Origin of the sequence: Streptosporangium sp. OZ121, assembly GCF_051918885.1 — a bacterium.
Lineage (GTDB): Bacteria > Actinomycetota > Actinomycetes > Streptosporangiales > Streptosporangiaceae > Streptosporangium.
Genome location: NZ_JBPXMC010000013.1, coordinates 169897 through 216945, shown reverse-complemented (window position 1 = coordinate 216945; position 47049 = coordinate 169897). Strand labels below are relative to the sequence as shown.

Genomic DNA, 47049 nt, shown 5'->3' with positions numbered 1-47049 from the left:
GACGACGGCCTGCGCAACCCAAACAGGGTCGCGCAGGCCATCATCACGCAAGCCCGGGATTTACCAACAGCGTCCACGCTGTGGGGGCCCACGCCGTACCGGAGGGGGCGTCAGCCGACCGCTCCGGCCCGCTGCTGCTGCTCCGGGTCGGCGGACCCGGGTTCGGTGGACAGGGAGTCGACGAGCGCGTCGCGGTCCTCGCGGTTCTCCGGCCTCAGGAAGCCGATCGCCACGTACAGGACCAGCGAGGTCACCAGCGGCACGCCGACGACCATCGCCGTGTCCTTGGACTCGATGATCCACTTGACGTACGCCCAGACGCCCAGGCCGGCGGCCCAGGAGACGATGGCCGCGGTCGGGCCGCTCCGCTTGAACCACGGCAGCATGCCCAGCATCAGCGGGATCGAGATCGGTCCCATCGTCGCGGCGACCAGGTCGACGACGATCTTCAGGACCACGCCCTCGCCCTCGGTGAAGATCGCGATCGCCATGCTGATCAGGACGAAGGTGAACGTGGTCACCCGGGCGAAGGTCAGCTCGGCCCGCGCCGACAGCTCGCGCACCTTGCGGACGATCACCGGGGCGATGTCCCTGGTGATGACCGAGGAGATCACGTTGGCGTCGGAGGCGACCATGGCCATGGTGTGCGAGAAGAAGCCCGCGAGCACCAGCCCGATCACGCCCTGCGGCAGCAGGGTCTGCGCCAGCCGTACGTACGCCTCCTCGGCGTTGGCCAGGCCCGGCACGATGAGCGGCGCGGCGAACATCGGGATGAACAGGATCAGCGGCCAGACCAGCCACAGCGCGCTGGACAGCAGTGCCGAACGCTTCGCGGCCGAGCCCGAGGGTGAGGCCATGTAGCGCTGGGCCAGGTTCCACATGCCGCCGTTGTACTCGAAGGTCTTGATGAAGAGCAGGGCGAGGAAGAACGTCGTGGTGTACGGCCCGGCGAACGGGTCGCCGTGGCCCGGGGGCAGCTTGTCCCACATGGTCCACAGGGTGGCGACGCCGTCCAGCTGGACCATGATGGCGACGAACATGGCGATGCCCGCGACGCCCTGGATGACGAACTGGCCGAAGTCGGTGAGCACGTCCGCCCACAGTCCTCCGGCGGTGATGTAGACCAGCGTGACGGCTCCGGTGACCAGGATGCCCCACTGGATCGGGATGCCCGCGAAGCCCCTGAGCAGGATGGCGATCGCCACCCACTTGGCCGCGATGTCCACGACCTTCAGCAGCGCGCCGCTGTAGGCCAGCACCTGCTGGGTCGGCAGGTTGTAGCGCCGGGCGAGGTATTCCAGCGGGGAGACCACGCCGTGTTTTGAACGGAGCCGGTTCCATCGGGCCGCCCACACGAAGGCGCCGATCCCGACGCCGATGCCGATGGTCAGCGCCCACCAGACGTACATCGCGAGCCCGTAGTTGTAGGCCACGGCCGCGAACGCCACGAACATGATCGCGCTGTATCCCGACATGTGGTGCGAGATGCCGGACAGCCACCAGGGGATACGGCCCCCGGCGGTGAAGAAGTCGATCACGGTTTTGATGCGGCGCTTCGACCACACGCCGATACCGATCATGACAAGGAAGTACGCGCCCAGAACGGACCAGTCGAGTGCGGACATGTGTCTCCTCCCAACGCCCTGTTGGTGAGGAGGTTCTACTACATGAAACGCAATGTCAATACATGGAATGGAAGACGCTTTCCGGCAGACTAATGGGACCTTTAGCTCCTCCCATCACTGTTCACGAAGTATCGACCGATCTTGTGAAACGTCGGCGAGGGTCGGGCGGCTGCGGCGAGTCGGCGCGCAATCCACCACCCGTCTCGTTAACCTCCCTAACATGGCCACCCGTACGTCTAAAGGCTCCTCAGGAAAGCCCCCCGGCAAGGGGTCCTCCGGTCGTTCGGGCGCCTCCCAGGCCCGTACGGCCCCCGCGAGGCGGGCGCCCGCCGGCCGGGGGAGGAGCGCGAGTCAGGGCCGCAGGCCCTCGCCCCAGCACGACCCGATCAGCTGGGTGCTCATCATGATCGGCAAGTTGTTCATGGGCATCTGGATGCTCCTCGCCGGGGGCATCGGCAGCGCCGCGCGGGCCCTGGGGCAGAACGCGCGCGAGCTCGACCCCGTGCACCGCCGCGACGGGCTCGGCCTGGCGGTCTTCGCCGGGGCGGTCGTGCTGGCCGCGATGACCTGGCGGAAGAACACCGGCACGGTCTCCACCGTGGTCGACGGGGTGATGCGCGGCGTCTTCGGCTCGTTGACCTGGGTGATCCCGATCCTGCTCGTGCTGCTGGCCTGGCGGCTGCTGCGCCACCCCGACCAGAACGCCGACACCGGCCGGATGATCATCGGCTGGTCCGCCCTGACCATCGGCGTGCTCGGCGTCGTGCACGTCGTCCACGACACGCCGTACCCCTCGGGGGGCAGCTCCGACGGCATGGACAAGGTGGCGGCCGCCGGAGGCATGATCGGCTTCATCGTCTCGGCGCCCCCGGCGAGCATCCTGCCGTCCTTCATCACCATCCCGCTGCTGCTGATCCTGTCGGGCTTCGGCATCCTGGTGATCACCGCGACGCCGGTGCACCGGGTCCCCGAGCGGCTGGCCGAGATCCGGCACATGCTCTTCAACCGCGACCTGCCCCCCACGCCGCGCGTGTCCAGGAAGAAGCCCTCCACCCGCAAGAAGCCGGAGCCCGAGGGCGGCGAGCTGGGCGACCACGTCAAGCCCTACGACACGCCCCTGATCGCCGAGACACCCGGCGGCCCCTCCGGGCACTCCCCGGAGATCGTGCCCGGTCTGGTGGACGAGGAGGCGGCCGACGCGGTGGTCAGGGCCGAGTCGTCGGCGCCCCCCGAGCCGACCCCCGCCCCGCGCAAGGTCGAGCAGCTCGTCCTGTCGCCCCAGGCGGGCCCGTACACCCTGCCCGAGTCCCAGCTGCTGCGCCCGGGCACCGCGCCCAAGCCGCAGACGAAGGCCAACACCGTCGTCGTCAACGCGCTGACCAGCGTGATGGAGCAGTTCGCCATCGACGCCCAGGTGATCGGCTTCACCCGGGGGCCGACGGTGACGCGCTACGAGATCGAGCTCGGCCCGGCGGTCAAGGTCGAGAAGGTCACCGCGCTCACCAAGAACATCGCGTACGCGGTCAAGTCGGCCGATGTCCGGATCCTGTCCCCGATCCCCGGCAAGTCGGCGATCGGGGTCGAGATCCCCAACACCGACAAGGACCTCGTCTCGCTGGGCGACATCCTGCGCTCCCCGGTCGCCCAGGCCGACCACCACCCGATGATCGTCGGGCTCGGCAAGGACGTCGAGGGGCGCACGATAGTGGCCAACCTGGCCAAGATGCCGCACCTGCTCATCGCGGGCGCCACCGGCGCCGGAAAGTCGGTCTGCGTCAACGGGCTGATCACCTCGATCCTGATGCGGGCCACCCCCGACGAGGTCCGCATGGTCCTGGTCGACCCCAAGCGGGTCGAGCTCAGCGTCTACGAGGGCATCCCGCACCTGATCACGCCGATCATCACCAACCCCAAGAAGGCCGCCGAGGCCCTGGAGTGGGTCGTCGGGGAGATGGACCGCCGCTACGACGACCTGGCCGCCAGCGGCTTCCGGCACGTCGACGACTTCAACAAGGCGGTCCGCGCCGGCAAGCTGGTGCCGCCGCCGGGCAGCGAGCGGGTCTACCAGCCCTACCCGTACCTGCTGGTGATCGTCGACGAGCTCGCCGACCTGATGATGGTCGCCCCGCGCGACGTCGAGGACTCCATCGTCCGCATCACCCAGCTCGCCCGCGCCGCCGGGATCCACCTGGTCATCGCCACCCAGCGCCCCAGCGTGGACGTGGTCACCGGCCTGATCAAGGCCAACGTGCCCTCCCGGCTCGCCTTCGCCACCTCCTCGCTGGCCGACTCCCGGGTCATCCTGGACCAGCCGGGCGCCGAGAAGCTCGTCGGGCAGGGTGACTCGCTCTTCCTGCCGATGGGTGCCAGCAAGCCCATGCGGCTGCAGAACGCCTTCGTCTCAGAGAAGGAGATCGGCGAGATCGTCGGGCACTGCAAGGCCCAGATGGCGGTCGAGTACCGCGACGACGTGGCCGCCGTGGCGACCGCCAAGAAGGAGATCGACGAGGACATCGGCGACGACCTCGACCTGCTGGTCCAGGCGGCCGAGCTCATCGTGACCACCCAGTTCGGCTCGACCTCGATGCTCCAGCGCAAGCTGCGGGTCGGTTTCGCCAAGGCGGGCCGCCTGATGGACCTGCTGGAGAGCAGGAACGTCGTCGGGCCCAGCGAGGGGTCCAAGGCGCGAGAGGTCATGGTCAAGCCGGACGAGCTTCCCGGCCTGCTGGCCGACCTGCGCGGGGGCTGACGGCGCGATGCGGGGGCTCCGGCCGGCCCGCGCGGGATCCGACGGCGCCGTACGGGGGCTCCGGCCCTACCCGTGCGGGCGCGGTGCGGGAGGCTCCGCCCGGCCCGCGCGGGGGCCGGCGGCGCGGTGCGGGGGGCTCCGGCCGCCCGCACCGGGAAGTGCCGGTACATATCAGGGAATACCGCCCCCCAACCGGCTCGCCCGGGGATGACGGCGCCGTGCGGAAATGGGACCCCCGCCGCGCATCCTCCACGCGGTTACTGATTGAATAGGTATCGCTACGCAACGTCGGGGGCTGAGAGGCGTGCGCCATGGGCATTGGAAGCGATCTGGCGGATGCCCGGCGGTCAAAGGGGATGACCGTCGGGCAATTGAGCGCGCGGACACGCATTCGCGAGGTGCTCATCCAGGCAATCGAGAGGAATGATTTCTCCCAATGTGGGGGAGATTTCTACGCGCGGGGCCATATAAGAAACATCGCCAAGATCGTTGACCTCGATCCCGAGGCGCTGGTGCACCGCTACGACGAGCAGCACGGGGGCGTGCCGCTGCCGGTGCGGGCCTCCAGCGTCTTCCAGGCCGACATGCCGCTGAAGATCCGCGAGCGCCGTTCGCCCAACTGGACGACGGCCATGGCGGTCGCTCTGGGCATCGTGGTCATCTTCGGTGTGGTGCGGACCATGGGCGGGGGCGACACTCCCGTGGCGGACCCGCGCCCGATGCCGGTGCCCGCCGCGCCGCCGCTCTCGGCCGGTCCCGGCCCCGACTCGCCGCGCCGGGCCTCGTCGCTGGCCGAGGAGAGACGGCGCGACATCGTCGTCCTCCAGGTCAGGGCGAAGCGCACCTCCTGGCTCGACGTGCAGGACGCGGGCGGCCGGCGTCTCTTCTCGGGAACGCTCGCCGCGGGCAAGACCTCGACCTGGAAGGCGAAGACCGGGATGAGGGTCACCTTCGGCGACGGGGGAGCCGTCTCGCTGAAGGTGAACGGCAAGAACCTGGGCGCCCCCGGCCGCCGGGGGCAGGTCGTGAACCGCTCCTACGAGGCTCCCGCCACCAAGAAGCGCTAGGTCACGCCGTACGGAGCACTTCTCCGCGGCACTCTTCCGGCACCCCCGGGCGTCCGCGCCGCCGCGGTCCGGCCGAGCGTCCTGGCCGTCCCGGCGGCGGTACGTCCGGGGCGGGGCGGGGGGTGCGGCGGTGCCTGAATGGGGGGAGGTGCATCGGGTAGTGGCCAACTCCCGATACCGTAGTGTTCACCATGTCATCCCGCCGAACCGCATCGCTGATCACGCTTGGTTGCGCACGCAACGAGGTCGACTCCGAGGAACTCGCCGCCCGTCTCGAGGCTGCCGGTTGGCAGCTGGGCGACGACGACCCCGATGTCGTCGTCGTCAACACGTGTGGCTTCATCGACTCGGCGAAAAAGGACTCCATCGACACGCTGCTCGCCGCGGCCGACTCCGGTGCCAAAGTGGTCGCCGCGGGCTGCATGGCGGAGCGGTACGGTGACCAGCTCGCCGACGCGCTGCCCGAGGCCGCCGCCGTCATCTCCTTCGACGACTACACCGACATCGGCACGCGCCTCGACGACGTGCTGGCGGGCAAATCGCTCGTCCCGCACAGTCCCCGCGACCGCAGGACCCTGCTGCCCATCTCGCCGGTGGAACGCGCCGCCGCCCCCAAGACCGCCATTCCCGGCCACGGCGAGCTGCCCGAGGGTCTGGCCCCCGCCAGCGGCCCCCGGCCGCTCCGCAAGCGCCTGGGCGACGGCCCGGTGGCCTCGCTGAAGCTGGCCTCCGGCTGCGACCGGCGCTGCACGTTCTGCGCCATCCCCGCCTTCCGCGGGGCGTACGTCTCGCGCCGAGCCGAGGAGCTCCTCGGCGAGGCCGCCTGGCTGGCCGAGCAGGGCGTCAAGGAGCTGGTGCTGGTCAGCGAGAACTCCACCTCCTACGGCAAGGACCTGGGCGATCTGAGGGCGCTGGAGAAGCTGCTGCCCTCCCTCGCCGCGACCGAGGGCGTCGAGCGGGTGCGCGTCAGCTACCTGCAGCCCGCCGAGCTCCGCCCGGGGCTGCTGGAGATCATCGCCTCGACCGAGGGCGTGGCCCCCTACTTCGACCTGTCCTTCCAGCACGCCAGCGGGACGGTGCTGCGCCGGATGCGGCGCTTCGGCGACCCCCGGCGCTTCCTGGACCTCCTGGAGTCGATCCGCGCCCACGCCCCCGAGGCGGGGGTGCGCTCCAACTTCATCGTGGGCTTCCCCGGCGAGACCGAGGAGGAGTTCGGCGAGCTGGTGGGCTTCCTGGAGGAGGCCAGGCTCGACGTGATCGGCATCTTCGGGTACTCCGACGAGGACGGCACCGAGGCGGCCTCGCTGCCCGGCAAGCTGGACCAGGAGGTCGTCGACGCCCGCGTGTCCGCGCTCACCGAGCTGGCCGAGGAGCTCATGGCCCAGCGGGCCGAGGAGCGGATCGGCACCGAGGTCGACGTCCTGATCGAGGAGGACCTGGGCGACGGCGGCTACGAGGGCCGTGCCGCCCACCAGGGGCCCGAGGTCGACGGTTCTGTAACGGTCCAGGGCATCGGGCTGGTCCCCGGCCAGATCGTCCGGGCCGTCGTGGTCGACTCGGAGGGGGTCGACCTGATCGCCCGCATCAAGGCGGCCCCATGAGCGCGCCGCCGGGCCGGGAGAGCGTATGACCAACACGCCAGAGACCGGCACCGACTCGACCTCGGCATCCGGGCGCCCCAAGGTGAGCGCCTGGAACATCGCCAACGTCGTGACGGTGATACGGCTGGCGATGGTTCCGTTCTTCGTGGCCTGCCTCTTCCTGCCGGGATCCGGCTGGCGGGCCGCGGCGCTGGTGGTCTTCATGGTGGCCTCGCTCACCGACCTGCTCGACGGCGAACTGGCCCGCCGCTACGGCCTGATCACCGACTTCGGGAAGATCGCCGACCCGATCGCCGACAAGGCCCTCATCGGCGCCGCCCTGATCAGCCTCTCGGTGCTGGAGGAGCTGCCCTGGTGGGTCACCGTCGTGATCCTGGGCAGGGAACTGGGCGTCACCGCGCTGAGGTTCGCCGTCATCCGGCACGGCGTCATCCCGGCCAGCTACGGCGGCAAGGTGAAGACCGTCCTGCAGATCGCCGCGATCGTCTCCTACATCTGGCCGGGCGTGCCCGACCTGATCCGCTGGATCGTGATGGGCGCGGCGGCGCTGGTCACCGTCGCCACCGGTCTCGACTACGTGATCCGGGCGATCAAGCTGCGGCAGGTCGCGAAGCGGGCACGGGCCATATGAAGGCGGGCCGGGTGAAGGCTGACGGCATGAGCCGCGACACGGGGCGGGCCATATGAGCCGGCGCCTGCTCGCGGCCACCGAGGTCCTCGCCCTTCTCGTCCGCAGGGGCGAGACGGTGGCGGTGGCCGAGTCGCTGACCGCCGGGCTCATCTGCGCGTCCCTCACCGGCCCCCCGGGGGCCTCCGCGGCCTTCCTGGGCGGGATCGTCTCCTACGCCACCGAGCTCAAGCACCGGCTGCTGAACGTCCCGGCGGACCTGCTCGCCCGCGAGGGGGCGGTGCACCCGGAGGTCGCCGCCGCCATGGCCGACGGGGTGCGCCTTCTGGCCGGTGCCACGTACGGGCTGGCGGCCACCGGAGTGGCCGGCCCGGACCCCCAGGACGGTAAACCGGTGGGCACCGTGCATCTCGCCGTTAGCGGACCGGACGGGCGGGTATGGCACCGGGATCCGCGGCTCGCCGGGACGCGTGACCAGATCCGGGAGATGACCGTGAACGAGGCCGTGGACCTCCTGCGAGGTGTGCTGGAGACGAACGTGAGGGAACATTCAGGATGATTACCGCGTTACGTCCCCAGCGAACATGCTCCACATGGTCTGCCGCGTTGTCGGTCCATACAGGTACGGTGGAACGGTGAGTGAGGTAAAGGTCAAGCGATGATGACGGCGAGGAGTATGTACCAAGGGTCGCGTTCGAAGAACGGGCGGCACGAACCGATAGCGCGGAGTGTCGTGAAGACATCCGCGCCGGGGAGGGAGCGACAGATGGTCCTGCTGCGTCAGCTGCTCGGTGACGTGCTGCGGCGGCTGAGGGTGCGGCAGAGTCGCACCCTGCGTGAGGTGTCCACACTGGCTCGGGTTTCTCTTGGCTATTTGTCCGAGGTTGAGCGTGGTCAGAAGGAGGCCTCTTCAGAGCTGCTCGCGTCGATCTGCGGTGCCTTGGGCGTGCCGCTTTCACAGGTTCTCCGTGAGGTTTCCGATCAGTTCGCCCTGGCCGAGCTGCAGCATGCTCCGGTGATGGCGGGAGACGTCCCAGAACGGGAGCGTCTGCCGATTCCCGAAACCGTGCCTGATTCCGTGTTTCCCGAGGTCAACGACATGGTCGCCGCCTAGCCGGTCGGTTCTTCCGGCTGGCAGTGACGGCACCAGACGATCAGCCGTTCCTGCGGCTGTGCGCCCATCTCCCCACGACTGATCCGACGCCCGCAGCGCAGGCAAGGCCGCCCTGCCCTGCCGTAGACCCAGGTGCTCCGTCCCGGACGGAGGTCGCCTGTCGTCGTCCTGCTCGGGCGTTCCTTGTTGGCGTCCAGCAGCCGCCACGCGATCGACACGATCGTTCTCAGGTCCTCAACCGCCCCCACAGGTCGCCACGGCGACACTCCGGCGAGGAAAAGCGTCTCGGCGCGATAGATGGTGCCGATTCCCGCCAGGTTGCGCTGATCGAGCAGCGCGACCCCGATGCTCGTCTCAGGCCGTCCTGCCAGCCGTCGCACGGCCTCCGCCTCGTCCCAGTCCTCCCCGAGCAGATCGGGGCCGAGATGCCCGACGAGCCGCCCCTCCTCCTCGGTCGAGACCAGGTCGACCATGCCCAGCCGCACCCCCGCCGCCTGCCATCGCTCGTTGGCCAGCACCAGGCGGACGACGTCGCCCCCGGGCAGCCGCCGCCCCGCGGGTGAGATCTGCCAGCTGCCCTCCATCCGCAGGTGGGTGTGGACGGTCAGCCCGCCCTCGACCCTGGTGAGCAGGTGCTTGCCGCGCGAGACGGTCTCCAGCACCGCGCGCCCGGTCAGGTCGGCCGTGGAGTGACGCGGCACGCGGAAGTCCGAGCGGGTCAGCACCCGCCCGTCGAGCGCCCGGCCGAGCCGCAGGGCGGAGAGGTGGATGACGTCACCCTCGGGCACGGCGCCCCTCCCGGGACGCGGGCCGGTTCCGGGGCATGGGCCGGCCCTGCGCGACGAGCCGGTTCCCGGACATGAGCCGGTTCCGGGGCGCGGGCCGGTCCTGTACGGTCAGCCGGTTCCGGGATGCGGGCCGGGCCCGGGAGGTGAGCCGGTGCCGTGCGGGCCGGGCCGGCCGGACCTCCGTGGGCGGCCACGCCGGCATGGTCAGTCCCAGGCCGCGGGGTCGGCCGACAGACTGCGGACCCGGTCGGGGAGGGCTCCGGTGGCCACGTTCTCAAGGGTGACCTCCTCCAGGATCGCCCGCTCGCTGGCGCGCAGCGCGATCCAGACCTGCTGCAGCGACTCGGCGGGACCCCGGTAGCCGACATGCTCGGGCCGCTCCCCCCTGACGTTGGCGAGCGGGCCGTCAACGGCGCGGATCACGTCGGCGAGGCTGATCTCGGCGGGCGGGCGGGCCAGCACGTAGCCCCCCTCGGGGCCGCGCTGGCCGCGTACCAGCCCGGCGCGGCGCATCTGGAGCAGGATGTTCTCAAGGTACTTGGGAGGCATGTCCTGCTCCTTGGCCAGCTCACCCACCGTGGTAGGGCCGGCACCCGCGGCGGCGAGTTCGGCGGCGGCACGGAGGGCATAGTCGACACGAGCGGATAGGCGCATGTAACCGATTATCCCGCCTGCTATTGGTTACTTACGCGCGCGGGGCCGACGGAGACGGAGCGGCGCCCGTCGCCCTCGGTGACGACGGGCCCGTAGAGCGACGCGCCGGTGGGCTCCGGCGCGTGCACGACGTAGTGGTGAGGCGCCATCGCGGAGGTGCGGCCCGGCAGCAGGGCGAGGCAGGCGGCGCGGATCTCCTCGGGGTTTCCTGAGGTGACGTGGCAGGTCAGACGGCCTTCCGGGTCGTGCGTCACCAGGTGGGGACGTCCCTGCACCGCCTCGCCGACGAGCCGCTCCACCGCGCCGAGGTTCACCCAGCAGGAGTCGGTGTAGATCCACTCCGGGCCGCGCTCGATAGGCGAAATTCCCGATATATTCGAAATGTCGGAAACCTGGACGTCTCCGTCTCCGGCCGCGACCAGCAGCCGGATGATCCCGGTCCCGAAGCCCTCCGCCTCCGCCCGGCTCATCACCCGTGGATCGATCCAGAGTGTCAGGTCGACCACGTCCTCCAGCCGGTTGGCCCAGAGCGCGAGGTGCGCGGGGAGCGAGGCCGCCGGAAGCCAGTCGCACTCGACCTCGGCGGACGGCTCGGGTTCGGGCTCGGAGACGGTGACGCCGCTCATGTCGTTGAAGACGCAGTCGCGGGCGAAGTCCACCCCTCGTTCGGCGTTGACGGCCTCGATCACCTCCCACAGGGCGATGGAGTCGAAACGGCTGTGCTGGTACCCGGACAGGGACGCGGCGCGGAAGCGGCGGATCGCCTCGTCGAAGGTGGAGACGTCGAGATCCGCGGTCATCAGCGCGTCCTGGGCCAGTGGCCCGACGTAGTCGCGCAGTTCGGGTCGTACCCGGTTGCTCGCCAGCGACGCGATCACGCAGGACCGCTGGGTGGTGCGCAGGCCGATGAGGACCCCCAGGGCGGCGAGCGTGATCGCCGAGCGGCTGGCGCCCGTGCGGCTCGCGACGGCGTCCAGCGCCCTGGCGGCCACCGCCGAGCGGACCCGCAGCCGGGGCCGGATCGCGTCGGCGTCGGCCCTGGCGGCCTCGTCGATCGCGAACATCGACTGGGGTGCCCGCCTGAGCCCGTTCTCCCAGTGCCGCAGGGCGGCCTCGGTCCGGCGCAGGGCGGCCGGGGTGCCCTCCGCGGTCGCGAGGTCCAGCGGCTGCACCGGGCACGGTGACGGGACGGCGACCCCACGGATCAGTCGCTCCCACTCCCTCATGACGGTGGCCAGCCCGATGGCGTCGACAGAGGTGTGGGGCAGGACGAAGGTCACCAGACGGGGCGCCTTCCCATCGGTGATCACGGCGACCCTGATCGGGAGCTCGGTCCGCAGGTCGAACCGGGTGCCCTGCATGCGCAGGCCCACCTCCTCGGCGACCTCGTCGAGGAGCCCGGTCCCCGCGCCGTGCACCTCGACGGGCAGGAAGCCGGAACCGGCCACGACCTGGACGTCCGAGTGGATGGTGGCTCGCAGTCCCTCGTGCCTGGAGAGCAGGCGCCCGACCGCCTCGGTGACGGCGGACAGGGGCGTTCCCTCGGGGAGGCGCTTGGTGACGCGGAAGTTCATGTGGAGCGGCGGGTCGCGGAGCACGCAACGCGCCATGTTGGCCTGGCCCATGGTCATGGGCCCCTGCCGGGCCCGCAGACCCGTGTATTCGGCCGGGATCGTGATGACGGTGTCCATGTCGAAACCTGCCTCGCCACCCGACGGCAAGGGTCTTACTGAAAAGAACCTTTACCGTTTTCGGGAGTGTTCCACGCGCCGGGCAGACGTCGCAAGCCCTTGATTTCCGGGCATCGCGGTGATGGGCGGGAGAGCGGTGCCGGCGAAACGGCGATGAGCAGGGACGCGACGCGGCCGGGAGGCCTCCGGTAGCCCTCCGCGGCGTCCGGGCGGCGCTAAACTGTCAGGAAGCCTTATTAAGAATAGAACCGTTATTCTTGATTGAAAGTAATCGCGACGGGGAAGCGGCGAACAAGAGAGCATGCGTATGGAGCGACGTCCTGGCGTGCCCAGGCTATTGAGGGAGATCAACGACAGGGCCGCCCTGGAGCTGCTGCTCGCCTCCGGGCCGCTGACGCGGGGGCAGATCGGCGAGCTCACCGGCCTGTCCAAGGTGACGGCGTCGCAGACGCTCGCCCGCCTGGAGGGGCGCGGACTGGTCGAGGTGGCGGGGGAGCAGGCGGGGGGCCGCGGGCCCAATGCCGCGCTTTATGGGATTATTTCCTCCTCCGCTTATGTGGCGGGCCTGGACGTCGGCCCGGAATTCGTGACGACCGCCATCGCCGATATCCACGGGGAGATCGTGGCCGAGGTGCGGGTGGCGCCGAGCGGGCACGACGATCCGGTGGCCCTCGTGCACAACGCGGTGGTCAAGGCGTGCCGGTCGGCCAAGGTCGCGCTCTCCAAGCTGCGCTCGGTCGTCATCGGCACCCCGGGCGTGGTCGACCCCCGCACCGGCGACGTGCGGTTCTCCTTCGACCTGCCCGGCTGGCACGAGGGCATCCACGAGGCGCTCGCGCGTGACCTGCGCCGCGACGTCAGGATAGAGAACGACGTGAACCTCGTCGCCATCGCCGAGCGCACGCTGGGCGCCGCCCGCGAGGTCGACGACTTCGTGCTGCTGTGGGTGGGCCGCGGTATCGGACTCGGCGTCGTGCTCGGCGGGCGGCTGCACCGGGGCCGGTCCGGCAGCGCGGGCGAGATCGGCTACCTGCCGGTGCCGGGGGTGCCGCTGGCCGAGGACGTACGGGCCGTGCCCGGCAGGCTGCCGTCGCTCGCCGGGGGTCTGCAGTCCCTGGTCAGCGCCGAGGCGGTCGCCGAGCTCGCCGCGACGTACGGCTTCGAGGGGGAAAGCGCCGCCGAGTGCGTCGCGGCGGCGGTCGCGGCGGGCAAGCGGGGAGAGCCCCTGATCGACGACATCGCGGGGCGGCTGGCGCTGGGGGTGGCGTCGGTGTGCGTCGTGCTCGACCCGGGGCTCGTGGTGCTCGCGGGGGAGGTCAGCAGGGCCGGGGGCGACGAGCTCACCTCCAGGATCGAGGAGGCGGTGGCCAGGAGCTGCCCGGTCCGGCCGCAGGTGGTGGCGAGCGAGGTGGGCGGCAACCCGGTGCTGCGCGGGGCCGTCATCTCCGCCCTGGAACAGGCCAGGGAGGAGATCTTCACCTCCTGAGCCCTGGGGTCCTTGACCCTGAGTTCCGGATCCCGGATCCCGGATCCCGGATCCCGGATCCCGGATGTCCTGCGGGGCGGGGGACCCTTCTGGGCGAACGGCCGTCGCGCGGCGGGCAAGATCCTCTATGCTGGCGCGGAAATGTCATGAAAAAGACATCTTTCCGTGATCGGGGATGGGGACAAATGACGGCTGTCATCGCCGTGCTGCATGCCGAGGACGTCGCCCTGGAGTTCGTCTCCGTCCTGCGGGACCACGCAGACCAGGACGTCCTGGTGGTCGTCGGGCAGGCGAGGGCGAGCGTGACCCTGCCGGGAGGCCTGTCTCTGCGGGAGCGCCTGGAGCTGCTCGGCCCCCTGGTGGAGCCCGGGGGCAACACCGCGGAGCTGCCCGTCCCCGCCGACGTCGCCGCCCTGCTCGGCGAGGCCTCGGCGCCGGCGCCCGATGAGATCTGGACCCACTCGCCCGCCGACCACCGCATCCGCCGGGCCAGGTTCGGCTGGATCGTCTCCCGCGCCGTGTCGCCGTTCTCGCCGTCCCCGGCGTCCTCGCCCTCCTCGCTGTCCTCGCCGGCCGTGACCTGCTCGGTCGGTGACAATCCCTTCCTGCAGACGATCGCCGGTACGGCGAGCGCGATCACCGCCGCCGAGGCCGAGGCGAAGATCGACTTCATCAACGGGCGCGCCGGTGAGCTGCTGCGCAGCCGGGTGGCCGACCGGCTCGTCACCACCGACCGGGTGCCGGCCGTCGAGAGGTTCTTCACCGCGAGCGCCGCGCAGGCCAACCGCCTGTACGCGCTGGCCTCCAGCCTCGGGGACGACGCCGCGGTGGCCGACGACCCGTGGGAGTTCGGGCTCTCGGCGTACGAGGCCGCCCGGCTGGACGCGACCGCCGCGTGGACCGCCCGCTGGTGCTCCCCCCAGGACGGGCCGATCGTGGAGGTCGGGGCGTGCCAGGGCGAGCTCACCCGGCGGTTGTCGGGGAAGGGCTACCGGGTCCAGGCGACCGAGCCCAACGCGGGTTTCCGCGCCCGCCTGGCCGAGCGGGCGGAGCCGGGCGTGGAGGTGCTCCCGGACAGCCTGGAGGATCTCGCCGACCACGGTGAGCGCCAGGCGGCGGCGTACCTGCTCGTCGAGATGCTCTACTACGACCAGGATCTGGCGCTCCTCGACCGGCTGCCGACCGACCTGCTCCTCGTCGCGCTGGAGAGCGGTCAGCTCAACGAGCGGATCTGGCCCTGGCTGCGCGAGCAGTCCACCTGGCGGGTCGCCGAACGCGTCGAGCTCGCTCCGCCGACCCTGGAGTCCGTCTGCGACGGGCTCGCCTACCTGCGCAAGCGGGGCAGCCGCGGTCTCGTCCTGGCCAGGGCCGGGTGGCGGCGATGAGCTGGGAGACGGTCGTGGTCTCGCCGCACTTCGACGACGCGGTGCTGTCGGTGGCGGGACTGCTCGCCCGCCGCGAGGGGGACGCGGTGATCGTCACGGTGCTGGGCGGCGCGCCCGGCGGGGCGCTCTCGGCGTGGGACCGGCTGTGCGGGTTCGCCTCGGCGGAGGAGACGGCGCGGGAGCGGCGGGCCGAGGACGCGCGGGCGTGCGAGATCCTCGGGGTCGACCAGGTGGCGCTGGACAATCCGGATGTTCCGGCGGCCCGGCTCCCGCTGGACGACCTGGAGACGTTCCTCACCGAGCACGTCACCCCGCGCACGCGCGTGCTCGTCCCGATGGGGATCGGCAACGCCGACCACGAGGCCGTACGCGACCGGGCGCTCGACGTGCTGGAGAAGGTCGAGGCCCTGGAGCGCTGGGCCTACGCGGACCTGCCCTACGCCGCCGCCGTACGCGAGTGGGGGAGCTCGGCGGCCGGGCCGGCCCTGGCGGACAGGCCGCCGGTCCGCGCGCTCGCCGGGCGCCACCGCCTCGAGGCGAAGACGTGGCCGCGGCTGGAGGGGGAGGAGTGGGTGCTCAAGCGGCGCGCGGTCCTGGCGTACGCCTCGCAGATCGCGCCGCTCGCCTGCGACCACGGGGAGTTCCTCGCGATGCCCGGTCCCCTCCAGCACGAGCTGGTGTGGGTCCTCGACGGCTGACCCGCCCACGGCGCCGCAGGTCACGTCCCACGGCGGCCCGAGAGGAGTTCGGCGGCGGCCCGGCCCGAGGCGGTGGTCGCGCCGTGGGTGGTGATGTGGGTGGCGCCCGGGGTGGCCGGACCCGGCAGGCCCATCTCCACCACGATCGCGTCGGGACGCCGTGACAGCAGGGCGCCCAGGCGGTCCGTGACCCAGGCGTGCCGGTGGGCGTCGCGTACCACGATCACCAGCGGGCGCCCGTCGGGAGGCGGGACCGGGTCGCCGGAGCCGAGCCGCAGGGCCGTCGTGCCCGGCAGCAGCGCGGCCAGCGGCGCGGCGACGCCCCACGGGGTGGCGCGGTCGACGGCGATGTTCGTCTCGGAGACGAACTCGATCACCTGGGGCGCGGCGGGCAGCGGGAGCCCGCCGCCGCGGACCCGCAGCGCCCGCCTGGCCGCGTCGAGCCCCGCGGGCTCAACGGCCGGGCCCGTCTCGCCGGCCGCCCGCCGCCGCTCCGCCGACCAGGCGGCGAGGCGCCGGACCCGGGCGGCGGCCTCGGCCAGGCGTTCCTCGGGGAGTGTTCCGTCGGCGACCGCGCCCATGATGGCGTTGCGCATGAACCCGACCACCCCGGGGCCCTTGCGCTCGCCGCCCACGCAGATCGCGTCGGCCCCGGCGGCGAGGGCGCGGACCGCCGCCCCGGTCACGCCGTACCGCTCGGCCACCGAGGGCATCTCCACGCCGTCGGTCACGATCAGCCCGTCGAAGCCCAGCTCCTCCCTGAGCAGCCCGGCCAGGATGCGGCCGCTCATGGTGGCGGGGTGGTCGGGGTCGTAGGCGGGGACGAGCAGGTGGCCGGTCATCACGGCACGTACCCCGGCCTCGATGGCGGCCCGGTAGGGCGGGAGCGTGGTGGCGGCGAGCTCCTCGGCCGAGTAGGCGACGGTCGGCAGGTCGTCGTGCGAGTCGACGGCGGTGGCGCCGTGGCCGGGGAAGTGCTTGGCGCAGGCGGCCACCCCCGCCGACTGGAGGCCGGTGACCCAGGCGCGGGCGTGCCGGGCGACCAGCCGGGGGTCGGCGCCGAACGCGCGGGTGCCCACGACGGGATTGTCCAGGTCGGAGTTGACGTCGACCACGGGGGCGTAGTTGAGGGTGATGCCCGCCGCGGCCAGGTCCAGCCCGATCTCGCGGGCGACCCGCTCGGTCAGCGCGGGGTCGTCCACCGCGCCGAGCGCGAGGTTGCCGGGACGCGAGCTGCCGGTGCGCGCCTCCAGCCGGGTGACGTCGCCCGCCTCCTCGTCGGTGGCGATCACCACGTCCGGGTTCTCCGCGCGCAGCGCGGCGGTCAGCGCCCTGATCTGCTCGCTGTCTACAAGATTCCGGGAGTAGAGCGCAACCCCGCCGAGTCCCTCGGCGAGCCGCCTGCGCAGCCAGTCGGGCACTTCCACGCCCACGAACCCGGGTTGCAACACGGTGTCGGCAAGTCCGGCCAGTTCGGGGCTCGCGCCGTTCGCGCCGCTCGTACGGCCACCGCGAACGATCATCAAAGCCTCCAGGTCGGTTCGTGGCAAGTCGCTTGTCTCAGGCGTACCACATGTGTAGCATTCGGGTTGCGTAAATAGACAGGAAACTTTCCTAATAATTCTTTGTCAGGACCGCATGTCAGGGGCGACGCAGCCCCCGGCGCCTGCCCGAAGCGAGTCACCCACGAGGGAGCACGAGGGAGACGGACAGGATGTCGCACGCCCCCTTCGACCTGCGGGGAATCCCGCTGGCGCTTCACCTGAACGGTCCCGTCGACGTTCCGGCGCTGCTGGGCGCGTGCGCCGTCGTGGCCGGCAGGCACCCGGTGCTCGGCCGCGTCAGGGTCACCCGCACGGAGTCGACCCCGGAGCGCTATCCCGGGGTCGCCACGGCCGAGGCCGCCCGCCCGTTCGACCTGGAGCGCGGCCCGCTCGCCCGGTTCACGCTCGTCACGGTGGGTCCCGAGCGCGTCAGGCTGCTCTTCACGGCGCACGGGCGGGTGTTCGACGCGGGCTCCAAGGACGTCCTGATCCGCGATCTGGCCGACGCCTACTTCGCGCGGGCCGCCCTGCCGGGGCCGGCGTCGCCGTCCGCCCCGGTCCCGCGGCCGTACGGGTCTCCACCGGACCCGCCGTCCGGGCGGGCGGGCCGGTCCGGCGGTTCCGGGGCGGACGACTGGGCCTTCCCGGCACCGCCCGACGGCGCCGAGGAGTTCTGGAAGGAGCGTGACCGCGCGCCCGCGGAGCTGGTCCTGCCCGGCCTGCGCGCCGTTCCGCACGGCACCGGTCCCGGGGAGATCGTCGAGATGGTGCTCGGCGGCACGGAGTCCGGAGCCCTCACCGAGGCCGCCGCGGTGCTCGGCGCCACCAGGTTCGAGCTGCTGCTGGCGGCCGTGGGCGTGCTGCTGCGACGGTACGGCACCTCCGCGTCGCCGCTCGCCCTCGACCTCGGCACCCGCACCCGCGAGACGCGCGACCGCATCGGGCCGTTCGTGGCGCGGGTGCCGTTCGTCCCGCACCCCGACCTCGACGAGGGGTTTCCCGACCACCTGCGCACGGTCCGGGCCGAGCTGCGCGCCATGTACCGGTTCCGGCACGCGCCGCCGGCCCCGCCCTCCTCGCCGGTCCTGCTCAGCTACCGCAGGAGGGCGGCCGTCCCGGAGTTCCCCGGCGTCGGGGTGGGCGTGGAGTGGACGGTCTTCAACGGGGCCGCCCGCGGCGCGCTGCACATCCAGGCCGTGGACGCCGGCCCGAGTCTCACCCTCGGCCTCCGCTTCAACCCCGCCGCGATCGGCCACGACGACGTGTCCGGGATCGCGGGTCACCTGCGCGCGCTGCTGCGCGCCATCTCCGCGGAACCCCGTGCGAAGGTCGCGGATCTGGCGGAGCCACCCCACCCCACGCCCCATGAGGAGCCTTCCGTGACCGACCTGTTCGTCCCGGCCCCCGACAACGTGACGGAACCTCCCGCCGAGGAGGATCCGGTCACCGCGCAGGTGCGGGAGATCTGGCAGGAGATCCTCCGCCTCGACGACATCGGGCTGGACGAGGACCTCTACGACCTCGGCGGGCACTCGCTGACCATCACCCAGATCATCGCCAGGACCCGCCGCAGGCTCGGCGTGGAGGTGTCCCTGGACGTCTTCTTCGACAACCCCACCATCGCCGGCGTCGCCGAGGAGGTCACGCGTCTGCGGGGCGAGGCCGCGTGAGCACGCTCTCGTACGCCCAGGAGCGCCTGTGGTTCCTGGACCGGCTCACTCCCGGGGGCGGGACGTACAACATGGTCGTCTGCGAGCGGCTCATCGGGTCGCTCGACGCCGGCGCCCTGGAACGGGCGCTGGGTGAGGTCGTGGCCAGGCACGAGGCGCTGCGGACCGTCTTCCCCGAGATCGGGGGCCTCCCGTCCGCGACGGTCCTGGATCCCGCGCCGCTGGTCATGGAGAGGCTCGACCTGACCGGCGAGCCGCCGTACGGGACGCGGGAGCGGGGGACGGACGGCGTCCCGGACGGTTCGCCGCACGGGTCGCCGGATGGGTCGAGGCACGGGTCGCCGGATGGGTCGCCGGACGGGGGCGCGGGGGCGGCGCGGGAGCGGGCGCTGGAGGTGTTGCTCGCCGAACGGAGCAACCGGCCGTTCGACCTGGTCAACGGGCCGCTGCTGCGGGCGACCCTGGTGCGTACCGGGTTCGACGAGCACGTCCTGCTGGTCGTCGTGCACCACATCGCCGGGGACGCCTGGTCGATCGAGCAGGTCATGTTCGGGGAGCTGGCGTCGCTGTACACGGCCTTCACCCTCGGGCTGCCGTCCCCCCTCCCGCCGCCCGCACGGCAGTACGCCGACTACGTGCGCGGGCAGCGCGAGCATCCGGCGGACATCGCCGGCGTGGTGCGCGAGCTCGACGGCGTCCCGGTGCTGGAACTGCCCACCGACCGGCCGCGCCAGGCCGTGCGGACCACCGAGGGCGGCCTGGTGGTCCGCAGGATCCCGCTGGAGCTGTGGCGGGGGATCACCGGGCTGGCGCGGGCCGAGCGGTGCACCCCGTTCATGGCCGTGCTGGCCGCCTACCAGGTGCTGCTCTCCCGCTACACCGGTCAGGACGACTTCTGCGTCGGCACCCCCGTCGCGGGCCGTGCCGAGGAGGAGTTCGAGCAGGTCTTCGGCGTCTTCATCAACACCCTCGCCCTCCGCGCCGACCTGGCGGGCGACCCGACCTTCCGCGAGACGCTCAAGCGGGTGCGGCGGCGCGCCTTCACGATGTACGGACACGCCTCGGTCCCGTTCGAGCACGTGGTGAGCGAGCTGCGCGTCGACCGCGACCCGGCCAGGACCCCGGTGTTCCAGACGATGCTGATGCTGGGCAACCCGGACGCCGGATCGCTCGACCTCGACGGCATCCGTACCGAGCCGGTGGCGTCGGGCCTGGCCGTGGCCAAGTTCGACCTCTCCCTGGACGTGATCGTCTACCCCACGCACGTCCAGCTGATGTTCGCCTACGACACCGGCCTGTTCGACCGGTCCACGGTGGAGCGGATGGGCGCCCAGCTGGAGACGCTGTTCCGCTCGATCGTCTCCGACCCGGGCCGCCGCCTGTCGCGGCTGGAGATCCTGCCCGCCGCCGAGCGCGCGACCGTGCTCGGCGGCGCCGCGGCGCCGGATCCGGGGGACGTGCTCTCGGACGGTCCGGCCCGGGATCCGGGGGACGTGCTCTCGGAGGATCCGGTCCGGCCGGTCCGGTCCGTTCACGGGGCGGGGGAGTTCCTCGACCGTCTGATCGCCCGGCAGGCCGCCCGTACCCCCGACGCCCCCGCCGTGATCACTCCCGGCGTCGCCGGCGAGGCGGGCGCCGTTCTCACGTACGGGGAGCTCGACCGGGCCTCGGACGCCGTGGCCGACCGGCTCCGGCCGCTGCTGGAGAGGCCGGCGGGTTCCGGTGTCGCCGACGGCGGGGAGGCGCTGGTCGCGCTGGCGCTCGCCGCCGGGTCCGAGGCGATCGTGGCGCTGCTGGGCGTCCTCAAGGCGGGTGCCGCCTACCTGCCGCTCGATCCGGCGCAGCCCGCCGAGCGGCTGGCGTACCTGCTGGCCGACTCCGGCGCGCGCGCGGTGATCGCGGACGGGGCGGAACTCGCCGGGTTCGCGGGACCGGTCGTCAGCCGGGCCGACCTGGCGCGCTGGGCGGACGGCGGCCCCCCGGGAACGGCGGCGGACGTCGAGTCCGGCACGGGGCACCTCGACGACGACACGGCGATCGGGAAGGCGGCGGCGCGCGAGCCCGGTGCGGAGCACCTCGCGCTTGAGGACCCGCGTGCCGGTGACGACACGGCGATCGAGCAGACGGTGGCGCGCGGGCCCGGCGCGGAGCACCTCGACCGGGCCGCCTACGTGATCTACACCTCCGGATCCACCGGGCGCCCCAAGGGGGTCGTCGTCGGCCACCGCACGCTCTCCCACCTGGCCCGATCGTTCAGGGACCTGCACGGGTTCGGGCCGGGGGAGCGGGTGCTGACGGTCCCGCCGCTCAGCTTCGACGCCTCGGCGGGGGACGTCTTCCCCGCCCTGATCAGCGGCGCCGCGCTGGTGCTGCATCCCGCTCCCACCTCGCTGACCGGCCCCGCCCTCGCCGCCCTGTGCGCGGAGCACTCGATCACCATGGTCGACACCGCCTCGGCGCTCTGGCAGCAGTGGGTCGAGGAACTGGACGAGATCACCGCCCCGATCACCACGATGATGGTCGGCGGCGAGAGCGTGCCGGTGGAACGCCTGCGCTCCTGGGCCGCGCTGACCGGCGGCCGGGTCGCGTTCCACAACCACTACGGCCCGACCGAGGCGACCGTCTGCGCCACCTCGTACCGCACGGTCGACGGCGCCGAGCTGGGCGCGGCCACCCACCTGCCGATCGGCACCGCGCTGCCGCACACCCGTGTCTACGTGCTCGACCGCCACGGCAACCCGGCCCCGATCGGGGTGCCCGGCGAGATCCACGTCGGCGGCGAGTGCCTGGCGCGCGGCTACCTGGGCCGTCCCGGGCGGACCGCCGGGAGTTTCCTGCCCGACCCGTTCTCGCCCCGGCCGGGGGCGAGGATGTACGCCACGGGCGACCTGGGCAGATACCGGCCCGACGGGAACCTGGAGTTCCTGGGCCGCACCGACCGGCAGGTGAAGATCCACGGCAACCGGATCGAGCCGGGAGAGGTCGAGGCGGCCTGCCTGGCCCACCCCGGCGTCCGCGAGGCCGTGGTCACCGCCGACACCCGGCGGCTCGTCGCCTACCTGGTAGGGGACCGGATCCCCGTCGCCGAGCTGCGCGCCTTCCTCGCCGGCCGGCTTCCCGGCTACATGTTGCCGGGCGCGGTCGTCACGCTGCCCGCGCTCCCGCTGACCTCGCACGGCAAGGTCGACCTGCGGGCGCTGCCCGAGCCGGACGCGGACGGCGAGGCCCCGCCGTACGAGCCGCCGAGGGAGGGGACCGAGCGGGTCATCGCCGGGATCTGGGCCGACGTGCTCAAGGTCGACCCCGGTCGCGGGGACAACTTCTTCGATCTGGGCGGGCACTCGCTGCTGGCGCCGCAGATCGTCTCCAGGATCACCGCGGAGCTGGGGGTGCCGGTCCCGATGACCGCGCTCTTCGCCGCGACCGACCTGGCCGGGCTGGCCGCCGCGGTGGACGAGCGGATCGGCCTCCCCGGTCCCCGGGGGCGGGCCCCGGCCGCCGTGGACCTGTACGCGGAGGCGGTGCTGCCCGGCGACATCGCGTGCACCGGAGCGCCGGTCCCCGAGGGGCCGCCGCGCCGGGTGCTGCTCACCGGGGCCACCGGCTTCCTCGGCGCGTACCTGCTCGCCGGGCTGCTGGGCACCACAGGGGCCGAGGTCCACTGCCTGGTCAGGGGCGACGGCGCGGCCGGGCGGCTGCGCGACAACCTCGGCGGGTACGGGCTCTGGGACGAGCGCTTCGACGGCAGGATCGTCCCGCACGCCGGGAACCTCGACCTGCCGGGACTCGGCCTGACCGCCGGGGAGTTCGCGGAGCTGGCGGACTCGATCGACCTCGTCGTGCACAACGGGGCGCTGGTCAACTTCGCGCTGCCCTACCGGCGGCTGCGCCGGGCGAACGTGGACGCCGTCCTGGAGATCCTGCGGCTGGCCGCGTCCGGCCGCCTCACCACCCCCGTCCACCTCGTCTCGACGCTCGGCGTGCACCTGACACCCGGGGAGCGCACGGTCAGGGAGGACGACCCGCTGCCGGATCCCGGGCCGCTGCACCTGGGCTACGACCAGAGCAAGTGGGTCGCCGACCGGCTCGCGGGCGCCGCCAGGGAGAGAGGGCTGCCGATCGCGATCCACCGCCCGGCAAGGGTCTCCGCCGACAGCCGCACCGGCCGGTCGGTGCCCGGCGACTTCCTCGGCCGCCTCTTCGCCACCTGCGCCCGCCTCGGCGCGGTCCCCGAGGGGGAACGGATCGACATGGCCCCGGTCGACCACGTCGCCTCGGCGATCGTGCACCTGGCGACGAGCCGGGCCACCGGTGACTTCCACTATCACAACCCGCGCGTGCTGACCTCGGAGGAACTCGCCGAGGGACTGCGCGAGCACGGCTTCCCGGTGCGGCTCATGCCGGGGGACCGATGGCGGCGGCTGGTCCGCGACCGGCTGGAGATCGGCGACGACCTGCCGATCGCCCCCTACCCGGCGTTCTTCGCCGAGTACGGCACGCTGCCCGGCCCGTCCTTCGACTGCTCGGCCACCGAGGAGATCCTCGCCGCCGCCGGGCTGGTCTGCCCTCCGGCGGACGGGAAGCTGCTCGACCTCTATCTCGGTGACCACATCGGCACCGGAGTCCTGCCGGGAGGCGGCCGTGCATGACGGGATACGCCGGTTCGCTGTCATCTGGGCGGCGCAGCTGCTGTCGATCATCGGGTCGAGCCTGACGGGGTTCGTGCTGGGCGTCTGGGTCTACCAGCGCAACGGCTCGGCCACCGAGTTCGTGCTGATCATGCTGTGCGCGGTGCTGCCCGAGGTGCTGCTCTCCCCGCTCGCCGGGGCGCTGGCCGACCGGTGGGACCGCAGGCGGATGCTGATGGCCGCCGACGCCGGGGCCGCCGTGGTCACCGGCGCCCTCGCGGTGCTGCTCGTCCTCGGCTCGCCGGAGGTCTGGCACGTCTACGTGATCACGGTGGCCGGGGCCGTCTTCGGGACCTTCCACATGGCCGCGTACCACGCGATGATGCCGCTGATCATGCCCCAGCGGCACCTGGGCAGGGCCAACGGCCTCATGCAGGTCGCGGACTCGGTGAAGATCGCGGCTCCGCTGCTGGCGGGAACGCTCCTGGTCACGGTCGGCGTCACCGGCGTGGTCGTGATCGACCTGGTCACCTTCCTGGTCACCCGGGTGGTCATGTTCGCCGTACGGCTGCCGCGCGAGGTCACCCGCCCCGGGGCCTCGGCCGCGCCGGAACCGCTGCGCGGGGACCTGCTGTTCGGCTGGCGCTACCTGCGGGCCAGGCGCGGGCTGTTCCAGCTGGTCGTGGTGCTGGCCGCGTACAACCTGTTCTTCGGGATGTCCGGGGTGCTGGTCCAGCCGCTGATCCTGTCGTTCGGGTCGGCCGCGGTGCTCGGGGCGCTGATGTTCGCGGGCGGCGCGGGGGTCTTCGCCGGAGGGCTGGTGCTGAGCGCGTGGGGCGGGCCGAGGCGGCGGGTGCGCGGCGTCGCGGCGTTCGTCGCCCTGGGAGGGACGCTGCTCGCCCTGCACAGCCTCGCGCCCTCACCCTGGCTGATCGCGGTGGTGGCGCCCGCCTTCCTGTTCACGCTGCCGTTCGTGCAGGGCACCGGGATGACCGTGCTGCAGATCAAGACCGACCCCGCGGCGCTGGGCCGGGTCCTCAGCACGGTCCGCGCGCTCACCCAGACCGCCACGGTGCTCACCTACCTGGCCGCGGGCCCGCTGGCCGACCGGGTCTTCGAGCCGATGCTCGCCCCCGGCGGGGCGCTCTCCGGCACCCTCGGCGCCGTGATCGGCACGGGCGAGGGGCGGGGCATCGCGGCGATCTTCCTGATCACGGGTCTGTGCCTGGTGCTGCTCGCACCGTTCGCCTACCTCCAGCCGCGCCTGCGGAAGGTGGAGTCCGAGCTGCCCGACGCCGACGACGTGCACGCCCCTCCGGAACCCGTCACGGATCCCGTCACGGATCCCGGTGCGGGACGCGACGTGGAGGCCGGTTCGCGAACCGGCGCGCAAGCCGATTTGGGAACCGACGTCGCGCGAGTCGCGCAAGGAGACAGCGATGCCGCTCTATCTCGACCCTGAGGAACTCCGCGGGGCGCCGGGCCCCCATGTCGACCTGATCGGCGCGATGGCGTTCCGGGCGGCGGGGGCCGCCCAGCGCCTGGGGGTCTTCGAGGCGCTCATGCCCGGCCCGCTCTCCGTGACGGAGCTGGCGGCCAGGACGGGCACCGACCCGGCCGGGCTCGCCGTGCTGCTGGAGGCGCTCGCCTCCCTCGGCTACCTCGACCGGGCGCCGGGCCGGGTTTACGGCAACAGCCCGATGGTCGCGGGCACCCTGGACCGGCGGAGCCCGTGGAGCTACGCCCCCGCGCTGGCCTTCTGGCAGGACGTGCTGGCCGAGCTCTGGGACGGCCTGGAGGAGTCGGTGCGCACCGGCGCCCCCCAGGTCGACTTCTACGCCTGGCTGGAGGAACGGCCAGGGACGCTGGCCGAGTTCCAGAGCATGCTCGACGGGATGGCCGCCGGGCTCGCCCCACTGGTCGCCGCGAGCGCGCCCCACCCCGGGGAGCGCCTGCTCGACGTCGGCGGCGGGCACGCCCGCTACACCGTCGCGTTCTGCCGGGCGCACCCCGGGCTCACCGCGACGATCGTCGACCTGCCGAACGCCCTGGAGGGCGGCCGGGCCAGGATCGAGGCGGCCGGGCTGGGCGACCGCGTCACTCTGCTCCAGAGCGACGTGGCCGACCCCGATGCCGACCTCGGTGCCGGACACGACACCGCGCTGCTGTTCAACCTCTGCCACGGGTTCGACGAGGCGGGCAACCGCGCGCTGTTCAAGAGGGTGGCGGCCGCGCTGCGCCCCGGCGGCGCGGTGGTCGTGCTGGAGACCTTCGCCGACCTGCCCGACGGCACGCCCGCGACCGTCGAGGCGTTCGTCCGCGCCTTCGGCCTCAACCTCGCCACCACTCAAGGCGGCGGGATCCACGCCTTCGCCGACATCGCCACCTGGCTGTCCGGCGCCGGATTCGGCCGGATCGAGCGACGCCACGTCGACGGCCCCAACGAACTGCTCGTCGCCCGCCTGGAGACCACATGAAGATCACCGTCATCGGAGCGGGCCCCGCGGGCACCCTCCTCGCCTGCTACCTGGCCAGGCGCGGCTTCCGGGTGGAGGTCTACGAGCGGCGGGCCGATCCCCGGCTGCTCGACGAGGACGAGAGCAGGTCGATCAACCTCGGCCTGTCCGCCAGGGGCATCGCGGCGCTCACCGGCATCGGCCTGATGGACACCCTGTGGCCGCTCACCGTCCCGATGCGCGGCCGGGCCATCCACCTGCCCGGCGGCGCGGTGCCGTTCCAGCCCTACGGCGCCCACGAGGGAGAGATCCTCCATTCGGTCCTGCGCCGCGACCTGATCACCACGCTCGTCGACCACGCCGAGGCCCAGCCGGGGGTGACCTTCCACTTCCGGCACCGGCTGGTCGGCCTGGACCGCGAGACGGCCGCCGCGCGCCTCGTCCACGAGGAGACCGGGGCCGCGAGCACCGTCGAGGGCGACGCGGTGATCGGCGCGGACGGCGCGTTCTCGCAGGTGCGGGCGCACATGCAGCACGGGCTGCGGGCCGAACACCACCAGGAGTTCCTGGAGTGGGGGTACAAGGAACTGACCATCCCCGCCGCCGGCGACGGGTCGGCCAGGACCAGGCTGGAGGCCCTGCACGTCTGGCCCGGCGAGGACGCCCTCATCGTCGCTCACCCCAACCGGGACAACTCGCTCACCGGCACGCTCTTCCTGCCCGTCGAACGGTTCGGCGAGATCACCGACCCCGAGGAGTTCCTCGGGGAACGGTTCCCGGACACGCCCGACCTCATGCCCCACCTCGCCAAGGAGTACGCCGAGCACCCGGTGGGGCACCTGGTGTCGATCCGCACCTCGCCCTGGCACCACCGGGACCGGGTGGCGCTCATCGGCGACGCCTGCCACGCCGTCTACCCCTTCTACGGCCAGGGCATGAACTCGGCGCTCGAGGACTGCACGGTCCTCGACCGCTGCGTGGGCGACCATCCCGGAGACCTCGGGGCCGCCTTCGCCGAGTACCAGCGGCTGCGCAAACCGCACACCGACGTGCTCGACGAGCTGTCCAAGCAGAACTTCGTGGAGCTGCGCGACCGGCTCCGCTCCCCGCTGCACCTGCTGCGCAAGAAGGCGGACCTGCTGCTCGCCCGGGCGCTCCCCGGCCGGTGGGTCCCGCTCTACACCATGATCTCCCACACCACCGTCCCGTACGCGGACGCGCTCGCCCGCGCCCGGCGGCAGGACACGCTCCTGCGCGGGGCGGGGGCGGTGGTGGCCGTCGCCGGACTGCTCGCCGCGGCCCCGGCCGTCCGCCGCCTCGTACGCGGCTCCGGCCGCTCCACGGTCACACCTCCCGTACGCGCCACCGGCGCCGCACGCGGTGCCGAGCCCGCACGCCGCGCCGTCTTCGCACGTCTCGTACGCCTCACGCACTTCGCACGTCGCGCACGCCTCGCACAGCGAAACCCCCGGAAGGGCGAACCACCATGCTGACCGATCCCGCGGACCCTTCTCGCGTCCTCCTGGAGACCGCCGATCTGGCCGGTGACCACGATCTGGTCCTGCGCCACCGCACCCCGCTCAGGGAGATCGTCACCTGGGCGCGAGAGTATCTCTGCCGCCCCCACGAGCAACTGGGCAGGAAGGGACCCGTCTGCCCGTACGCCCAGACCGCGCTGGACCGCGGCACCTTCTACCTGGCGGTCCGCCCCGGGCGGCCGGGCGGGCCCGAGGCGGCCGAGACCCTCGCCGGCTACCGCGACTGGTTCTTGAGGCTGCCCGCCACGCCGGGAGTGTCCGCGCAGTACCGCACGATCCTGGTGCTCTTCCCCGACCTGCCGGAGTCCGAGGCCGCCGCGGTGATCGATCACGCCCAGGAGGCGCTCAAGTCGCGCTATGTCTCGGAAGGGCTGATGATCGGGGAGTTCTACCCCGGCCCGCCGCCCAAGGCGGGACTGTGGAACCCCTCCTTCCTGCCGCTGGGCAGCCCGGTCCCGCTGCTGGCGATCCGCCACATGGTCGCCACCGACTTCCCGTTCCTGCGCGACGATCCCGCGCAGGTCGCGGCGTACCTGGAACGTTTCGGAGACCGCCCGCCGGCCGCCCTCAGGGCGGAGATCCGGTCCGTCGCCGGCCGCTACGGCCTGCTGCCCGCGGACACGTCCTGCGCGCCGTCCCTGACGGCGTCCTGACCGTCCTCGACGTCTCGACGGGGAGTACGCGACGCGCGAGGAAGGACACGGCCCGCCCCCGCGGTTCTCGCGAGAGCGGGCCGTGTCGTCGCCGGCACGCCCCGCCGGCCCGGTGTCTCCGGGCGACGGGACGAGCCGGTGGAATGTGGCCGGTTCCGTCAGACGCCGAGGAGCTCGGCGGCGGCCTGGGCGTTGGCGCGGGCGGCGCCGTAGGTGGCCAGGTAGGTGACGCCCTCCGGGCGCCAGATCGGCAGGCCCATCTCGACCACCGTGGCGTCGGGACGGGCGGCCAGCAGCGCGGAGACCACCGACTGGCTGGCCTCGTAGCGGTGGGCGTCCTTGACGACGACGATCAGGGAGCGGCCCGAGGCACGTTCCAGGATGTCCGGCACGTCGGCCGCCTCCGGCTTGACCCGCAGCACCTCCGCCTGCGGCAGCAGCGGCGTGAAGCCCCACGGCACGTCGCCGACCGCGATGGTCGGCGGGGTGTCCACCTCGACCACCAGCGGGTCGACCAGGGGAGACGCCGAGCCGGTGAGGCTGACCGCGCGGCGGGCGGCGGTGAGGCCGATCACGTCCCGCTCGGCCTCACCGGTGCGGGGCGTGCCGAACCAGCCGCGCAGGGCGGCGACCCGCTCGGCCGCCGCCTCCAGGCGGGCCGCGGGAAGCCGTCCGTCGTGGACGGCCGCGACGATCTCGTCCACGATGCGGCGGACGTCGTCCTCGGTGGGGATCGGGCCGAGGCAGAGCAGGTCGGCTCCGGCGGCGAGGGAGAGCACCGAGCCCCCGGCGAGACCGTACGCGGCGGTGACGGCCTTCATGTCGAGGGCGTCGGTGATGATCACACCCTCGTAGCCCATCTCGCCGCGGAGCAGGCCGGTCAGGGCGGCGGGGGAGAGCGTCGCGGGAAGCGTCCCGGTGACGGCGGGCACGCGTACGTGCGCGGTCATGATGGATCTGGTCCCGGCGTCGATCGCGGCGCGGAAGGGCACCAGCTCGCGCTCGCGCAGCAGTCCCACGGAGGCGTCGACGAGCGGGACCTCCAGGTGGGAGTCCTGCCGGGTCGCGCCGTGACCGGGGAAGTGCTTGACGCAGGCGGCCACTCCCGCCGACTGCAGGCCGTGGACCGCGGCGACGGTGTGCCGGGCGACGAGCGCGCTCTCCGCCCCGAACGAGCGGGTGCCGATCACCGGGTTGTCCGCGGCGGTGTTGACGTCCGCGGAGGGGGCCATGTCCAGGTTGACGCCGCAGCGGGCCAGGTCGTCGCCGATGGACCGGTAGACCCGCCGGGTGAGCTCGACGTCGTCCACGGCGCCGAGGGCGGCGTTGCCGGGGTACGGGCTGCCGACGTGGTAGGCGAGCCGGGTGACGTCACCCCCCTCCTCGTCCAGCGATATGACCGGATCGGCGGCCTCGCGCAGACGGGAGGTGAGAGCGGACAGCTGTGCGGCGTCGGCGACGTTGAAACCGAAGAGGGTGACGCCGCCGAGACCGTTCTCCAGCTCCCGCAGGACCCACTCGGGTGCCTCGGTGCCCTGGAACGCGGCGAGCAGCGTGCCGGCCGCGAGACGACGCAGCCCCTGATCGCCGCGATCCGCGATGAACTCAGACATGGCGGTAGGTGTTCCTTACCTGAGATGTAGGGGGGTGTCGGACATGGATGTAAGCAAAGAAAACAGAACAGGGCTGGTACGGCCCGCGCCTTGTGGGTGCGTGCCGTACCAGCACCGATGGGATCAGCCCTTGACGGCACCCGCGACGAGGCCGGAGACCATCCGCCGCTGCACCAGAAGGAAGAAGACGATGACCGGGATGGTCATCAAGGTGGAGGCGGCCATGATGGCGCCCCAGTCGACCGACCGCTGGCTGACGAAGTAGCGCAGCGCCACGGGCATGGTGTAGTTGCCCTGGTCGCTGATGAGCGTCAGCGCGAACACGAACTCGTTCCACGCGGTGATGAACGAGAAGATGCTGGTCGCCACCAGCCCGGGGGCCACCAGCGGGAACAGCACCTTCCAGAAGGTGGCGAACCGGCTGGCTCCGTCGATCCAGGCGGCCTCCTCCAGCTCCTTGGGCACCGCCGCGACGAAGGTGCGCAGCATCCAGATGGCGAACGGCAGCGTCATGGCGACGTTCACCACGACGAGGCCGAGCAGCTGGTCGTACAGCCCGGCCCGCCTGACCATGATGAACAGCGGGATGAGCAGCGCCTCGCCGGGGACCATCTGCACGATGAGCAGCAGGATCAGGAACGAGGTGCGCCCGCGGAACCGGAAGCGGGCCACCGCGGTCGCCGCCAGCAGGGAGAACACCGCGCCGACGAGCACGGTGCCGAGGGCCACGACGGAGCTGTTGAGCAGATACTGCCAGATGGAGTGGCCCGCGATGCCCTCGGTGAAGACCCGCTTCACGTGTTCGAGGGTGGGGTCGGTGGGGAACGGGATGAAGTCCGTCGTGAAGATCTGCTGCCTGCTCTTGAAGGCTGTGCTCACCATCCAGTAGACGGGGAACACCGCGAACAGGAACACCACGACGGCCAGGGTGTTCAGGCCGACCTTGCCGAGCCGCTTGCGCCTGCCCGGGTTTCCCCTGGGCGCGCGTGCGGGCGCCTTCGGGGGCACCCGCGTGTCGTAGGTGGTCATCGCACGTCCTCCGTCTTCACGATCTGGCGGACGTAGAAGAAGGTGATGACGAGCAGTATCAGCGTCAGCACCACCGCGATGGCCGCGCCCATGCCCATCTTGGGCGGCGCGCTGAAGGCCTGGGTGAAGGCGAACAGCGACAGGTTGTACGCCTCCCGGTTGGACGTGCCGCCCGCCAGCACGAACAGCTGGGTGAAGACCTTGAAGTCCCAGATCACCGAGAGCACCGTCAGCACCGCGAAGACCGGCTTCAGCAGCGGGAAGGTGATCTTCCAGAAGATCCGCCACGCGGAGGCGCCGTCCACCCTTGCCGCCTCGTACAGCTCCTGGGAGATGCTCTTCAGCCCGGCCAGGATCGAGACCGCGATGAACGGGAACGACGCCCAGACCACCGCGAGGATCAGCACGACGTAGATGGTGAACGCGTCGTTCAGCCACGGCTCGCCGGTCCAGTCGGAGCGGCCGAACAGCAGGGAGGAGAACCAGTCGGGCAGCGCGTTCAGCACCCAGTTGATGACGCCGGCCTCCGCGTCGAACAGCCAGCGCCAGATGATCGCGGTGGCGATCTGCGGGGTGGCCCAGGCGGCCATGATGCCGACGATCAGGAAGGTCGACATCTTCTTGCCCAGCTTGTGCAGGAGCAGGCCGACCAGCGTGCCGAGGATCAGGGTGCCCGCCACCGTGACGACGGCGAAGACGACGGTGTTGCGGAGCGACGACCAGAACAGCTCGGACTCGATCAGCTTCTGGTAGTTCTCGAAGCCGACGGACTCGGCCGGCGCTCCCCGGACCTGCCGCAGTCCCACGTTCTGGAAGGACATGACGACCATCTGGTACAGCGGGTAGAGCAGCAGGCCGGCGATGACGAGCAGGCCGGGGACGAGCAGCGCGTAGGGGACCACCCAGGCGGGCAGCCCGCCGGACCTGCGCGGGGGCGTGGCGCCTCGGGGCCCCCGCGCCGGGACGGAGGGGGTGCCCCCGTCCCGGGCGATGGTTGAGGTGTTCGCCATGGTTACTGGTTCAGGATCTCTTCGAGTTCCTTGTTGGCGTCGGCCAGCGCGGTGTCGACGTCCTTCTTGCCCTCGATGACCGAGCGGGCCGCGCTCTGCAGGACCGCCTTGGTGTCGTTCGCCTCGGCCCAGTTGGTGTCGTTCGGGAAGCCCTTGGCGACCTTGAAGGTCTCGGCGAACGGCGCCTGCACCGGGTCGGCCGCGTACTCGGTCAGAGCCTCCGGGTAGAGCGGGAGCAGACCGCCCTCCTTGGCGTAGCGGGTGCCGAACTCCTTGCCGGCGGCGAGCTTGACGTACTCGGCGGACAGCTCGACGTTCTTGGTGTCCTTCCAGATGGCGATGTCGTTGCCGCCCTGGAAGGCCGGGGCCGGGCCGCTGCCGTCCTTGGCCGGGAGCGAGAAGAAGGCCATCTTCGCGTCGTCGATCTTGCCGCCGCTCTGCTCCTTGATGGTGGTGATGTCCCAGCCGCCGGTCACGTACATGCCGACCTTGCCGTTGGCGAAGCGGGTCGCGATGTCCACCGAGTTCTGGGTCAGGGCGGACTTGCGCGAGACGCCGTGCTTGGTCACCAGGTCGGTGTAGTACTGGAAGCCCTCCTTGAAGCCGGGCTCCGTCAGCTTGCCGGTCCACTTGCCGCCCTCGAACGCGGCGAAGTCGCCGCCGGCCGACCAGACGAACGGCGACAGCGACATGTTGGCGTCGGAGCCGCCGTTGAAGGCGAAGCCGTCGACGTCCTTGCCCTTCTCGGCGACGATCTTCTTGCCCGCGGCGACGAGGTCCTCCCAGGTCTTGGGCACCTCGATCTTCAGGTCCTCGAACCAGTCCTTGCGGTAGAGGACCGCGCGGGTGCCGCCACCCCACGGGGCGGCGTAGATCTTGCCGTCCACCGTCTCGTAGCCCCACAGGTTCTGCGGGATCTGCTGGAAGTCGGGCGTGGCCTTGACGACGTCGGTGATGTCGGTCAGCGCGTCCTGCGCGACCCACGCGGCCACCTGGTCGTTGCCGAACTCGGTGACGTCGGGGCCCTCGCCGCCGGCGAGCGCGGCGGTCCACTTGGCCTGCGCGTCGGGCCAGGGCACCCACTGGAGCTTGACGTCGGCGCCGGTGGTCTCCTTGAACTTGGCGTTCAGGTCGGCCATCAGCTTGTCCTGCTTCTCGTCGGGAGCGCCGAGGCGCCAGACGGTCAGCGTCTGACCTGCGAACTTGGGACCGGACGCGGCGGGCGCCGACGCCTGGTTGTCGGCGGCCGGTGTCGGCTCGCTGCTTCCACACGCGGCGAGACCCAGGGCGAGGGCGGCGGTGGTTGCCGTCGTGGTGGCGATTCTCGCGAACTTCACTGGAGTTCTCCCTTTCAGGCTTTCGCCGGGATTTGCGCTCATCTGTTATGGCCGGGGTCCCCGCGACCCTCTGCACTCACTGGGAGCGGTCGGAACTACCGCAACCCGCGGTTCCGATCGCTTGCCTGCGGGCTGACTAGGGTTAAACTAACAAGAAACTTTCTTAAAAGAAACGATCGTTAGCGGATCGTGACGGGGAGGACGACCTTGCCCACACGCCCGGGGACCCCCCGGTTGTTGCGCCGGCTCAACGATCGCGCGGCGCTGGAACTCCTGCTGTCCAGCGGCCCTCTCACCCGGGCCGAGCTGGGAGAACACACCGGGCTGTCCAAGGTGACCGCGGGTCAGCTGCTCTCCAGGCTCCAGGAGCGCGACCTCGTCGCCGTGGTCGGCGAGCAGGCGGGCGGCCGCGGCCCCAACGCCGCCCTCTACGGGGTGGTGCCCTCCTGCGCGTACGTGGTCGGGCTCGACGTGCTGCCCGACAGGATCAGCGCCGGGGTCGCCGACATCACCGGCACCCTCGTCGCCGAGGTCTCCGCCGACCCCAGCGGGCACGAGGACCCGGTACGGCTGGTGCGGAGCGCGGTGAGCCAGGCGTGCGCGTCGGCGGGCATCGGCGTCGACCGGCTGCGCGCCTTCGTGATCGGCACCCGGGGCGTCGTCGACCCCCGCACCGGTGACGTGCGCTTCTCCTTCGACCTGCCCTCCTGGCACAACGGCGTGCTCGCCGAGCTCCGCCGCGACCTGGGGGTCCCGGTGACGATAGAGAACGACGTGAACCTGGCCGCGCTGGCCGAGCGCGCGTACGGCGCCGCGCTGGGCGTCGACGACTTCGTGCTCGTCTGGGCGGGGGTCGGGCAGGGGCTCGGCGTCATGCTGGGCGGGCGGCTGCACCGCGGCTTCACCGGCGGCGCGGGCGAGATCGGCTGGCTCCCCGTGCCCGGCGAGCCGCTCCCCACCGACGTGAGCGAGCCCCAGTCGGGCTCGTTCCAGCGCCTGGTCGGCGGCGACGCGGTCGCCGGGCTGGCCGGGGCCCACGGCATCGGCCCCGGTCCGGGCTCCGGCCCGGCCTCCGACGGGAGCCCCGATGGAAGCTCCGTGGGAGAACACGTCCGTACGGCCGTCGCGGAGGGCGCCGAGGCGTTCCTGGACGAGCTGGCCGGGCGGCTGGCCGTCGGCGTCGCCGCCGTCGCGGTGGTCCTGGACCCCGGACTCATCGTGCTCAGCGGCGACGTCGGCAGGGCCGGCGGAGACGCGCTCGCCGCCAGGGTGCAGGACGCCGTCGCCCGGGTCTGCCCGAGCCAGCCCAGGGTCGTGGTCTCGCGGGTCAAGGGCAACCCCGTGCTGCGCGGCGCCCTGGTGTCGGCGCTGCAGCAGGCCCGGGAGCAGGTGTTCTCGGACACGATCTGACGTCCCGCGCGGACGGGACCGGGCCGGGTCCCGTCGCGACGAGACCCGGGCCGGACCGGCGTATCGCATTGTCCGGGCATGGGCACGATCGCAGGCGCAGGCACGGTCCGGCACTCCCGTTCCCCGTGAGCGGGGTCTGCGCACTGTGGCGCTTGGGGAAGAATTGCCACCATGCCTGACATCGTTCTGATCTCCGATGCCCGAGTCGCCGCGATCCCCGTCGAGGAGTCAGGGGAGCGGCTGGCCGACGTCCGGGGGCGGCTGCGGACGGACGGGCGGCTCGCCGACCCCGAGGGGGCCTTCGCCCACCTCAGGCTCGGGCTGCTGACCAGGCTGGAGGAGGCACAGGCGCAGCTTCCCGGGGGATACCGGTTGCTGGTCGTGGAGGGGTACCGGCCACCGGCGACGCAGAAGAAGATCTTCGACGGATACTCGGCGGAGCTCCGGGCGCTGTATCCGGAGATGTCGCCCGCGGAGCTGCGAGCCGCGGCGAGCCGCTACGTGTCGCCCGTCGAGATCGCCCCGCACACCGCGGGCGCGGCGGTCGACCTGACCCTGTCGGCCGAGGACGGGACCGAGCTCGACATGGGCACCCGGCTCAACGCCACCCCCGAGGAGAGCGACGGTGCCTGCTACACCGACGCCCCCGGCCTGTCGCCCGAGGCCCGCCACCACCGCAAGCTCCTCGGCGTCGCCCTGGAGGGGGCCGGACTGGTCAACTACCCCACCGAGTGGTGGCACTGGTCCTACGGCGACCGCTACTGGGCCCTGACCACCGGCGCCCCCGCCGCCCTTTACGGTCCGGTCTCCATCTGACCTCGTACGGCACCGCCGGGCAGCGGTGCCATGGGATCGCGCTGACTCGAAGGCGTCGGCCGGCTTCCGGTGTCGCCCGCGGCGGGCATGTGAGAGCGAGGCTCTTCGCAAGGGGGCGCCGATCACCAGAAGCTGACGACGAGGTGCTTGGGCGGGGCCGTGATCCTGACGGGGGTTCCCCACCCTCGATAGATGATGTTCATCGTCATGGTCTCGACCTCATCGCCTGCGTACTTCGAGGTGAACCTCATGATGGCGTGGAAACGTCTCGGCAGGTCGTCCGGGCCCACCCAGAGTTTCCAGGTGATCGGCTCGTTCCACGACGCTCCCTCTTCCTCCTCGGTCCTGAAGTACATCCCGGCCTGTCTCTCGTCCAGGCCGGGAACCGTCACCGTGCCGCTGTGGAGGGTCGTCCTCACCCCCTCGAAGGTTCCGCCGTCGGAGCTGGTCGCACCGTGGGAGGCGACCAGTTTGAGGAAGCCCGGGTTGATCCCGTTGATCAGATCCTCTCCCCAAATGACCCCGGCGAAATTCCGCCCGGACTCCCATTTCCCCACTGTCGACGGTGACTTCCAGACGTACTTGCCGTCCTTGGAACGCACGTAGGCCTGTGAGTAGAAGTCCCGGCCGATGCTGATTCCCCGGGACCGGCCTGTCCCCTCTGGTTCCTGGGAGATCGTCGTGGTGTCGGCGGCGTACACGCCCGAAGCTTTGAAGCGGTACGCGCCGGACGCCTTCATATCCGAGGTGGGTGGGGGTCCACCGCGCCGCTTGACGGAGAAGCGCACGCCGCTCTTTTTCGCGAACTGCTTTTTGATCGCTTTGACGACGGAGTCGAGAGACTTCGATTCGGGAGCCGCGTGCACGGCGCCGCCGGGAATCGCGACGCTCAGTAGGCTGGCCACCACCAGGGCGACGCTCATGCGTTTCATGCGCCGATCATCACGGGTGATCATCTCGATCTCGTCACGGCAGGTCCTTGCTTGATCGGCCGGATCGGGAAGAAGCCGGTGATGGTCCATCCGACTCCATGGAGGTGCGGGACACGGAGAACCGACCTGGCCGGACCGGTCGAGTCCGGTGCGGCGGTGTGGAATCCAGGGGGCCTGCGCCGCCGTGTTCACGGACGCAGGTGAGCCAGAAGTTCGTCCCCGGCGGGGTAGGGACGCTCCTCGGGCAGGAGCCGGGCCGCGGCCTCCGGTTCGCCCTCGCGCAGGAGTGCGCGGATCTCGCGGACGAGCGGGGTGACGTCGGTGATGGCGACCGTCCACTCGTCCGCGTACCGGTGCACGGCCTCACCCGAGAGGCCGAGTTGCAGGGAGCGGTATGGCAGTGACCGCAGGTGGAGATCGCGTTCGGGATCCCACTGCACCCGGACCGGCGCGTGCTTCAGCCGGCGCTTCCAGGTGGTCCGGTCGAGGTGGAGTCCGGACTCGTAGTGCGACAGGCACGCGTGGCGCAGGGCCCATTCGAACCCCTCGCGGGTGATCTCGATGGCCAGGACGGTCTCCTGCCCCTCCTTGGTGCCCCAGCCACAGCGGTACATCATCCACAGGAACGATGGTTTGACCCACGTCATCCGGTCTCGTTTCCAGGTGGCCGGGAAGCTGCCGAGACGAGCGGCGGGCAGACCGATCTCCGGGGTGTAGGCCTGGTAGACGGTGATCGTGGACGTGCCGTGGACCGCCCGGATCCCGTGCTTCGGTTCTTCCATGGCGGACAGGATGGGCCCGGCCGCACGGGGGAGGCCACCCGTTTACGGCCATGATCGATCAGTGGCGGAGCGACGTCAGGCGGTGTGCTGGTACGTCGAGTAGGTCAGGTAGCCCGCGTCACCGCCCTGGTAGTACGTCGCCTCGTCGACGGGAGCGATCGGCAGACCGGTACGCAGCCGCTCGACCAGGTCGGGGTTGGCGAGGAACCCTCGGCCGAAGCTGATGAGGTCGGCGCCCAGCCCGAGCCAGTGGTCGGCCTCGGCCCGTCCGGTCTGCTTCGGGCCCATCGGCAGCACCGGGTTCATGATGAGAGTGCCCGGCCACGCGCGGCGCAGCCCGATCAGTACGTCCTCGTCGGCGGTGGCCTCGAGATGGACGTAGGCCAGGTCGAGGCGGGCCAGTTCGGTCAGCAGCGCGGTGTACAGCTCCGGAACGTCGGTCTCCTCCACACCCCAGAACGTCCCGCCCGGGGAGAGACGGATCCCGGTCCTGGCCCCGCCGACGGCTTCGGCGGTCGCCGACACCGCTTCGACGGCGAATCGGATCCGGTTGGCCACCGAGCCTCCGTAGCGGTCCGTGCGCAGGTTGGCGTTCGACGAGAGGAACTGCGAGATCAGGTAGCCGTTCGCGCCGTGCAACTCCACGCCGTCGAAGCCGGCCTCGACGGCGCGGCGGGCGGCCCGGCCGTACGACTCGGCGTGCTCGGGCACCTCGGCGGTGTCCAGGGCGCGCGGTGTCGGCGCGGGCCGGGGCCCGGACGGTGTGAACACGTCGCCGACGGCCGGGACCGCCGAGGGCCCGACCGGCTGCGTACCGGTGGTGGCGGGATGGGAGACCCGTCCGCCGTGCATGAGCTGGGCGAAGATCCGCCCGCCGCTGGAGTGCACGGCGGCGGTCACCGGGCGCCACGCGGAGACCTGCTCGTCGGTGTGCAGTCCCGGCGTACCCGGGTTGGACTGCCCGATCAGGCTCGGCTGCACACCCTCGGAAATGATCAGTCCGGCCGTCGCGCGCTGAGCGTAGTACGTCGCCATCGACGGTGTCGCCAGCCCGCCGGCGGCGGCCCGGATTCGCGTCATCGGGGCCATCACCATCCGGTTGGGCAGCGTCAGGTCGCCGAGCCGATAGCTGTCGAAAAGGGTCGTCACATCGTCCTCCATGGTCGTCGATCCCGGATCCCGGGTACGGTGAGTACGCTAGAAGCTCACATCAATGTCAGAGGCAAGCCTTGTGTCGCAGATCACAGTGGGAGGACGATGTGCGCATCGGCGAACTCGCGTCACGGACCGGAGCCAGTGTCCGGTCGCTGCGCTACTACGAGGAGCAGGGGCTGCTCTCCAGCACCCGCAGCGCCAGTGGACAGCGGCACTACACGGACGACGAGGTCGAGCGGGTCGCGTTCATCCAGCGCCTGTACACCGCCGGTCTGTCCAGCCGCACCATCGCCGAACTGCTCCCGTGCACCGAATCCCCCAGCACGGAGAACTCCGACGCCGCCCTGGAACGGATGGCCCAGGAGCGTGACCGGCTCTCCGCGCACATCGGCGACCTCATCCGCACCCGCGACGCGCTCGACGGGCTGATGGCCATGAACCGAGCGCATCGTGAGCAGCTGCGGGTACCGCTGGCCGGCTGACCACCGCCGACGGCCCAGCGGGCAGCCGAAGGTGTCATGGACGGCCCGAGCCCGGGTTCGTCATCGAAATCCGGCGGCCTCGTGCCGCCTGCGGCGTTCGTCCCTCATCGGAGGCGTGGGGGACAATCGGGGCCATGCGGTTCGGCGTCCTCGGTTCCCTGGAGGTGCGGTCCCCCACCGGTGAGGAGATCTCCGTGGGCGGGCCCCGGCCGCGTGCCCTGCTCGTGATGCTGCTGCTCGACGCGGGCCGGGTGGTCGGCGTGCGGCGTCTGATCGACGGCCAGTACGGTGACGATCCCCCCGCCGGTGCCGCCAACGCGGTGCAGGCCCAGGTCTCCCGGCTGCGCCGGAGCCTGCCCGCCGAGGTGATCGAGTTCCACGGGACCGGTTACCGGCTCGCGGCCGACCCCGACGACGTCGACGCCCACCGGTTCGAACGGCTGGCCCGCGAGGGGCGGCGGCTGCTGGCGGAGGGGCGCCACGCGGACGCCGCCGGTCCGCTGCGGGAGGCGCTCGCCCTGTGGCGCGGGCCCGCGCTGGCCGACCTGCCCCTCGGGCGGGCGTGGGCGGCCCGGCTGGAGGAGCTCCGGCTGACGGCGACGGAGGACCTCGCGGAGGCGGAGTCGGCCCTCCCCGAGGGCGGCTCGGTGACTTCGGCGGCTTCGGTGGCGGAGCTGCAGCGGCTGGTGGCCGCGCATCCGCTGCGGGAGCGGCTGCGGGGCCGGCTGATGCTCGCCCTGCGGGCGGCGGGGCGGCAGGCCGAGGCGCTGGCGGTGTTCGAGGAGGCCAGGCGGCTGCTCGCCGAGGAACTCGGCGCCGATCCCTCGCCCGAGCTCGCCGCGATCCATCTGGCCGTCCTGCGCGCCGAGCGGCCCGCGCCGCCACGGCGGGGACTCGCGGCCCAGCTCACCAGCTTCGTGGGACGCGAGCGGGAGCTGGAGCGGATCGCCGCGCTGCGCGACTCGCGGCTGATCACGATCACCGGGCCCGGCGGCACGGGCAAGACCCGGCTGGCGATCGAGGCGGCCGGACGCGGGCGGCGCGAGGTGTGCTTCGTCGACCTCTCCCCGCTCGGCGGCCCCGTTTCGCTCGGCGGCTCCGCTGCGTCCGGTGGTCCCGTCTCGCCCGGCGGTCCCGGCCCGTCCGGTGGCGCCTCCGTTCCGTTCGGCGAACCCGCTCCATCCGGTGGGCGCGTCCCGCCCGGTGACGGTGACCAGGTGGCGCGGGCGGTGCTGGGCGCGCTCGGGCTGCGCGAGCCCGGGTTCCACGCGCCGCGCCCGGCCGGCCTCGTGGAGCACCTGGTGGCGGCACTCGCCGAGCGCGAACTGCTGCTGGTTCTCGACAACTGCGAGCACGTGAACGCCGCCGTCGCCACGCTGGCCCGCGGGCTGCTGGAAGAGTGCCCCGGGCTGGCCGTCCTGGCCACCGGGCGCGAGCCCCTCGGCATCACCGGCGAGACGCTGGTGCCGCTGGCACCGCTGGAGACCCCGCCGCCGGACTCCTCGCCGCCCGCCGCCCTGGCATCTCCGGCCGTGAAGCTGTTCGCCGACCGGGCGGCGGCCGTACGGCCGGGATTCGAGGTGCGGCGGGCCAACGTGGAGACGGTCGTCCGGATCTGCGCGGCGCTGGACGGGCTGCCGCTGGCCATCGAGCTGGCGGCGGCGCGGCTGCGCTCCTTCACCGTCGAGGAGATCGCCACGCGCCTGGCGGAGCACGGCCGGTTCCGGCTGCTGTCGCGCGGCGACCCCACGGCGGCGGCCCGCCACCGGACCCTGCGCGCGGTGGTGGAGTGGAGCTGGGAGCTGCTCTCGCCCGCCGAGCAGGTGCTGGCCAGGCGGTTCTCCGTGTTCGCGGGAAGCGCGTCCCTGGAGGCGGCCGAGGCGGTCTGCGAGGTGGAGGACGCGGCCGGGCTGCTGGCCGACCTGGTGGACAGGTCGCTGGTCGTGGCGGACGGCGACCGCTACCGGATGCTCGACACGATCAGGCTGTTCTGCGCGGAAAGGCTGGCCGAGGCGGGCGAGGAGGACCGCCTGCGCGGCGGCCACGCCCGCCACTTCCTCGACCTGGCCCGGCGCGCCGATCCCCACCTGCGCCGGGCCGAACAGCTCCGGTGGCTGGCCAGGCTCTCCGCCGAGCACGGCAACCTGACGGCCGCGCTGCGCTGGGCCGTGCGCGAGGACACGGAGACGGGGCTGCGGCTGGTCGCCGCGCTGGCGGCGTACTGGTGGCTGGGCGGCCGGCGCGGCGACGCGGGGGAGGCGGCGGCCGAGCTGCTCGAGGCGACCGGCCGCCCCCTCCCCGGGCTGGAGGAGGAGTACGTCATGTGCGTGGCGCACGCCGTGCCGCGGGCGCTGCCCGAACACCGGGAACGGGCCGACGCGATCATGTGGTCGCGGGACCGGCCGCTGCGCCACCCCTTCGCCGCGGCCCTGTGGGGCATGTTCGCCGGGCCGCCGGAGTCGGCGCCGCCCACCGGGCCCGAGACCGACCGGCTGCTCGGTTCCGATCCGTGGAGCCTGGCCCTGGACAGGCTGAGCCGCGCCCTGCTGAAGGTGCTCGGCGGCGATCCGGCCGGGGGCGAGCGGGAGCTGGAGGAGGTGCTGGCTCGCTTCAGGTCCCTGGGGGAGCGCTGGGGGACGGCTCAGGGGCTCGACTGGCTGGCCCTGGTCGCGGGCTGGCGCGGGGAGTGGGCGCGCGCCCGCGGCCTGTGGCGGGAGGCGCTGGAGCTGCTGGAGGAGCTCGGTGCCCTTGAGGAGACCGCGGACGTGCTGGGGCGCCGGGCCGAGGCGCTGGCGCGCGAGGGCGACCTCGTCGCCGCCGCCGCCGACCACCGGCGCGCCGGGAAACTCGCCAGGAAGGCGGGGTCGCCGGGCGTGCCCGCCGTGACCCACCTGGGGCTGGGGGAGATCGCGCGGTTCGAAGGCGATCTCGCCGAGGCCCGCCGCCGGATCGACCTGGCGCTTCGGGGTGCGGAGACCGGGGCCTTCGGCGCGGAGGCGGCGCGGGCGCGGGCGCTCACCGCGCTGGGACGGCTGGCCGAGGCCGAGGGGGATCTCGCCGGGGCCCTGCTCCACCATCGCCGGGCGCAGGCCCGCGCGCGCAGGTCGCCGCTGGCGGCGGACCTCGCCGACGCCGTCGAGGGCCGGGCGGGAGCCGCCCTGCTCGAAGGGACGGGAACGCGGGTGCGCGGAGGAGGGGAGGCACGCGCCCGCGAGGGAGCGGGGACACGGGCGGCGCTGCTGCTCGGCATGGCGGTGGCACTGCGCGGGACGGCCGTGGCCGGTGACCGCGACGTCGCCCGGGTCGCCGCGGGCGCCCGCGACCTCGCCGGCGCGGAGGCGTTCGCGTCGGCGTACGCCCGCGGGGCCGCGATGCGCCGCGACGAGGTGCTCACGGCGCTCGACGCGCTCGACGTGGCCGACGCGCTCGACGTGGCCGACGTGGCCGACGCGGACGACGTGGACAGCGCGGGCGACGCGGGCGAGGCCTGACGGCGCTTGACGCGGGCGACGGCCGACGGCGCCCGGCGCCGGGTAGGGCCCGGCTGTCAGCCGATGGTCGGCGGGCTGTCAGCGCCCCCCGCGACGCTCGTGAGCATGAAGAACACCACCGTCCTCATCTCCGGTGCGAGCATCGCGGGACCCGCGCTCGCGTACTGGCTGAGCCGTTCCGGCCACGCCGTCACCGTCGTCGAGAGGGCGCCCGCGCTCCGTCCCGGCGGTCAGGCCGTCGACTTCAAGGGCGAGACCCACCGTGTCGTGCTGGAGCGGATGGGAATCCTCGACGAGGTGCGGCGGCGCCAGACCGGCGGTACCGACCAGACCATCGTCGACGCGGACGGCAGGCGGCTGGCGGTCATGCCCGGCGAGTTCACCGGCGGCGACATCGAGATCCTCCGCGGCGACCTCTCCGCCCTGCTGTACGAGAGGACGAAGGGGGAATGCGAGTACGTCTTCGGCGACTCCCTCACCTCGCTGACCGACACGGCGGGCGGCGTGCACGTCACCTTCGAGCGCGGCGCGCCGCGTACCTTCGACCTCGTGGTGGGCGCCGACGGCATCCACTCCAACGTGCGGCGGCTGGCCTTCGGTCCCGAGTCCGGTTACGTGCGCTTCCTCGGGTACTACTACGCGCTGGCCGATCTCGGCGCGGATTCCGGCGACATGATGTACAACGAACCCGGCCGGATGGTGGCGATCGGCGGCCCCAAGTCTCCCGCGTTCTTCGTCTTCGCCTCCGAGCGGCTCGACTACGACCGCTACGACGTGGAGCGGCACAAGAGCATCCTGGCCGACGCCTACCGGGGCATGGGCTGGCGGGTTCCCGAGCTCGTCGCCAGGCTGCCCGAGGCGCGCGACCTCTATCTCGACTCGATCAGCCGGGTCGAGGTCGACCACTACGCCAGGGGCCGGGTGGTGCTGCTCGGCGACGCCGCCTACGGCAACACCCTGGGCGGCTTCGGCACCGGCCTGGCGATCGTGGGCGCGTACGTGCTGGCCGGGGAGCTGGCGGCGGCCGGTGGCGACCACCGGACGGCGTTCCGCGCGTACGAGGAGGCATTCCGCGGCTACGCCAGGGTGGCCGGGCAGGGCGGCGCCGGCCCCTTTCTCGCCCCGGCGACGTGGCGAGGGATCAGGATGCGGAACTGGATCTTCAAGCGCCGGTTCCTGCTGTGGACGATGCTCAGGATGACGGACAGGTTCGCCACGGACATCAAGCTCAAGGACTATCCGGCGCTCACCGGAACCTCCACCGCGACCTGAGGGGCGGCGGCTTCGAACCGCCGCGAGGAGACCCCCGGACGGAGCGGGTCACGGCGTGGGCGTCGCCTCCTCCGGGAAGGCCGCCTCCGGCAGGAAGCTCGCGCGCCGGAGCAGGGGCCGGTCGCGGGCGGTGCCGATCAGGGTGCCCGCGTGCCCGGTCAGCACGGTGCAGCCGCCCGCGTCGCACAGGTCGGTCCATCCGGCCGGGGTCGCCACCGGCAGCCGCGTGCGGATCCGGCCGTCCGCGTCCGCCAGGTACAGCCGGCCGTTCATCGCGGCCAGCGCCACGGCCTCGGCACCGGCACCGGCCTCGACCAGGCTCCAGGCGGAGGTCTCCGGGTCGAACAGCCACAGGCCCTCCGCGGCGGCGGCGAACAGCTCGCCGTTCACCATGCCCAGGCCGACCCCGCCGCGGGGCCCGTCGGCGAGGGTGATCCAGCCGTGCTCGGGGTCGCGGTAGACGAGCCGGTCGTCGACGGTGAGACCGTACAGGCCGATCGGGTGGACGGCGGTGGCCTCCCTGGGGGTGGCCAGGGCGACCAGCGCGGGGGCGGTCCCCTCGGGGCGCCAGCGCAGGTTCTGGTCCGAGACCTCGCGGGTGAGCAGCGAGCCGCCGGAGGTGGCGCCGTACAGCAGGGAGTCGAACACGGTCAGCGCACTGATCTCGTCCGCGCCGCCGATGGTCTCCCACCCGCCCGCACGCACCGACAGCCGGTCCAGCACGTTGCGGGTGATCCGGTCCACCGCCGGGTCGTGCAGGGTGTTGCCCCAGTTCACGGTGGAGGCGGTGAACACCGTCCCGGCGCCGAGGCCGAAGACGCCCATGGTGGCCATGCCGCCCTGGCCGTACCGGTGCCAGTGCCGCAGGTCGGCGGTGGCCAGGATGACGAAGGACGGCGGGGTGCCGTCGCGCCCGGTGGCCACCGGCACGCCGTCCTCCTCGACGAAGTCGCAGGCGTCCGTCTCGTAGCCGATGGCGCCCTTGCCGAACGTGTCGCCCTCGCCCAGCTTGGTGCCCTCGAACACCCAGTGCTCGGGGAACCGGACGGTGTAGGACTCCTCGTGCATGAGCTGCATGTACGGCCCCCAGGTCCCGGCGCCGCGCCGGAAGCTGACCCCGGTCAGGCCGTTCTCCGGGCGGTTCACCGGCGCGCTGGACCACTCGACCGTGGTGAGGGCCGGGTCCACGGCGGCCATCGGGTCGGCGATCGCGTCGCGGTAGCAGACCATGGTGCGCCCGTCGTCCTCCAGCCGGAACTGCCACCAGCAGGTGTTGCCGGAGAAGACGGCCAGGTTGCCGCCCCGGCGCACGAACTCCTCGACGCTGTCGCGCATCCCCGCAGACCAGTACTCGTCGTGCCCGCTGACCATCAGCAGCCGGTAGCCGGAGAGCAGCTCGCGCCCGGAGTGCAGGTCCAGGGCCGAGCAGTGGTCGACGTCGTACCCGGCGGGACCCAGCCAGCGGATCATGCCCTCCTCCCAGCGCTCGGGCGGCGGGCCGCCGCCCGGCCGGTCGAAGGACACCCGCGAGGCGCGGGTCGGCTGCTCGCTCCAGTAGATGGACTCGCCGGGGATGCCCGCCCGGTTGTAGGCCTGCCAGGTCGGGAACGGGATCGACAGCAGGATCGGCGAGCGGGGAAGGGCGGCCCGTACGACGAAGTAGACCTCGCTGCTCTCCTCGTCGGCGGTGAAGACCGCGCGGTAGAGCGAGCTGGGCCAGCCGGCGGAGACGTCGAGCGTCCACACCGGGCCGGTGAACTGCCCGTCGAGCACGGCCAGGTCGGTGGCCACGTCCTCGACCAGCACCGAGCCGCGCAGCGGGGCGCGGGAGGCGCGGGCGAGGTGGAAGCGGAGCGCGCCGCCCTGGACGCAGGACGTCGACTCCGCGTAGGCGTGGACCGTCATCGGACACCTCCGGCGTGCGGCCCTCGGGATCCGGCCGCGGGAAGGGCGTTGGGCCGGCGGGCTCCGGTCCTGGGGAGAGCGCTCGACCGGCCGGTTCCGGGTTCGGGCTCGAACCGGGTGTCCGGCCGGCCTGCTTCGACGCTGGGCGGGACGCTCAACCGACCGGCTCCAGCACCTCGCGGAACGCGGCCTCGACCAGCAGCGACTCCAGGTCGAGCAGGTAGCGTTCCATGGCGGGACGGGGAAGGTAGGCGGTGTCGGCGGTGAGCGAGACGCCCAGCCCGCCGGGCTCGCCGGTCACGTGCAGGCAGAACCGGCAGTTGAGCCGCTCCTGGCTGAGCGGCCAGGTGAGCGTCGTCTCGTCCAGGGCCCGCCGCACGCTCGGCTCGTCGGGGGAGGCGTCCACCCGGTCGGTGAAGCGCATGTCGTTGAAGCAGCAGTACGGGTGGATTCTCACGCCCCGCTCCCGGCCGGCCCGCTCGGTGAGCCGGTCCCGGTCGTCCGGGTCGTGGTAGGCGGACCGGTAGGCGCGCAGCGCGGCGGGTTTGGCCGCGCGCAGCAGCTCGGTGAAGCCGCCCTCGCGCAGGTCCAGCACGAACAGGCCCTCCTGGGAGAGCGTGGTGACCGCGTTGACGGTGCCGCCGCGGAAGCGGTTGCCCACGATCGGCAGCATCGCGCTCACGTCGTGCCCGGTCACCCTTCCGGCCAGCGTGGTCGCGGCGGCCAGCAGGACGGTCGAGGTGCTCGTGCCGCTCAGCGCGGCGATCCGCCGCACGGCCAGGTCCATCGCCCGGGAGACGAGGTGCGCCCGCCAGATCGGCGGATCGGCGGGGACGCCCGCCCGCCGGTCGAACATGGTCGGGGGGATGCGCCGGTACTCGCTCTCCCAGTGTTCCGCGGCCACCGCCGCGACCTTCAGACCCTGCTCGGAGCCCTGCCAGCGGGCCAGCTCCAGCGGGGAGGGCGGGGGTGGTCCGGGTACGGAGCCGCGCAGCAGGAGCAGCCGCAGCTCCGTGACCGCGACCTCGGCTCCGAGACCGTCGGCGGCCAGGTGGCAGAAGACGAGCACGATGTGGGTGACCTCGTCGCGGTCGACGACGAGGCCGATCCTGAGCGGCCACTCGTTCCCGTAGTCGAACGCGGTCTCCGCCAGCGTGTCCCGCAGCCGCTCGGGGTCGCCCTCCGCCACGGTGACCGGGATGGAGCCGCCGGTCGCGAGCACCTGCCACGGCTCCGCGCCGTCGCCCACCCGGGCGCCGCCTCCGTACGGTGCCGTGCCGCTCGCCTGGACGACCTTCCCGTACGGTTCGGCGCCGCTCGTGCGGACGACCTTCCCGTACGGTTCCGCGCCGCTCGCGCGGACGGTCCTCCCGCGCGGCGCCTCGCCCAGCCTGGTGCGCAGGGACTCGTGCCGTTCCACCAGCGCGCGCAGGACCTCGGCGGCCCCCGCCACGGTGAGCGGCCTGGCCCGTCTGGGCACGGCGAGCACGCGGCCGAAGTTGAAGTAGTGGTCGTCCGGTGCCGTCTTCCGGATCGTGTCCCAGATGGCCCGCTGCCCCCAGGTCAGCGGTGCCGTCTCCGACCGGCTCCCCGAGAACCGGATGTCCATGTGCTTCCCCCGTTCGGAAATGCTCTCAGGAGTGCGCGCGCCGCGCCTCGTTGATGTGGCGTTCCAGCGCGTAGAGGTCTTCCAGCAGGTCCAACCCGTCGCCCGACAGGTCGATCTCCACCCCGAACTCGGTCTCCACCGCGTCGATCAGCCGCATCTGCGCCAGGGAGGTGACCCCCAGCGCGGACAGCGGGACCGTGGCGGCCAGCGCCTCCTTGGCCGTGACGGCCC

The 47049-nt window shown here is 72.4% G+C and carries 35 protein-coding genes (1 of these 35 only partly in view); 20 read left to right on the top strand and 15 right to left on the bottom strand.

All coding sequences use genetic code 11. The features are described from left to right. Nucleotides 1-110: 110 nt before the first annotated feature. Complete coding sequence (locus ACTOQ1_RS23745) at nt 111-1625, bottom strand: sodium:solute symporter family protein (protein ID WP_440070209.1); 1515 nt, start codon at nt 1623-1625, stop codon at nt 111-113. A 220-nt stretch (nt 1626-1845) separates the two neighbouring features. On the opposite strand from ACTOQ1_RS23745, the gene ACTOQ1_RS23740 reads away from it, so the two are divergent. The 6 genes from ACTOQ1_RS23740 to ACTOQ1_RS23715 all read left to right on the top strand — a co-directional run bounded on the left by ACTOQ1_RS23740 (nt 1846) and on the right by ACTOQ1_RS23715 (nt 8784). Beyond that, nucleotides 1846-4374 carry a DNA translocase FtsK gene (locus ACTOQ1_RS23740; RefSeq protein WP_440070208.1) on the top strand — a complete coding sequence of 843 codons (2529 nt, stop codon included), beginning with the start codon at nt 1846-1848 and terminating at the stop codon, nt 4372-4374. Between the two features lie 311 nt (nt 4375-4685). After that, entirely contained in the window at nt 4686-5441 is a 756-nt protein-coding gene (locus ACTOQ1_RS23735) for a helix-turn-helix domain-containing protein (protein WP_440070207.1), read from the top strand. Between the two features lie 191 nt (nt 5442-5632). After that, entirely contained in the window at nt 5633-7042 is a 1410-nt protein-coding gene (gene rimO, locus ACTOQ1_RS23730) for a 30S ribosomal protein S12 methylthiotransferase RimO (RefSeq protein ID WP_440070206.1), read from the top strand. Nucleotides 7043-7067: 25 nt separating this feature from the next. After that, nucleotides 7068-7673: a CDP-diacylglycerol--glycerol-3-phosphate 3-phosphatidyltransferase gene (gene pgsA / locus ACTOQ1_RS23725; RefSeq protein ID WP_440070205.1), complete on the top strand. Its 606-nt coding sequence runs from the start codon at nt 7068-7070 to the stop codon at nt 7671-7673. A 52-nt stretch (nt 7674-7725) separates the two neighbouring features. Beyond that, a complete protein-coding gene (locus ACTOQ1_RS23720; RefSeq protein WP_440070204.1) occupies nt 7726-8229 on the top strand; it encodes a CinA family protein in 504 nt (167 codons plus the stop codon). Nucleotides 8230-8436: 207 nt separating this feature from the next. After that, nucleotides 8437-8784 (top strand): helix-turn-helix domain-containing protein, encoded by a 348-nt coding sequence (locus tag ACTOQ1_RS23715; protein WP_440070203.1) that lies wholly within the window; start codon nt 8437-8439, stop codon nt 8782-8784. Here ACTOQ1_RS23715 and ACTOQ1_RS23710 read toward each other — a convergent pair. The 3 genes from ACTOQ1_RS23710 to ACTOQ1_RS23700 all read right to left on the bottom strand — a co-directional run bounded on the left by ACTOQ1_RS23710 (nt 8781) and on the right by ACTOQ1_RS23700 (nt 11917). Continuing rightward, a complete protein-coding gene (locus tag ACTOQ1_RS23710; RefSeq protein WP_440070202.1) occupies nt 8781-9572 on the bottom strand; it encodes a DNA-formamidopyrimidine glycosylase family protein in 792 nt (263 codons plus the stop codon). The genes ACTOQ1_RS23715 and ACTOQ1_RS23710 overlap by 4 nt on opposite strands. A gap of 204 nt (nt 9573-9776) precedes the next feature. Further along, nucleotides 9777-10226: an RrF2 family transcriptional regulator gene (locus tag ACTOQ1_RS23705; protein ID WP_440070201.1), complete on the bottom strand. Its 450-nt coding sequence runs from the start codon at nt 10224-10226 to the stop codon at nt 9777-9779. A gap of 20 nt (nt 10227-10246) precedes the next feature. Further along, nucleotides 10247-11917, bottom strand: coding sequence for a condensation domain-containing protein (locus tag ACTOQ1_RS23700; RefSeq protein WP_440070200.1), 1671 nt, complete (start codon nt 11915-11917; stop codon nt 10247-10249). 307 nt (nt 11918-12224) lie between these two features. Between ACTOQ1_RS23700 and ACTOQ1_RS23695 the strand changes: the two genes are divergently transcribed. From ACTOQ1_RS23695 to ACTOQ1_RS23685, 3 genes are all read left to right on the top strand, one after another. After that, nucleotides 12225-13403 carry an ROK family protein gene (locus tag ACTOQ1_RS23695; RefSeq protein WP_440070199.1) on the top strand — a complete coding sequence of 393 codons (1179 nt, stop codon included), beginning with the start codon at nt 12225-12227 and terminating at the stop codon, nt 13401-13403. A 185-nt stretch (nt 13404-13588) separates the two neighbouring features. Continuing rightward, nucleotides 13589-14788: a hypothetical protein gene (locus ACTOQ1_RS23690; RefSeq protein ID WP_440070198.1), complete on the top strand. Its 1200-nt coding sequence runs from the start codon at nt 13589-13591 to the stop codon at nt 14786-14788. After that, a complete protein-coding gene (locus ACTOQ1_RS23685) occupies nt 14785-15486 on the top strand; it encodes a PIG-L deacetylase family protein (RefSeq protein WP_440070197.1) in 702 nt (233 codons plus the stop codon). Before ACTOQ1_RS23690 ends, ACTOQ1_RS23685 begins: the two co-directional genes overlap by 4 nt. A 20-nt stretch (nt 15487-15506) precedes the next feature. Here the strand turns inward: ACTOQ1_RS23685 and ACTOQ1_RS23680 are convergent, their stop codons facing one another. Continuing rightward, complete coding sequence (locus ACTOQ1_RS23680) at nt 15507-17009, bottom strand: glycoside hydrolase family 3 protein (protein ID WP_440070196.1); 1503 nt, start codon at nt 17007-17009, stop codon at nt 15507-15509. Between the two features lie 191 nt (nt 17010-17200). Between ACTOQ1_RS23680 and ACTOQ1_RS23675 the strand changes: the two genes are divergently transcribed. The 6 genes from ACTOQ1_RS23675 to ACTOQ1_RS23650 are packed head-to-tail and all read left to right on the top strand — an operon-like array spanning nt 17201 to nt 27975. Further along, complete coding sequence (locus ACTOQ1_RS23675) at nt 17201-18700, top strand: condensation domain-containing protein (protein WP_440070195.1); 1500 nt, start codon at nt 17201-17203, stop codon at nt 18698-18700. Continuing rightward, nucleotides 18697-23349 (top strand): non-ribosomal peptide synthetase, encoded by a 4653-nt coding sequence (locus ACTOQ1_RS23670; RefSeq protein ID WP_440070194.1) that lies wholly within the window; start codon nt 18697-18699, stop codon nt 23347-23349. The genes ACTOQ1_RS23675 and ACTOQ1_RS23670 overlap by 4 nt, the downstream gene beginning before the upstream one ends. Further along, nucleotides 23342-24790: an MFS transporter gene (locus tag ACTOQ1_RS23665; protein WP_440070193.1), complete on the top strand. Its 1449-nt coding sequence runs from the start codon at nt 23342-23344 to the stop codon at nt 24788-24790. Before ACTOQ1_RS23670 ends, ACTOQ1_RS23665 begins: the two co-directional genes overlap by 8 nt. Beyond that, nucleotides 24768-25805, top strand: a complete 1038-nt coding sequence (locus tag ACTOQ1_RS23660; protein ID WP_440070192.1) for a methyltransferase — start codon at nt 24768-24770, stop codon at nt 25803-25805. Before ACTOQ1_RS23665 ends, ACTOQ1_RS23660 begins: the two co-directional genes overlap by 23 nt. Further along, the gene (locus ACTOQ1_RS23655; RefSeq protein WP_440070191.1) at nt 25802-27277 is read left to right on the top strand and encodes an FAD-dependent oxidoreductase; all 1476 of its coding nucleotides are present in this window, start codon (nt 25802-25804) and stop codon (nt 27275-27277) included. The genes ACTOQ1_RS23660 and ACTOQ1_RS23655 overlap by 4 nt, the downstream gene beginning before the upstream one ends. After that, the gene (locus ACTOQ1_RS23650) at nt 27271-27975 is read left to right on the top strand and encodes a DUF6875 domain-containing protein (RefSeq protein WP_440070190.1); all 705 of its coding nucleotides are present in this window, start codon (nt 27271-27273) and stop codon (nt 27973-27975) included. The genes ACTOQ1_RS23655 and ACTOQ1_RS23650 overlap by 7 nt, the downstream gene beginning before the upstream one ends. A gap of 158 nt (nt 27976-28133) precedes the next feature. Here the strand turns inward: ACTOQ1_RS23650 and ACTOQ1_RS23645 are convergent, their stop codons facing one another. The 4 genes from ACTOQ1_RS23645 to ACTOQ1_RS23630 all read right to left on the bottom strand — a co-directional run bounded on the left by ACTOQ1_RS23645 (nt 28134) and on the right by ACTOQ1_RS23630 (nt 32964). Continuing rightward, nucleotides 28134-29588 carry a glycoside hydrolase family 3 protein gene (locus ACTOQ1_RS23645; protein WP_440070189.1) on the bottom strand — a complete coding sequence of 485 codons (1455 nt, stop codon included), beginning with the start codon at nt 29586-29588 and terminating at the stop codon, nt 28134-28136. A 123-nt stretch (nt 29589-29711) separates the two neighbouring features. Next, nucleotides 29712-30617 carry a carbohydrate ABC transporter permease gene (locus ACTOQ1_RS23640; RefSeq protein WP_440070188.1) on the bottom strand — a complete coding sequence of 302 codons (906 nt, stop codon included), beginning with the start codon at nt 30615-30617 and terminating at the stop codon, nt 29712-29714. Then, the gene (locus ACTOQ1_RS23635) at nt 30614-31627 is read right to left on the bottom strand and encodes a carbohydrate ABC transporter permease (RefSeq protein ID WP_440070187.1); all 1014 of its coding nucleotides are present in this window, start codon (nt 31625-31627) and stop codon (nt 30614-30616) included. Before ACTOQ1_RS23635 ends, ACTOQ1_RS23640 begins: the two co-directional genes overlap by 4 nt. A 2-nt stretch (nt 31628-31629) precedes the next feature. Then, a complete protein-coding gene (locus tag ACTOQ1_RS23630) occupies nt 31630-32964 on the bottom strand; it encodes a sugar ABC transporter substrate-binding protein (RefSeq protein ID WP_440070186.1) in 1335 nt (444 codons plus the stop codon). Nucleotides 32965-33171: 207 nt separating this feature from the next. Between ACTOQ1_RS23630 and ACTOQ1_RS23625 the strand changes: the two genes are divergently transcribed. Together ACTOQ1_RS23625 and ACTOQ1_RS23620 are read left to right on the top strand one after the other, a co-directional pair. Beyond that, a complete protein-coding gene (locus ACTOQ1_RS23625) occupies nt 33172-34374 on the top strand; it encodes an ROK family protein (protein ID WP_440070185.1) in 1203 nt (400 codons plus the stop codon). Between the two features lie 171 nt (nt 34375-34545). Beyond that, nucleotides 34546-35190, top strand: coding sequence for a M15 family metallopeptidase (locus ACTOQ1_RS23620; RefSeq protein WP_440070184.1), 645 nt, complete (start codon nt 34546-34548; stop codon nt 35188-35190). Between the two features lie 122 nt (nt 35191-35312). Here ACTOQ1_RS23620 and ACTOQ1_RS23615 read toward each other — a convergent pair whose 3' ends face one another. From ACTOQ1_RS23615 to ACTOQ1_RS23605, 3 genes are all read right to left on the bottom strand, one after another. Then, on the bottom strand, nt 35313-36122 hold the full coding sequence (locus tag ACTOQ1_RS23615; RefSeq protein ID WP_440070183.1) for a hypothetical protein: 810 nt from the start codon (nt 36120-36122) through the stop codon (nt 35313-35315). Between the two features lie 188 nt (nt 36123-36310). Next, nucleotides 36311-36904: a DUF4291 domain-containing protein gene (locus tag ACTOQ1_RS23610; RefSeq protein ID WP_440070182.1), complete on the bottom strand. Its 594-nt coding sequence runs from the start codon at nt 36902-36904 to the stop codon at nt 36311-36313. A gap of 75 nt (nt 36905-36979) precedes the next feature. Beyond that, nucleotides 36980-38053 carry an alkene reductase gene (locus ACTOQ1_RS23605; RefSeq protein WP_440070181.1) on the bottom strand — a complete coding sequence of 358 codons (1074 nt, stop codon included), beginning with the start codon at nt 38051-38053 and terminating at the stop codon, nt 36980-36982. Between the two features lie 110 nt (nt 38054-38163). On the opposite strand from ACTOQ1_RS23605, the gene ACTOQ1_RS23600 reads away from it, so the two are divergent. The 3 genes from ACTOQ1_RS23600 (at nt 38164) to ACTOQ1_RS23590 (ending at nt 43304) form a co-directional block, all read left to right on the top strand. After that, nucleotides 38164-38541, top strand: coding sequence for a MerR family transcriptional regulator (locus ACTOQ1_RS23600; RefSeq protein ID WP_440070180.1), 378 nt, complete (start codon nt 38164-38166; stop codon nt 38539-38541). A gap of 134 nt (nt 38542-38675) precedes the next feature. Beyond that, complete coding sequence (locus tag ACTOQ1_RS23595; RefSeq protein WP_440070179.1) at nt 38676-42032, top strand: BTAD domain-containing putative transcriptional regulator; 3357 nt, start codon at nt 38676-38678, stop codon at nt 42030-42032. A gap of 105 nt (nt 42033-42137) precedes the next feature. Further along, complete coding sequence (locus ACTOQ1_RS23590) at nt 42138-43304, top strand: FAD-dependent monooxygenase (RefSeq protein ID WP_440070178.1); 1167 nt, start codon at nt 42138-42140, stop codon at nt 43302-43304. A gap of 48 nt (nt 43305-43352) precedes the next feature. On the opposite strand, the gene ACTOQ1_RS23585 is transcribed toward ACTOQ1_RS23590, so the two are convergent. The 3 genes from ACTOQ1_RS23585 to ACTOQ1_RS23575 all read right to left on the bottom strand — a co-directional run. After that, entirely contained in the window at nt 43353-45209 is a 1857-nt protein-coding gene (locus ACTOQ1_RS23585; protein WP_440070177.1) for a N,N-dimethylformamidase beta subunit family domain-containing protein, read from the bottom strand. A gap of 154 nt (nt 45210-45363) precedes the next feature. Beyond that, nucleotides 45364-46818 carry a hypothetical protein gene (locus ACTOQ1_RS23580; RefSeq protein WP_440070176.1) on the bottom strand — a complete coding sequence of 485 codons (1455 nt, stop codon included), beginning with the start codon at nt 46816-46818 and terminating at the stop codon, nt 45364-45366. 25 nt (nt 46819-46843) lie between these two features. Then, nucleotides 46844-47049: the 3' portion of an acyl carrier protein gene (locus ACTOQ1_RS23575; RefSeq protein WP_440070175.1), read on the bottom strand. Its footprint extends 46 nt past the window's final position; the window shows 206 of its 252 coding nt (coding positions 47-252); its start codon lies beyond the right edge, outside the window — the gene reads right to left on this strand; its stop codon occupies nt 46844-46846.

Excerpts from the sequence above, each read along its gene's own strand:
- ACTOQ1_RS23745 (WP_440070209.1), bottom strand. The coding sequence starts at position 1,625 with ATGTCCGCACTCGACTGGTCCGTTCTGGGCGCGTACTTCCTTGTCATG.
- ACTOQ1_RS23740 (WP_440070208.1), top strand. The coding sequence starts at position 1,846 with ATGGCCACCCGTACGTCTAAAGGCTCCTCAGGAAAGCCCCCCGGCAAG.
- ACTOQ1_RS23735 (WP_440070207.1), top strand. The coding sequence starts at position 4,686 with ATGGGCATTGGAAGCGATCTGGCGGATGCCCGGCGGTCAAAGGGGATG.
- rimO (WP_440070206.1), top strand. The coding sequence starts at position 5,633 with ATGTCATCCCGCCGAACCGCATCGCTGATCACGCTTGGTTGCGCACGC.
- pgsA (WP_440070205.1), top strand. The coding sequence starts at position 7,068 with ATGACCAACACGCCAGAGACCGGCACCGACTCGACCTCGGCATCCGGG.
- ACTOQ1_RS23720 (WP_440070204.1), top strand. The coding sequence starts at position 7,726 with ATGAGCCGGCGCCTGCTCGCGGCCACCGAGGTCCTCGCCCTTCTCGTC.
- ACTOQ1_RS23715 (WP_440070203.1), top strand. The coding sequence starts at position 8,437 with ATGGTCCTGCTGCGTCAGCTGCTCGGTGACGTGCTGCGGCGGCTGAGG.
- ACTOQ1_RS23705 (WP_440070201.1), bottom strand. The coding sequence starts at position 10,226 with ATGCGCCTATCCGCTCGTGTCGACTATGCCCTCCGTGCCGCCGCCGAA.
- ACTOQ1_RS23700 (WP_440070200.1), bottom strand. The coding sequence starts at position 11,917 with ATGGACACCGTCATCACGATCCCGGCCGAATACACGGGTCTGCGGGCC.
- ACTOQ1_RS23695 (WP_440070199.1), top strand. The coding sequence starts at position 12,225 with ATGGAGCGACGTCCTGGCGTGCCCAGGCTATTGAGGGAGATCAACGAC.
- ACTOQ1_RS23690 (WP_440070198.1), top strand. The coding sequence starts at position 13,589 with ATGACGGCTGTCATCGCCGTGCTGCATGCCGAGGACGTCGCCCTGGAG.
- ACTOQ1_RS23685 (WP_440070197.1), top strand. The coding sequence starts at position 14,785 with ATGAGCTGGGAGACGGTCGTGGTCTCGCCGCACTTCGACGACGCGGTG.
- ACTOQ1_RS23680 (WP_440070196.1), bottom strand. The coding sequence starts at position 17,009 with ATGATCGTTCGCGGTGGCCGTACGAGCGGCGCGAACGGCGCGAGCCCC.
- ACTOQ1_RS23675 (WP_440070195.1), top strand. The coding sequence starts at position 17,201 with ATGTCGCACGCCCCCTTCGACCTGCGGGGAATCCCGCTGGCGCTTCAC.
- ACTOQ1_RS23660 (WP_440070192.1), top strand. The coding sequence starts at position 24,768 with ATGCCGCTCTATCTCGACCCTGAGGAACTCCGCGGGGCGCCGGGCCCC.
- ACTOQ1_RS23655 (WP_440070191.1), top strand. The coding sequence starts at position 25,802 with ATGAAGATCACCGTCATCGGAGCGGGCCCCGCGGGCACCCTCCTCGCC.
- ACTOQ1_RS23650 (WP_440070190.1), top strand. The coding sequence starts at position 27,271 with ATGCTGACCGATCCCGCGGACCCTTCTCGCGTCCTCCTGGAGACCGCC.
- ACTOQ1_RS23645 (WP_440070189.1), bottom strand. The coding sequence starts at position 29,588 with ATGTCTGAGTTCATCGCGGATCGCGGCGATCAGGGGCTGCGTCGTCTC.
- ACTOQ1_RS23640 (WP_440070188.1), bottom strand. The coding sequence starts at position 30,617 with ATGACCACCTACGACACGCGGGTGCCCCCGAAGGCGCCCGCACGCGCG.
- ACTOQ1_RS23635 (WP_440070187.1), bottom strand. The coding sequence starts at position 31,627 with ATGGCGAACACCTCAACCATCGCCCGGGACGGGGGCACCCCCTCCGTC.
- ACTOQ1_RS23620 (WP_440070184.1), top strand. The coding sequence starts at position 34,546 with ATGCCTGACATCGTTCTGATCTCCGATGCCCGAGTCGCCGCGATCCCC.
- ACTOQ1_RS23615 (WP_440070183.1), bottom strand. The coding sequence starts at position 36,122 with ATGAAACGCATGAGCGTCGCCCTGGTGGTGGCCAGCCTACTGAGCGTC.
- ACTOQ1_RS23610 (WP_440070182.1), bottom strand. The coding sequence starts at position 36,904 with ATGGAAGAACCGAAGCACGGGATCCGGGCGGTCCACGGCACGTCCACG.
- ACTOQ1_RS23595 (WP_440070179.1), top strand. The coding sequence starts at position 38,676 with ATGCGGTTCGGCGTCCTCGGTTCCCTGGAGGTGCGGTCCCCCACCGGT.
- ACTOQ1_RS23590 (WP_440070178.1), top strand. The coding sequence starts at position 42,138 with ATGAAGAACACCACCGTCCTCATCTCCGGTGCGAGCATCGCGGGACCC.
- ACTOQ1_RS23585 (WP_440070177.1), bottom strand. The coding sequence starts at position 45,209 with ATGACGGTCCACGCCTACGCGGAGTCGACGTCCTGCGTCCAGGGCGGC.
- ACTOQ1_RS23580 (WP_440070176.1), bottom strand. The coding sequence starts at position 46,818 with ATGGACATCCGGTTCTCGGGGAGCCGGTCGGAGACGGCACCGCTGACC.